The organism is Arthrobacter sp. NPDC089319, from assembly GCF_040684925.1.
Lineage (GTDB): Bacteria > Actinomycetota > Actinomycetes > Actinomycetales > Micrococcaceae > Crystallibacter.
Window position 1 is genome coordinate 56,768 of sequence record NZ_JBFBGZ010000009.1, and the last position, 57,671, is coordinate 114,438.

The following is a 57,671-nucleotide window of genomic DNA, read 5'->3' on the forward strand; positions in this document are numbered from 1 at the left end:
ACGCTCAAGGGCTACACCTCGCTCCCCCTGCTGTTGCATCCGGCCTGAGCCCCGGTTGGCTCGTCCCGACCGCCGCAGGCTAGACTGTGACTTCTGCCACAGATCCGTGGCAGTGATCCGGTACAAGGGGGATCTCCAGTGCCGCACTCCGCCCATCCAGCGTCCCGGCCCGTACAGGATCTGGCCTATCAGGCCCACGAAGGGCTTGATCCGGCCGGGCTGCCCGGCCGTTCCGGGAGCCTGCGCCTCAGGGGTTTGCGCCCGGTGGTCCGCGACTCGTGGCAACGGTCCTTGCGGCTCGCCACGGATCCGGACCGTGCGTTGGCCCGGCTGGTCCTGGCCGAGGACGAGCTGGACGCCTTCCGACGGGACCATCCGCTGGCCGCGGTCATGCCCGTCTTCAGCCGGTTGCTGGTGGAACCCAGCCACGAAGCGGGAATGCTGGTGGCCGTCGGGGACCAGCACGGTCGCCTGCTCTGGGTGGATGGCGACACCCGGCTGCGGGAACGCGCGGAGGGCATGATGTTCATGCCGGGCACCGACTGGTCCGAGGCATCCGTGGGCACCAGCGCCCCCGGCACCGCCCTCGCCCTGGGCCAAGGGGTCCAGATTGCCGGCGCCGAGCACTTCAGCAGGGCGGTCCATTCGTGGAGCTGTACCGCCGTTCCCATTCACGATCCCGATTCCGGCGCCGTCCTCGGCGTGGTGGATCTGACCGGCGGGGAGGAAGCCGCCGCCCCGCACACACTGTCGCTGGTCCGGGCGGCGGTGGCCGCGGCCGAGGCCGAGCTGCGGATCATCCGCCTGCAGGCGGCGCCCAGCGGCCGGCCCCGGCAACAGCCCGCCGGCCTCACCATCACGGGCCGGGACCACGGCCTACTGGAGCTGGCCGGCCGGCGGATCGAACTGTCCCAGCGGCACACCGAGATCCTCACCCTGATGGCCCTGCACCCGGCCGGTTTGACGGCCGAGCAGTTGGCCGACCGGCTCAACCCGCACGCCCGCGGCGCAACACTCCGGGCCGAGATGGTCCGGCTGCGCAAACTGCTGGCCGGCATCAGCCCGGCCGCGGTCCCCGAATCGCGGCCATACCGGCTGACGCAGCCGCTGGCCGTCGACGCCCAGCGGGCCCTGCAGTGCCTGGCCCGCGGCTCATACCGCCAAGCCCTCGAGCTCTACCAAGGCCAGATCATTCCGGGATCCGAGGCACCGGGCATCGTCGATTTCCGCCACTACGTCAGCGCCACGCTGCGCGAGTCGGTGCTCAGCAGTGCGTCGCCGGAAACGGTGATGCGCTACCTTCAGCTTCCCGAGGCGAAGAACGACGGCGATGCCTGGCACGCTGCGCTCCGCCTCCTGCCGCCGCGCTCACCGCGGCGGGCCGGCGTCGTTGCCCGCCTGGAGCAGTTGGAGGCCGGGGACAGCTGACCGGCTCAAACGGGTCTTGTCAGCTTCCCTCAACGCGGGCGGTCAGCGCACGACGCGGAACCGCAGGTGGGTCTCGCTGGCGTAGGCAGCCGTCTCCGCCCGCTCCAAATTGATGCGTTCGCCCAGCCCGCCGAAGAGCGAGATGCCGTCACCGAGCAGCATGGGCAGCACGTGCAGCTGAATCTCATCCACCAGCCCCAGCGTGAGGCACTGCCGCGAGATGCTGCCGCCCAACAGGCTGACGGTTTTATCGCCGGCGGCCTGCTTGGCGGCGTCAACCGCCTGTTTGATGTCGTCGACCACAAAGGTATACGTCGTCCCGTCTTTCTCGACGGATTCGTGCTCGCTATGCGTCATCAGGTAGACCGGCACTTTCAGCATGCCGCCGTACGGCAACTCACCTTCGTCGATGGTCTGCGTCTTGTTGGCGCCGCCCACCACCGCGCCTATCTCCTCCCAGATCTTCGTCATGACCGCCGAGTCCTCATCCGCAGCCTCCACATCGAACATCCAGTCAACGCCGCCCTCGGTGTCCGCCATAAAGCCGTCGAGGGTTACCGTCGCATGAATCATGACCTGTCCCATGAGCTTCTCCATTCGTTGACCGGTGTCCGTGGCGGCACCCCACCCGGAAAGAGCCGAGGTGGCCCCACGCTACCTTCGCGGAACCGATGCGTCCACGTTCAACCTGACGAGCCAGGCGGGCGGTAGCGGGCCGGATGCCCGGTGCAACCTCGATGCAACCTTGCCTTCCCTAGGCTCATCAGCACAGACAGTGCAGTCTGCCGGACCGGCGTGGTCCGGAACCGAAGCCGAAGGAGTCGAGATGACTGTTTACGCCCAGCCCGGAACCGAGGGATCACCGGTCAGCTTCAAGCAACGCTACGAGAACTGGATCGGCGGCGAATGGGTCGCCCCGGTAAAGAACCAGTACTTCGAGAACATCTCCCCCGTGACCGGCAAGCCGTTCTGCGAGGTGGCACGCGGCACCGCCGAAGACATCGACCTGGCTCTGGACGCCGCACACAAGGCGGCACCGTCCTGGGGCAAGACCTCGGTGGCGGACCGGGCAGCCGTGCTGAACCGGATCGCCGACCGGATCGAGGAGAACCTCGAACTGCTGGCCGTGGCGGAAACCTGGGACAACGGCAAGGCCGTCCGCGAGACGCTGGCGGCAGACATCCCGCTGGCCGCCGACCACTTCCGCTATTTCGCTTCCGCCATCCGCGCGCAGGAGGGCAGGCTCTCCCAGCTCGACGACGACACCACCGCCTACCACTACCATGAGCCGCTGGGTGTGGTCGGCCAGATCATTCCGTGGAATTTCCCCATCCTGATGGCCACCTGGAAGCTGGCGCCCGCGCTTGCGGCGGGCAACGCCGTCGTGCTTAAGCCTGCGGAGCAGACGCCCGCGTCCATCCTGGTGCTGATGGAACTGCTCGCAGACATCCTGCCGGCCGGCGTGGTCAACGTGGTCAACGGCTTCGGTGTGGAGGCCGGCAAGCCGCTCGCCTCCAGCCCGCGGATCCGCAAGATCGCCTTCACCGGCGAGACCACCACCGGCCGGCTGATCAGCCAGTACGCGTCCCAGAACCTGATCCCGGTGACCCTGGAGCTGGGCGGAAAGAGCCCGAACATCTTCTTCTCCGACGTGGCCTCCGAGAACGATGCGTTCTACGACAAGGCACTGGAGGGCTTCACGCTGTTCGCGTTCAACCAGGGCGAAGTCTGCACCTGCCCGTCCAGGGCGCTGGTGCAGGATTCCATCTACGACTCGTTCATGGCGGATGCACTGGCGCGGACCGAGGCGATCATCCAGGGCAACCCGCTGGACACGGACACCCAGATCGGCGCGCAGGCCTCCAACGACCAGCTGGAGAAGATCCTTTCCTACATGGACATTGGCAAGCAGGAGGGAGCGAAAGTCCTGACCGGCGGCGGGCGCAACATTCTGGACGGGGACCTGGCCGAGGGCTACTACGTGAAGCCGACCATCTTCGAGGGCGACAACAGCATGCGCATCTTCCAGGAGGAGATCTTCGGACCGGTGGTCTCGGTCACCCGGTTCGCCGGCTACGAGGAAGCCCTCGAGATCGCGAACGACACCCTCTACGGGCTGGGCGCCGGGGTGTGGAGCCGCAACGGAAACGTGGCCTACCGCGCCGGCCGCGAGATCCAGGCCGGCCGCGTGTGGGTGAACAACTACCACGCCTATCCGGCAGGGGCGGCGTTCGGCGGCTACAAGTCCTCCGGCATCGGGCGGGAAAACCACTCGATGATGCTGGACCACTACCAGCAGACCAAGAACCTGCTGGTCAGCTACAACGAGAACAAGCTCGGCTTCTTCTAGAGACAGGTCCGCTCATGGCGTCTGCTTCACCGCAGCCGGAGAGTGCAACCAGCCCGCCCGCTGCACACCACGAGGCGGCGCTCGAGGCCACGGCAGCGCTGCCCGGGGAGGATTTTTCCCGGGTAGCGCTCACCGGTCAGGCCGTCGGGTTGCTGCAGAAACTTTGGGAGACCCACGGTCCGCTGATGTTCCACCAATCCGGCGGCTGCTGCGACGGGTCCTCGCCGATGTGCTATCCGGCGGGCGAATTCCTCACCGCAGACGCGGACGTGCTGCTGGGAACGTTCGACCTGCCGGACCGCGGAAGCCTTGATTTCTGGATGTCGCGGGAACAGTTCGCGTACTGGAAGCACACGCATCTAACCGTGGACGTGGTGCAGGGGCGCGGCAGCGGTTTCTCCGTGGAGGCACCTGAGGGCAAGCGCTTCCTGATCCGCTCCCGGCTGTTCGACAGCTGAGTCTGTCGGGCGTCCTCGGCGCGCGGCCGCCTACCCTCGGGTGGGCGGCCGCGCGTTGCTGGTTTCGAGAGGGCTAGTTTTCGAAGAGGCAGAACGGATGGCCCGCCGGGTCGAAGTAAACGCGGACGTCGTCCTGCGGTTGAAAGGCCGCCGGCTCGGCGCCGGCTGCTTCCGCATGATCGCAGGCCATCGCCAAGTCATCGACCAGGATGTCCAGGTGCATCAACATCTGTTGCTCGCCGGGTTCCTCGGGCCAGACCGGCCGGCGGTAGTCGTTTTCCAGCTGGAAGGACAGTCCGGGGCCGCCACTCGGATTGACCAAGGTGACCCAGTCCGGCTCCTTGGTGCGAACCTCCCAGCCCAGAAGCCGGCCGTAGAAGTCCGCCAGGGCCAGCGGGTCGGGGGCGCCCAAGACGGTGGCGTGCAGCCGCAGCCCTCCGGTTCCGGGCATCGTGCCTCCTCTGCTCCGCCAGGCTGTTGCGCCGTCCGGTCATGCTACTGCGGCTGCGGCCCGGCGGCTAGCTGCCGGAGAGCACCTCGGCCAGCGCGCGCTCCCCGACCCCGCGCAGCAGTCGGTTGTCGTCGGAGGAGGTCAGCAGCGCCGTCGCCATCACCAACGCCCAGCCGCGGCCGCGCTGCCAGGTTTCCGGCGCCACAGCGGTACGCGATTCGACCGCAGCGATGAACTCCCGGCGTCCCGCGGCGTCGAACACCAGCCAGGCGGCGGCCAGATCCGTCGCCGGGTCGCCCGCGGTGATGTCGCCGAAGTCGATCACGGCGGCCAGCCGGGTGCCGTCCACCACCAGGTTGCCGGGGTGGAGGTCGCCGTGCAGCCACAGCGCCGGTCCGTCCCACGCCGGCAGCCCCGAGAGCTGGCGCCACAGCGCGGCGACGCGCTCTGTCTGCGGCACCGCGCCCGAATCCAGCCGCTGCAGGACGGCCGCGTTGCGCGCGGACAGCGGCACGCCGCGGACCGGATTCAGCGGCGCGCCGGACGGGGCAGGTACGTGCAGCGCAGCCACGAATGCGGCCAGCCCGGGGGTCAGCGAACGCCGTTCCTCCGCGCGGAGGCGCCAAGCGGCCCGGCCTTCGAGCCACGGAACCACCGACCAGGACCAGGGATAGTACGACGACGGCTTGCCGCAGCGCACCGGGGCGGGCACGGCGACCGGCAGTTCCGGCGCCAGCGACGGCAACCACTGCTGTTCGTTCAACAGCAGGTCCGCTGCCGCCTCGCGACGCGGCAGCCGGATGGCCAGCTCGCCGCCGAGTTTGAACGTGACGTTGTCCCAGCCGTTGGCAACCCGGACCAGGGGCAGCCGGGCCAGGTCCGGAAACTGGTCGGCCAGCAACCGCTGCACCAAATCATTGGTGACGTCGATTTCCGCAGCGGGCATCAAGGCCATCTGGTTCCGTACTTCCTTCATTCGTGAGGCAAGGTCCCGCCAGCGGCGCGGGCGATTGCCTGCCGGATGATCTGATGCGGGGACTTCCATCAGATCATCCGGGAGCGCCCGGGGCCAGCCGGACACGCCTGCCCGCTCGAGGACCGCAAAGACAACGCCCCCGCCGGTCATGGCAGGGGCGTCATCTACATCGGGTTTTGCCCGTGGATCCGCTAAGTCAGCGGCGTGGGGCCAATATCGGTGCCGGCGGGCGTGCCCCTGCGTGCGGGGTTGCCGCGCCGGGGCACAGGGCCGATATCGGCGCGGGACGAGCCAGGAGCAATACTCTGCACTTGTTCTCTCCCGACTAACCCTGAACGCCGAGGCGTTCGAAAATGAGTTCACGGACGCGGCCGGCGTCGGCTTGCCCGCGGGTCGCCTTCATGACACCGCCGACAATGGCTCCGGCGGCCTGGACCTTGCCGCCACGGATCTTCTCCGCAACCTCCGGCTGGGCCGCCAGCGCCGCGTCGATCGCTTCCAGCAGCGCCGAATCGTCGGAAACCACGGCCAGGCCGCGGTTCTCCACGACCTCTTCCGGGCTGCCTTCACCGGCGAGCACGCCGTCCAGCACCTGGCGGGCCAGCTTGTCGTTGATCTTTCCGGCCTGCACCAGGCGGTCCAGTTCCACCACCGTCTGCGGGCTCACGCCCAACTCCGACGGTTCTACTTCGGCTTCCTTGGCACGGCGGGAGATCTCGCCCATCCACCACTTGCGCGCCACCGCTGCGGAGGCACCGGCGGCGATGGTCTCCTCGATCGAATCCATCACGCCGGCGTTGACCACGTCGCGGAACTCGGCGTCCGCGTAACCCCAGTCGGCCTTCAGCCGCTTGCGCCGTTCGGCCGGGGGCTCCGGCAGCCGGGCACGGAGTTCCTCGATCCACGCTTCGGTGGTGACCACGGGCACCAGGTCCGGCTCCGGGAAGTAACGGTAGTCGTCGGCATCCGACTTCGGCCGACCGGAGGTGGTGGACCGGGTGTCTTCATGCCAGTGGCGGGTCTCCTGGACAACCTTCTGCCCGGATTCCAGCACCGCGGCGTGGCGCTGGATCTCGAAATAGACCGCACGTTCCACCGCACGCAGCGAGTTCACATTCTTGGTCTCGGACCGGGTGCCGAACTGCGTGGCGCCCTTCGGCATCAGGGACACGTTGGCGTCGCAGCGGACGTTGCCGCGTTCCATTTTGGCATCCGAGACGCCCAGGTTCTTGACGATCTCGCGGACGGCGGCCACGTAGGCGCGGGCCAGTTCGGGAGCACGGGAGCCGGCTCCGACGATCGGCTTGGTGACAATCTCCACCAGCGGCACGCCGGCGCGGTTGTAGTCCACCAGCGAGTACTCGGCGCCCTGGATGCGTCCGGTGGCGCCGCCCATGTGGGTGAGCTTGCCGGCGTCCTCTTCCATGTGGGCGCGTTCAATCTCCACGCGGAACACTTCGCCGTCTTCCAGCTCGATGTCCAGGTACCCGTCGTAGCAGATCGGGTCCTCGTACTGGGAGGTCTGGAAGTTCTTCGGGGTGTCCGGGTAGAAGTAGTTCTTCCGGGCGAAGAAGCACGACTCGGCGATCTTGCAGTTCAGCGCCAGCCCGATCATGATCGAGTACTCCACCGCCGACTTGTTGACCACCGGCAACACGCCGGGCAGGCCAAGGTCCACCGGCGACACGTTCGTGTTCGGTATATCGCCGAACGCGTTCGGAGCGGCCGAGAACATTTTCGTCTTCGTGTTCAGCTCAACGTGGACCTCGAAGCCGAGGACCGGATCGTACTTCTCCATCGCCTCATCGAAGGCGACCAGTTCTTGTGTTGCAGCCATTTACTTCACACCTCCGAGAGCGGGAGCCTGAGCCAGCAGCGGGCCGCCCCATGTGGCTTCCAACAGGTTTTCGAGGCCGGCGCCGGCGCGGTACAGGCGGGCATCTTCACGGGCCGGGGCCAGGAACTGGATGCCCACCGGCAGGCCGTCGGCCAGGCCGCCGGGCACCGAAATGCCCGGGACACCGGCCAGGTTTGCCGGAATGGTGGCCACGTCGTTGAGATACATGGCCATCGGATCGTCCAGCTTTTCGCCCAGTTTGAAGGCGGTGGTCGGAGCGGTCGGCGAGATCAGCACGTCCGCGGTTTCAAACGCGGCAGCGAAGTCGCGCTGCACCAGAGTGCGGACCTTCTGCGCCGAGCCGTAGTACGCGTCGTAGTAGCCCGCGGACAGGGCGTAGGTGCCCAGGATGATGCGGCGCTTGACCTCGTCGCCGAAGCCGGCGGCGCGGGTGGCACCCATCACGCGTTCGATGGTCAGCGAGCCGTCTTCCGGCAGCACCCGGTGCCCGTAGCGGACTCCGTCGTACTTGGCCAGGTTGGAGGAGGCCTCCGAGGGCATGACCAGGTAGTAGGCGCCCAGCGCGTACTTGAAGTTCGGGCAGGACACTTCCACCACGTCGGCGCCGGCGCCGCGCAGCAGCTCAAGTGCCTCGTCGAAGCGGGCCTGCACGCCGGCGGAGTAACCCTCGCCCTGCAGTTCCTTGATCACGCCGATGCGCATGCCGCGCACGTCGCCGCTGCGGGCGGCCTCGACCAGCGCACACACCGGATCGGTCAGCGAGGTGGAGTCGGCCGGGTCGTGCCCGCCGATCACCTCGTGCAGCAGTGCAGCATCCAGCACGGTCCGGGTGACCGGCCCGATCTGGTCGAGTGAGGAGGCCATCGCGATGGCGCCGTAGCGGGAGACTCCGCCGTAGGTCGGCTTCACGCCCACCGAACCGGTCACCGCGGCTGGCTGCCGGATCGAGCCGCCGGTGTCAGTGCCCAGCGCCAGCGGGGCCTCGAAGGCCGATACCGCAGCCGCGGAACCGCCGCCGGAGCCGCCCGGGATGCGCTCCAGGTCCCAAGGGTTGCGGGTGGGGCCGAAGGCCGAGTGCTCGGTGGAGGAACCCATGGCGAATTCGTCCAGGTTGGTCTTGCCCAGCATCGGCATCCGCGCCGCCCGGATCTTCTTGATCACGGTGGCGTCATACGGGCTCATCCAGCCCTCGAGCATCTTAGAGCCGGCGGTGGTGGGCTGGCCCACGGTGACGATCAGGTCCTTGATCGCAATCGGGACACCGGCCAGGGCGTGCAGCTCTTCGCCGGCGGCGCGGGCCTTGTCCACGTCGGCGGCGACGGCGAGTGCCTCGTCGGTGTTCACGTGCAGGAAGGCGTTGACGTCGCCGTCGACTGCGGCAATGCGGTCCAGGTGTGCCTGGGTCACCTCGGTCGAGGACACCTCGGATGCGGCCAGCAGGTCCGCCAGCATCGCGGCGCTGTGGTTAATCAGTTCACTCATCGGTGCCTCTTACTCCTCGTCCAGGATCGCCGGAACCTTGAACCGGCCGTCGGCCGCGTCCGGCGCGTTCGCCAGTGCCAGTTCCTGGCTCAGGGTCTCGCCCACGACGTCCTCGCGGAACACGTTGGTCAGCGGGATCGGATGTGAGGTCGCCGGTACCTCGGGCCGGGCAACTTCCTGGACGGACTTGATCGAATCGACAATAACGTCGAGTTCTCCGGCCATCTTGTCCAGTTCTTCGGCGGTCATCTCAATGTGGGCCAGGCGCGCCAGATGCGCCACCGCCGCACGATTGATCTCAGACATGAGTCTCCTACGCGGATGGATTGCTTTTCCTGTTCAGTCTACCGGCGCGGGAAGGTCCGGAGTCGCCAAGACGGCGGGGGCGATCCGGACCGCGGGGACTTGTGACCACGTTGACTGCCGTCTGCCCAGTGCTTAGACTTTCGCCCCATCCACGGCGAGGAGGCCCAATGCGTCCGGCTCAACTGGCAGCAGCAGCCCTGGCCGTCCTGCTGCTCTCGTCCTGCAGCAGCCTGCCGCCAAGCTCACCCGCTGCCACGCCGCCGGCCACCGGCGGCGGCACGGCGAGCCAGCCGGCGACCGCCTCGGCTCCGGCCACTCAGGCAGATCCCTCCGGCACGGCAGTGGAATTCGCGGCGGCCGGAGATTTCGGCGACGGACAGGCGGCCGCGGAGGTGCTGGACGCGATGGCGGGCAGCAAGGCACAGTTTGGCCTGGCGCTCGGGGACCTGTCTTATGGAAGCCCCGGTAAAGAATCGGCGTGGTGCAGCTTCGTCGCCGACCACTTGGGGCCGGATATTCCCCTGCAGTTGCTCTCCGGTAACCACGAAAGCGACGGCCGGAACGGTTCCATCGATGCCTTCGCGGCCTGCCTGCCTCCGCGTTTGCCCGGCGCTCACGGCGTCTACGGCCGCCAATGGTTCGTCGATCTCCCGCAGCGGGATCCGGTGCTGCGGCTGATCATGATTTCGCCGGGCTTGGATTTTGCCGATTCGGGCCGCTGGGACTACGTGCCCGGAAACGAGCACTACGACTGGACGGCCACCGCCATAGACTCCGCCCGTGACGCGGGCATTCCGTGGGTGGTGGTTGCCTCGCACCTGCCCTGCCAGACAATGGGCCGCTACGACTGCGAGCCGGGCCCGGCCGTGACGAATCTGCTGCTGGACAGAAAGGTGGATCTGGTGCTTCACGGCCACGAACATCTCTACCAGCGCACGCACCAACTCTCTCTTGGCCCTGGCTGTCCGTCGCTGCTGCCCGCCCACAGTGCCGCAGCTTGCATTGCCGACACCGATTCCGACTTCGTGTCCGGTTCCGGAACGGTCTTCGCGACCGTCGGCACCGGTGGACGGCCGCTGCGCGACGTCAACGCCTCGGACGTCGAGGCGCGGTACTTCGCCGCCTACTCCGGGAAGAACGAGGACCCCACGCATGGGTTCCTGAAGATCCGGGTGACCGGTGACGCGCTCCGGGCCGAGTTCGTCCGTGCCGGCGGCGGGAATTTCGCCGACTCCTTCACGCTGCATCGGCGCTGAGCGCGCACCGTGCCCGCCGCGGGCGGCGCTGCGGCGGGCTACAGCCCCTTGACGAAGACCAGCAGCCGGATATCCGTGCCTGGCACCGGCCAATCCCGCTCCGGCACGCGGTCGAATCCCAGTGATTCATACAGCCGGTGGGCCGCGGTCCAGTCGCTGCCGGTGGTCAGGCTGACCGCGTCAATCCCCTCCAGGGTGCGGGCATGGGCCACGATCGCCTCCACCAGCGCCCTCCCAACGCCGGAGCGCTGCAGCCCCGGATCGACCGCCAGCATCCGGAACTCCAGCTCACCCTCCCGGGCAATGTCCGCGTACTCGCCGCCGGCCCGGGCCAGCGTCACCGCGCCGGCGACTTGCCCACCGCGCTCGGCCACCCACACCTCGGCCCGCGCGGCCCGGTGGGCCACGTCGGAGACGTGGACCAGGTACGGGTGGTCGGCGGCCGGAAAATGGCCCGCGGCCAGGTAGGCCTCGCGCGTCAGGCGCGCTACGTCGTCGTAATCAGCTGCGGTGGCAGGGCGGATGGTGATGTGCATGTGCTGGGGCGGGTCCTCGCGGAAAGGGGGAAGCACGACGGCGGTGCGTGCCTTACCAGTTTCGCGCACCGCGGGCGGTGTGCGCCAATGCGGCCGTCCGTCCCGGTTCAGCCCGGCTGCGGGTCGGAGATGTGCCCGGGCCGCTGCTCGGGCCGGTCGCCGCGCCGCGGCCCCGCCGGCGGGTCAGGCAGCGGCAGCAATTCGGGATTGACCTGCCGCTGCAGGGCTGCCAGTGCCTCGGCGGGCAGGGCCAAGAGTCCGTCCAGCTCCTTGCGTGCCCGGCTGTAGGCCAGCTGCCGCTCGGCCGGTGTGGCGGCCCGGTCCACCGCGATGGTCAGCAGCCGGCGGGCGGTGTTCAGCCGCAGCCGTTCGGGCCCGCTGAAGTGCTGGTCCCGGATCCGGCGGGCCTCGCGTTCGGCGATGTCGAAGGCCACCTCAAAGGCGCGCACCGCCTCGCGGTATTCGCGCAGCCGCTCGTCGGTGGAGATTTCCGCCGCGGTGACCGGGAGCAGCCCGTCTGCGGTCCGCTTGGCGCGCAGGAATGCCACGGTGAGCGGTTCACGCACATCTGACATCATCGGGTAGTCGATCAGTTTCGCTACGTCCAGCTCATAGTCCAGCCAGCGGACGTTGACCGCGTGATGGTCCGCCATCAGTTTCTCGGTATCACGAAGCCGCTGCTGGTGGGCGGCAGCGGCGGCATGCCGTCGGTCCGCCTCGCGCCGGGCCGCCTCCGACCATGCACTGTCGCGGCGCTGGCCACCCGCCCGGTTCCTGGCCTGCTGGCGCCTGGCTCGCTTGGCGTGCTGGCCCATGCCGGAGACCACGGCGAAGCCTACCCAGATGAACCACCAGGGAAAACCATCGGCGAAGAACTCGTTCATGGCCGCTCCACACGTCCATGCTCCCATGGCCGGTGACGCGAGTCACGCCCACGCTTCCGGTTCTGCCCGGGCGGCGCACGCCGGCGCCGACCAGGCTCCGGACCGGAACTGTCCCGGGTTACCCGTTGGCGGGTCCCCGGCGGTAGGCGCTGCCGTCCGGCTCGCGGATCAGGAAACCGTAGTCCACCATGGCGCGCCGGAGCATCGGCACGTCGGTAGTGAACTCGGCCAGCCTGGCGTTCAGTTCCTTTTCGGCCATCGTTTCCCCGGCCGCGATGACGCTGTCGCGGAGGTAGCCCAGCAGTTCCAGCCGGTCGGCCGCGCGGTGCGGCAGCACCACCAGGCCGCCGGCCAGGAAGCGTTCCGGTCCGGTCGGCTCTGGCGTCCGTGCCGCCGCCAGCGCCGCCTTGAAGACGTCCGGAGCAACGGCGAGGGCACCGCCGTCGTCCCTCACCAAACCGGAGGCGAGCAGCTTCTGCCGTTCCTTGGCGGTCATCTCGGGCCGCTGGCCCAGCACCAGGGCCGCGTAGAGTCCACGCAGCCGATGGCTGGCGAGGGTGGAGAGGATTTGCTGCCAGCTGGTCTCGGCAGGCTGCTCCGCCGTCATGGCGCGCCGGTTTCCAGCAATCGGCGGAAGCCGTCCTCGTCCAGAACGGTCAGGCCCAGGGATTCGGCCTTGTCCAGTTTGGTGCCGGCGTTCTCGCCGGCCACCACGTAGCTGGTGTTCTTCGAGACGGATCCGGACGCCTTGCCGCCGCGGATGATGATCGCTTCCTTGGCCTCGTCGCGGCTGAAGTTGGGCAATGTGCCGGTCACCACCACGGTCATCCCCTCCAGCGTGCGCGGCGTGCTCTCGTCCACCTCGTCGGCCATCCGCACGCCGGCCGCGGCCCACGCATCGACGATCTCGCCATGCCAGTCCACCGCGAACCACTCCTTCAAGGCGGCCGCGATGGTGGGCCCGACGCCGTCCACGTGCGCCAACTGTTCCTCGCTGGCGGCCCGGATGGCCTCCATCGATCCGAAGGCGGTGGCCAGGGCACGCGAGGCGGTGGGCCCGACATGCCGGATGGACAACGCGACCAGCACGCGCCAGAGCGGCTGGGCTTTGGCTTTCTGGAGTTCCTCGAAAAGCTTCTTGGTGTTGGCCGTGGGGACCGAGGGCTTCTTCGGGGTGCCCTTCGTATAGAAGTAGGGCACCAACTCCATCTCGCCGGTTGGCACGCCCTTGGTCTTCTTCTCGCGGAGGATCCGCACGTCTGCCAGGTCCTCGGGCTTGAGGCTGAAGATCCCTGCCTCGTTGGCGAGCGGAGCCTGCTCGGGTTCGGCCGGGCGGGTCAGCGCCAGCGCCGCCTCGTAGCCCAGCGCCTCGATGTCGAAGGCCCCGCGGCCGGCCAGGTGCGCCACCCGTTCGGTCAGCTGAGCCGGGCAGGACTCGGCGTTCGGGCAGCGCAGATCGACGTCGCCCTCCTTGCCGGGGGCAAGCGGCGTGCCGCAGGAGGGGCAGTCGGTGGGCATGACGAAGTCGCGGACCGGCGGTTCCTGTGCCTCACGCAGCGCCATCACCGGGCCGACGATCTCCGGGATCACGTCGCCGGCCTTGCGCAGCACCACGATGTCGCCGATCTTCACGCCCTTGGCCTTGACCACGTCCTGGTTGTGCAGGGTGGCCATCTCCACGGTGGAGCCGGCGACCTTCACCGGTTCCATCACGCCGTAGGGAGTGACCCGTCCGGTGCGGCCCACGTTCACGCGGATGTCCAGCAGTTTGGTGTGGACCTCTTCCGGCGGGTACTTGTAGGCCACGGACCAGCGCGGCACACGCGAGGTGTGGCCGAGCGCGCGTTGCAGGCCGAAATCGTCCACCTTGACCACAATGCCGTCGATTTCGTGCAGCAGGTCGTGGCGGTGCTCGCCGTAGTGCTCGATGAAGGCGAGCACGTCGTCCAAGCTGTCCACCACTTTGAAGTAGGGACTGGTGGGCAGCCCCCAGCCGCTCAGCAGGCCGTAGGTGTCCGATTGGCTTTCCGCGTCCAGGCCTTCGCGGGCACCGATCCCGTGCACGAACATGTGCAGCGGCCGCTCCGCCGTCACCTTCGGGTCCTTCTGGCGCAGCGAGCCGGCCGCGGAGTTGCGCGGGTTGGCGAACGGCGCCTTGCCGGCCTCAACCATCCGTTCGTTCAGGGCCAGGAAGTCTTTGGTGGGGATGAAGATTTCGCCGCGGATTTCCACTTCGGCCGGAAAGTTGCTGCCGGTGAGCTTGCGCGGAATGTCCCCAATGGTCAGCACATTGTGGGTAATGTCTTCGCCGGTGGTGCCGTCGCCGCGGGTGGCGGCACGGACCAGTTCGCCGTTGCGGTAGAGCAGGTTCACCGCCAGTCCGTCGATCTTCACTTCGCTGAGCCAGCGCAGTTTCCTGCCGTTGCCCAGATTCGCCACGGAGGCGGTGGCACGGTCCACCCAGGCCTTCAGCTCGTCCAGCGAGAAGACGTCCTCCAGCGAATACATCCGCTGCAGGTGCTCCACCGGGGCGAAGGCCGCGGAGACCTCGCCGCCGACTTCCTGGGTGGGCGAGTCGTTGGCCACCAGTTCCGGATGCAGCGCCTCGATTTCTTCCAGCCGGCGGTACAGCGCGTCGAACTCGGCATCCGAGACCAGCGGGGCGTCCTCGTTGTAGTACGCGTAGCGGTATTTGCGGACGTTCTCGGTCAGCTGCTCGTATTCGTCCCGGATCTCGTCGCTCGGGATTTCGCTGGCGGGTGTTTCAACTGTGCTCACCTGACTATCTTGCCCCAGGCGCCAAGATCAGGCGACGACGGCGGTGCCCGGCGGGCGGGGCACGTTGCGTTCAGTCCTCGGCATCCAACTGCTCGTCGAGCAGCGGCAGGTCAGCCGCAGTGACCAGATGGGAGGTCACAGCGTGCTCGACCAGTCGTGCACGCCGGTTGGTGGCGAGCTTGCCGCCGCCGCCGCGCAGCCCGGCGACGCCCACCCGGTCCAACTTGTCGCAGACGTTGTCCAGCTTGCGGTTGAACTTGGTCAGCGGCCAGCCCAGCCGTGCGGCTGCCTGCGACGACGACGGAATCGAACTCAGCCCGGTGCCGTCGCGCTTGAGCATCGGCTCGGCCAGGGCCAGGATCAGCGCCTTTTGCGAGTCGGTGAAGATCACCGGGCCGATGGTGGTCTCCCCCACCGCGTCCGTGTCCCGGTGTTCCTGCCGGAAAGACGGGGTCTTGACGTGGACGGACAGCTCGTAGGTAGTCGGTCCGGCGGTGAAGACGATATTCGTCAGGCTGAAGACCAGCGGGATCCGTGCGCCTGGCGCCAACCATGCCTGCATGCCGCCGGTGGAATCGGCCACGGTGGCGGAGATCAGGGAGCCGACGTTGGCCAGCCACCAGATCTCGTCGTAGTGCGCGATCTGGAGGAACTTGCGGTGCAGGTACGGATTATCGTCGATCTCCAGATCGCCCTCGCGCCCAATGGTGAACACGTCATCGTCTTTGGGCTCATACCACTCCCCGCAGAACTCAATGCTCACATCCGCCACCGGAAGCCCCCTGTATGTTGTGTTGCCCGAACGGGTCGACGCGAGTTGATCGTTTCATGCACCCGCCTTCCTACTCTATTCCAGCGGGCACGTGGCTATTCGTCGGCGCAGCCGCGGACCGGATCCGAGGCCCGGCCGTTCGCCCGTACCACCACGACTTCGATGCAGGTCCGGTCGTTTTCCGCCAGCGGCAACGCCGCCTTGGGTTCGCCGGTGCGTTCAGGCTCGCCCTGGCCCAGTGCGGTGACGGGCGTCCAGATGAACAAGTCGTCGTCGCGCGGGTCCGGATTGGTCCAGCTGAAGACGGCTTCGCTTCCCTGGACCCGGCCGTCCAGGTCCTCCGGCGGCACCACGTTGCCGGACAGGCCTTCCAACGCATTGGCCGGCGCCCGGCTGACCGGCGCATCGGGCTCGGCGGCCTCGGGCGCCGGCCCGTTCAGCACAAAGATGGCGCCGGCAGCTACGGCCACTGCGGCAAGCGCCCCGGCCGCCCAGGCCCAGAGAGGGCGGCGAGCGCCGGCGCCGGAATCCGTCCACTGGTCTTGCTCCGAGTCCCTCAGGACGGTGGAGACGTCCGGCTCCAGTTCCAGGCGCCGTTCGTCCGGCCGTGCGGGCAGCCGCTCGGTGCGCTCCGGGAAGACGGACCCGGCCGCGGGCGGCGCCGCGGTGGGGTCAATCGAGACGATCCCGCGGACCCGGGTCGCTTCGCCGTCGTCGGGGTCGCCCTCGCCCGCGGTGGGCGCGTCCTCCAGCACTTCGAACGGGGTGACCGACAGGTTCAGTTCGGCCTGGACCCGCTGCAGGGACAGCGCGAAGGCGTGCGCGGATTTGAACCGCGAGCCCGGGGACTTGGCCATCGCGGTGGCCAGGGCCAGTTCCAGCGAGGCCGGCACATCGGCACGGCGCAGCGGCGGCAGCGGTGCATGGGCAATGCGGTCCATCAGCTCGCGCTGCGAGTTGCTGCCGCCGGGCTGCATGAATGGGGAGCGCCCGGCCAGCAGCGTGTAAACCGTGGCGCCCAAGGCCCAGATATCGCTGCGGGTGCCGTTGCCGGCGTCGCCCTTGAAGGCTTCCGGCGGCGACCACGGAATGGACATGCCGGCGTCGCTGTCTGCGGCGTCGGTGCTGGAGGAGATGCCGAAGTCGGTCAGTGCCGGCCGGCTGTAGTCGGTGACCAGGATGTTGGCCGGTTTGATGTCGCGGTGCGCGATTCCCGCCCGGTGTGCGGTTTCCACGGCGGAGGCCACCTGGATGCCCAGGGTCAGGACCTCGTCCACGCCCAGCGGCCCTTGGCGGTAGCGCGTTTCCAAGCTGGGCCGCGAGCAGTACTCCATCGCCAGGTAGGAATGTCCGTCGGCGGTGAGGTTGGCCTCGTAAATCGTGACGATGAACGGGTGCGTGGACAGCTGCGCCATCAGATTCGCCTCGGATTCGAAGCGGCGGCGCGCATCCTCGGTCCTCAGCCCGGACAGCAGCACCTTGACGGCCACCCGGCGCTTGGGCCGGTCCTGTTCGTAAAGATAGACGTCGGAGAAGCCGCCCGAGCCAAGCAGCCGGACATACCGGTAACCGTCGATGTTCGGCGGCGGCGCGGGCGGACGCTTCACGCTCACGGAAGGTCCTCGAAGCGCAGCGAAATTCCGTCGCCCAGGTCAGCGATGTCGCCGTCCAGCAGCATGACCGCTTCTCCATGGCCCAGCCGCCGCGGAGCCTGCCGGCCGCGCAGCAGCACCGTGCCGTTGGTGGACTTCAGGTCCGCCAGGATCACATGCCAGCCTTCCAGCCTGACTTCCACGTGCGAACGCGAGATATCCCCGCTGGTGCTGTGCACCGGAACCAGCCGCGGCATCACGCTGCCCTGGACCCGGTTGGCCGAAGGCTGCCGCCCCACAATGACCGGCCGGTCCAGTTCCACCACGTCGCCGGTGGAGACCCGCATCCGCCCGAGTACCGGCCGTTGCACCTCCTGGGCGTCCTCGTCCAGCGAAGCACCGCAGAGGGCGCAGGCGGAACTGGTCGGTGGGTTGGCGTGGCCGGCCGGGCACATCCGGGCCAGCACCACCGGCGCGGTGCTCGGCGCCGGCGCCGGGACGGCGGCCGCGGGCGCGGTCGGAACATCGGGCAGGTCGCTGCGCATCAGCGTCTGCCCGTCATGGTCGCCCTCCTCGAACCCGGCAGGCTGCGGTTCCGGGGCCGCCGGTGCCGCGGCACCCGCGGAAGCGGAACGCGTCAGCCAGGGCACGGCGTCGATCAGGTCCGCCGGTTGGGCAGGCTTCCCGGCTGTCCGGCCCGCCGGAACATTCGGTGCGACGGCGGCGCGCCCCCGGGCGGCGGACTGCTGCTGCGGTGCAGTGGGCAAATTGGCCCGTTGCGCGGCGGCATGGACAACAGTTTGGTCCAGGTCGTCAACGGCCGCCCCGGCGTCCGGTTCGGTCTGGCCGCCGGCCGGCTCCTCGTCCGCGGAGACTGGATCGCCCGCGGCGGGAGCGTCGTCGTCGTGCTCATCCTCCGGCACGTAGATGCCGGTCAGTTCCAAGTTTTCGGACACCCCGGGCACGGCAGGAGGGCGCGCCGGTTCGACGGCTTCGCTCTGCCGCGCCGAATTGACGGTTTCGGTGCGCCGCGCCGGTGCCGCGGCAGCGCTGACGCCGACAGCCCGGGCAGCGGAAGCAACCTGTCCCTCAGGCTCCGGTGCCCCAACGGGAACCGCGCCCAGCCGAAGCGTTCCCAGCTGCACGGCGCCGGCGCGCAGCGGCAGCCACGGTCCCTGCTGGTCTGCCGAACCGGGCCCACCGGATCCGGCCGCAACTCTCACGCTGTCGGAGGCCAGCCGCCCTTCGGTCCAGCTGGAGACTCCGTGCCCGCTCAGTTCCCGACCGTCCGAATCCGCGGACACCACCACGTCTCCGCGGAGCACCGCGTGGATGCCGTCGGTGGTGGAGACGATGCCGAATTGGGGCATGGCGGACAGATTCGCGCCGCAGCCGGTAACGACGGTGCCCAGCAACGACTCGAGGGTGGCGCCGGACTCCAGCGCCTGCCAGAGCTGCTGCACCAAATCATCGGCGGCACCCGGTTCCAGAAGCACGGCGGTGCCGCCGCTAACCAGGCCGATCCAACTCCCCGGGCTGTACGTCTGGCCCGTCACCGGTCATCCTCCTCCGGGGCCTGCTCTCCGGGCGCCGCCAGCCGGGGCAGCGTCGTCGTATCCTCCTGCCGCGGCGCGGTCGAGGCGTCCTCCGGGTCGCCCTGGAGGCCGCCGGCGTCGATCACCACCACGGTGATATTGTCCCGTCCGCCCGAACGCAAGGCCGCCTGGATCAGCGAATCGACCGCGTCCTGCGGCCGGGACAGCGAGGTGAGGATGGTGTAGATGTGGTCATTGCTGACCTCCGAGGTCAGCCCGTCGGAACAGATCATGATCCTGTCCCCCGGTTCCACCGGCACCATCCAAAAATCCGGCTGGTTGTCTTCGCCGGTGCCCAGCGCCCGGGTGACAACATGCCGGCGCGGATGCACCAGCGCCTCCTGGGCGGTGATCCGTCCGGCCTCCAGCAGTTCCTGCACCTCGGAGTGGTCCACGCTGATCTGTTCGAGCCTGCCATTGTGGAGCCGGTAGGTGCGGGAATCGCCCACATTGAACACCAGCCAGTAAGGCACGCCGCGTTCGGAGACCAGCGCCGCGCCGGACACCGTGGTCCCCGCCCGGGACGCCGCCGCGGCTCTGATCCGCGCGTCCGCCCGGGCAATCAGCTGTTCGAGCTCGTGCGCGCCCAGCTCGTGGCTGGCCACGTAGTCGCGCATCGTTTCCACGCAAATGCGGCTGGCCACTTCCCCGGCCTCATGCCCGCCCATCCCGTCGGCCACCACGAACATGGTGCCGTCGGCCAGATACGCATCCTCGTTCAGCATCCGCCGCAGTCCGCGGTCGGAGCCGGCGCCGACGTTGAGCCGGAGGGCCCCGGCGCCCGATGCCGCGCTCATGCCGCTCCGATGGTGAAGCTGCGGTCGCCGAACTCCACGGTGGCACCGGGAGCCGCTGCCACGGGTTCGCCCGGGGCCAGCTGCCGGCGGATGCCGTCGGCGCCGGTCACGGCGGTGCCGTTGGTGGAGTTCCGGTCGGTGACCCACACGGTGGCGCCGTCCGCGCGCAACAGCACGTGGGTCTTGGACACCGAGCGTCCCATGTCCGCGAAGTCGATCAGTTGGTCGATGTCTTCGCCGGCGGCTGCGGCCGGGTTGCGCCCGATCAGGGCCGTCGTTTCGAGTACCACATCGCGCCCGTCGTCGAAGGTAAGAGTGAATGGGCCCGCCTGCGTGCCGGACGCTCGGACCAAGGTGGCGGCGAACTCCTCATCTGGATGTTCGTCCGCGTTGACACCTTCCGCAGCAGCGCCCACCGCCGCTGTGCCTGCCGCTGCCGGTCCCGCCATGGCCAGGGCGTACGACGGGGCGGCCTCCCGGCTGTCCACGTCGCCGGGCACCGGTGCGGGCGGCGGCACAGCGATGGCAGGAGCCGCACGGGCAATTGGCGAAGCAACCGGTGCCGGTGCCGCATCCGGGCCGAAACCCGGGATCGCGGAAATGACGCCGGAAGGCTGCGGGGCTGCCTCCACCGGGGAGCCCCCGTGTGAATGGTGTCCGTGCGGGGCGGCCTCGGCAAAGCCGGCGTGCGCATCGGTGCCCTCAGGTGCAAAGGCCGCGGGCCCGTACAGTCCGCCGGTGGTCAGCGGGTCGCGGCCCTGCGCCACATCCAGCACCAAGGTTTTGGCCACCTTGTCGTGCCAGCCCTGCCGCTTGTGGTTCCGGTCCCACAGGTTGGAGACCACCACCACCATGGCGCCCACTGCCAGCACCAGAGAGCCGACGGCGATGATCAGGCCGCGCAGGAAGATGGCGCCCCAGCCGGCAGCATGGCCGTCCTCGTTGGCGGTGCGCAGACCCAGCACCAGGTTGCCGGGAGTCTTGCCGGTGGTCGCTTCCCAACCCCACAGCCACACGGTATAGGCCAGCGACAGCAGCGATGCCAGTCCGAGCCAGAGGAACAGTCCGCCCACCGCCGAGCCGGCCGCGGAGGCGCTGCCGGAGGCCGCGGCCTGCAGCACTGCGGGGACGCTGGCGGCGTAGGCGGCCAGCATCAGGACGGCCGGCGGAATCTTGTCGATCAGCCACGCCCCGAGCCGTTTTCCGGCCGAGGCGCTGACCAGATTCAGTCTTGCTGCCACGTGCTGCTCCCGCCTTGTTCCGACCGTCCGGCCTGTGAGTCTACTGTACGGATTCTAGCCGCGGCCGGTGCGCGGCCACGCTGCGCGAGCCGCCGCCTGGCGTCGGCCAGCAGCGAGCGCGGCGAGTATTTGGCCCGCTGCCGCTGCCAGAAACCCAGCGAGCCCTTCATCTCCGCCAGCGACTGGTCCACATGGTCCCAATACTGCTGCACCTGGACCTCCGTGGGCTCGGCGGCCCCGAAGATCGCGGCGTCGGCCCGCCGCGCCAGCAGCGTGGTGCCCGCCGCCGTCGTCGGGAATTGCTCCGCCAAGGCGGACGCGTGCTCACGCCGGGTGGCATTGGCGGCCGCCCGCGCCCCCATGTCGGTGGCCAGCGAGATCACTTCGCGCCAGCCGCCGCCCACCCGCTGGCTGGGCAGGCCTTCGCTGGACCGCCGCTTGCGTCGGCGCAGCTTCAGCCAGGCGATCAGCAACAGCGGCGCCAGCAACACTGCCAGCGGAATGGCGGCCAGCCCCGCCGCGGCGAAGAGCCAGCCCCACTGGTCCCAGAACGACTTGTCCTGCTGCTCGGCGTCCTGCGGTTCCGGGGCAGTGTCCGGCGGCAATTCGGCTGGTTCCTGCGGCGGGGGCGGCGGCTGCAGGACCTGCGGCTTCGGCGTGGATTTGGGCTCCTGCTGCGGCGGAGTCGGCTCGTTGTCCTCGTCCGGCGTGGGATCGAACGCGACCCACCCGGCATGTTCAAAGGCCACCTCCACCCAGACGTGCACGTCCTCGCCCTTGATCTGCACCGGCCCGGAGCCGGAGCGGCCGTCCTGCGGATCCGGGTAGAAGCCCATCACCACCCGCGCCGGGATGCCCAGGTGCCGGGACATCAGCGCCATCGCGACGGCGTACTGCTCGTCGTCGCCAATCATCTGTTCGGCATCCAGCAGTTGGATCATCCGCCCGGCGTGATGCCCGGAGAGGCTGCGGGCCTCGTCTTCCTTGCCGTTGCTGAAGAAACCGTTCTCGTGCAGGTTCCGCTCCAGCTGGCGGACCTGTTCGATCGGCACCGTCGCTTCGCCCACGAACTCGTTGGCCTTGGCCGCAATGATGTCCGGCACCCGGACCGGTTCCGGCAGGCGGACGGACGCGAAGTCGTACTGCGCCAGCTGGGCGTCTTCCCACCGGCCCAGGAACGTGGTCTCCACCGAGTAGCCGTCGCCCGATTGCAGGTAGCGAGTGGTCAGCGCGGTCTTCGAGTCGTCGTTGTAGAACAACGAGCCGCCCAGCTCGCCGGCCCGGTCGCCGTCGAACGCCATGCCGTTGATCCGCCCGCCGGCCGGCAGCCAGACGCCGTTGTAATCCTCGATCCGGATGTCCAGCCGCGCGTTGTCGCCGCTCACCGGGCCCAGCGATCCGGCGTCGCCCACCGGTGTGAAGTTGCCGCCGCTTTCCGGGTTGACGTTATACACGGTGCCGTCAAAGGTATCCAGCGCGGCCAACCGCACCCGCTGGCCCTCCGGCAGCCCGGCCACGGTGAACAGCGTCTCGTCGGGCCGATCCTTCACGTAGCCGCGGAAATCCATCAGCGGGCTTGGGTAGTCATAGAGATTGACCGGGGGTACGACGACGTCGCGCAGCACCTCGCGGTCGCCCCGCGCCGTGAGCGCGGGGCCGGCCAGCGCCGTCAAGATCACCGCGCCGGCCAGCATGCCGGCGCCCAGACCCAGCCTGCGCCGCAGCCCCGCCCGGTGCGCGGCGGGATCAGCCAACGCCGGGCTGGCCGCCACGCCGGCGGACGCATCGCCGCGGGCCAGGTGGCGGTGCCACGCCAGCCAGGCCGCCGATACCGCAACCAGCAGCACGCCGCGCAGCACCGGCAGCGCCGGGACGTCGGTGCCAAAGGCGATGCCGAGCAGGAAAAACGCCAGCACCGGCAGCAGCGGCCAGTACGGTCTGCGGACGCGCCATGCCAAGGTGCCCGCCAGCAGGGCCGAGGCCAACGCGCCGAGGAACGGCACTACCAGCATGCCGCCGGTGACTCCCACCGGCGGGGCAACGGTGAGGATGTCCTTCCACGCGAAAACGAAGCCGGTCAGCAGGGTGCGCAGGGACTCCAGCGACGGCAGCACACCACCGATGGCTGCGGTGGGCGCGGCGAAGGCGCTGCCGAACAGCAGGTAGGCGCCCAGCCCGGCGGTGGCCGTGGACAACAGGCCCAGGCGGTAGCGGGCGGAGGCCAGGGACAGCAGCAGTCCGACGACGATGCCGCCGAAACCCGCGGTCAGGTAACGTCCGTTGCCGCCAAAAACGTGGTGGAAGCCGGCCAATCCCAGGCCGAGCAGCAGCACCAGGACGGCGGCGTCGATGGCCAGCTGGCGTCCCGGCCGCGGCAGCCAGGCTGCCAGTCCCCCGGCGGTCTGCGGACGCCGCCGACGCGCGGCGGGCCGCCCGGCGTCGTTCTTTCCGTCCCCGGCCCTACGGCGCGCGCGGGTCGGCTGCCGGTCCGGTTGCGGAGCGTTTGAGCCGCCGTTCATGCGGCGGCCTTCCGAAGCACGATGGCCAGGTCGTCAAGGCTGGGCAGCGACAACACGGACAGGTCGCCGATGGTCGCCCGGGCGGCCTCGAGTCCGCCGCCGCAGCGGATGGCGAAGGCACGGATGCCGGCGGGTACAGCGGACGATGCCTGGCGCAGCTGGGTGGCCGTGACCCGGTCTCCGACGACCAGGAACATCACGGACGCGTTGGGCACGGCCTCGGCGGTACCGCGGGCCAATTCCACCGCGGTGGACCGCTGCGGCTTGCCTTCGATCCGGGTCATTTCATCCAGCAGGATGCGGCCGGTTTCGCTGCGCAGCGGGCCCCGCTGGGTCAGCACGCTCAGGTTGCGCTGCTCGCGGATGGCCTGCAGTCCAATGGAGGCGGCCACGGAGACGGCCAGCTCGAAGTCTTCCTCCGAGCTGTATTCCTCGGTATTGGTGGAGACCGCGACGGCCAAGTGCGCGCGGCGGGTTTCCTCGAACTGGCGCACCATCAGCGAATTGGTTCGCGCCGTCGTCTTCCAGTGGATGTACCGGCGGTCATCGCCGGGCACATAATCGCGCAGCGCGTGGAAGGAGACATCGGCGCTGGCCAGTTCCTTGGTGGGCAGGCCCTCGAGGTCGCGGATGAAGCCGGAGGCCGAGCTGCCCAGGGCCGTGGTGCGCGGATGCACGAACAGATCGGTCGGCTCGGTCCACATCATTTGGCGGCGCAGCAGGCCCAGCGGATCCTGTCGCACAGAGCGGACCGGGCCGACCACGATGACGGCGCGGCGCTGCGTGGGGATGGTGAACAGGTCCTCGTGCACCTGACCGGCCTTCATCCGCGGCAGCTGGAACACCGCCGTGGCCGCTCCCACCGGAAGCTCAAGCGCAGCAGGCAACAACGGCTTGTCCGCGGTGTTCGTCACGGCCACGCTGCCCACGGCCCGGTCGCCGACGGCAACCCTTGTGCGTGCCAGATCTAATTCAACCCCGTAGGAAGAACGGCCGAGGACAAAACCGATGGCCAGCAGCAGCAGGAACAGTCCCATCAGCGCCGCGATCTTGGCTTCCTGCCAGCCGAAGGCGGCTCCGAGCACCAGCAGCAGCAGCGTGCTGCCGGCCATCACCCAGCCGAGTGGACTGACCGTTTCCAGTACCGGCCGCAGGTAGCGCTCGGCGACATTCTTCGCCCGCTGCCAGCCCGGCTGCAGGTATTGCTGGGTGAGCGATGCTGCTTCGGTAGCCAGCGAGGCCGGATGCAGCAAGCTGGACCTGTCCGGGGCTGCCTTGCGGATTGTTTCGCTGAGGCCGCCGAGCCTTCGGGTCTGCCCTGTGTCCCGCTGAGTCTCCGTCTCCGTCATACAGACGGCTCCGGCGGGAATCGATTCTCCGGCACGGCCTTAGACCGTCACCCGCTGCTGCGGGGCCGGCACGTCGGCCAGTACCCGGGACATCACAGCCTCCGGCGTGGCGCCGGCGAACTCCGCCTCGGGGTCCATCACGAACCGGTGGTTCCAGACCACCGGAGCCAGTTCCTTGATGTCGTCCGGCAGCACGAAGTTGCGGCCCTGGGTTGCGGCCCAGACTTTGGCCGCACGGACCATCGCCAGGGCGCCGCGGACGCTCACACCCAGACGGGACTCGGCCGCATTGCGGGTTTCCTCGCACAGATGCGAGACGTACTCCAGCACCGAGGTGTCCACGTGGTTGGTGGCCGCCAGGTCCGCCATGTCCCGCACGGCCTGCGGGGTGATGATCGGTGTCAGCGCCGCGGACCGGTCGCGGGTGCTCGCGCCGCCCAGCAGTTCCACCGTGGACGCGCGGTCTGGGTAACCGATTGACGTTTTGATCAGGAAGCGGTCCAGCTGGGCCTCTGGCAGCCGGTAGGTACCGGCCTGCTCGATCGGGTTCTGCGTCGCGATGACCATGAAGGGCCGCCCGGCGTCGTAAGTCACGCCGTCCACCGTCACCCGGCCCTCTTCCATCACTTCCAGGAGCGCCGACTGGGTCTTCGGCGAGGCACGGTTGATCTCGTCCGCCAGCACCACCGTTGCGAAGATCGGGCCCTTGTGGAACTCGAACTTCTGCGTCTTCTGGTCATAGATCGTGATGCCCGTAACGTCGGAGGGCAGCAGATCCGGCGTGAACTGAATGCGCGAGTTCGAGCCCTGCACCGTGGCGGACAGCGACCGGGCCAGCATCGTCTTGCCCGTGCCCGGAGCATCCTCCAGCAGCACATGCCCCTCGGCCAGCATGGCGGTGAGCACCAGCCGCACCACCTGGTTCTTGCCCAGCACGGCCTGGCCCACATTGGCGGCCAGCTTCTCGAACGTCTCGGCGAACCACTCGGCCTGCTCGGAAGTCATCGTCATGCTGTTCTCGGTCTCTCTTCGTCGTGCATCGGTGTCAAAAGCCTTTAGTTACTTTACGGAGCGGGGGGGGGCATGTGCGCCAACTCCCGTACGCAGCTAACACTTTGGCATCCCGTCAGGCTGGGTAGATCCCAGGGATCGTCCGCCCCATTGAACATGGATGCCCTTGACCACGAGACCGTTGTTCTGGCTCCTCGCTGGCGTCGCAAAAACCTGCTGGTACCACTTGGTCTTGTCGTTGGCGACGATATAGCACTTGGCAGTGACGACTGTCCGGTCCTGGTCCTTCGTCTCTCCATGGGTATTAGCCCAGTGCTCGCCTGCGCAACTTCCACCGCTGAAGTTGAAGCTGGTGAGTGTTGAGTTTTCCATGCAGGTCCGCTGCCCGTTGTCCAACGACGTTATGGATCCGCCGACCGTCAACTCCCAGAGCTTGGGCACCGGTTTTGAACCGCTGGTAGCAGACGTACGTGCGACAGCACCGGCCTCATTACGGGAGTTAAACGACTGAACTTCGAAGGTCACCCGCTCTCCATACCCATCTGTGTTCACAGTCTTAGTGCCGGACTTACTCTCTTCCTGCCACTTACTTCCATTCACGCGGACCTGAATCCGGGCAACGTCGTGGCTGCCCTCCGCGGGGGCATTCCAACTGAAGCTCACGCTCTTCTGTTCCGGTGCACCGTTCTGTCCGGAGACGCTTGGCGTGCCTGGAACACCGTACGGTTTGACGTTCGCGGAGGCCGCGCTCGGAGCACTCGAGTAGCTCGCGCCGTCGCTGTTGGCCACGGTCGTGATGCGGACGTTGACGACCTTGCCGTTGGCGAAGCCGCCCACCTGCTGGCCGTTCGTGATGGCCATGGTCCGGCCGTCGCTGAAGGTCGCCCGGTAGCTGACTTCACCGGCCTGGGCGCCGTTGCGCTGCGCCGCGGTGAGCTCGTTGAAGGACACCGCCACCGATCGGCCGGCCCCGCCGGTCTGCGCTTCCTTCAGCGCAACACCAGTCGGTGCGTCCGGCGCACCGACCGCCCGGCGGGCGTTGGACTGCGGGCTGGCCTCGCCCGAGCCGGCCTTGTTCCGCGCCGTGACGGAGTAGGTGTAGGCGGTCTCCGAGTTGGGTGCGGTGACGGTTTGCGACGTCGCGTTCACCGCCGGGAAGGTCCGGGTCAGTGTCCCGCCTTGGTATTCGCGCACCGTGTAGTCAAGGATCTCGCCGCCGTTGTTGGACGGCGCCGCCCAGCTCACCTTCAACTGGCTCTGGTCGCCCACGGACTTGACCCGCTCGGTTGCCGGCGCAGTGGGCGCAGCCGGTGGCCCGGCGGGCACCTCGGGCGCCGAGTAGGCACTGAACTCGCTGGGCTCCGGAGCCCGGTTGTGCGCCTGCACGCGGACCTCATAGGCCTGGCCGTTTTCCAGCCCCTCCCACTGATAGCTGGTCCCGGTCAGGCCGGTCTTCTGCAGCTGGCCGTTCGGCGGTGCTGGCGAGATCTCCAGCGTGTAGCTCTCGATCACCGAGCCTTCGTTCTCGGGCGCGGTCCAGGAGACGCTCAGTGACTTGTCGCCGAACTTCAGCTGCGGTGCCGCGGGCGTTGCGGGCCGTACGTCGGGCCGCGCCACCGCGGACTCCGCAGACGGATCGGACCTGCCCACACTGTTCTCCGCCGTCACCGTGAAGGTGTATTCGACGTCGTTTTTCAAGCCGGTCAGCGTGCAGGTGGTGGTCGCGCACTGCTGGCTGAATCCCCCACCCGCAGCGTTCACGGTGTAGCCGATGATCTGGTCGCCGTTGTCGCTCGGCGCCGTCCAGGACAGCACCACGCTTTGGTTGCGGACTGAATCCACCAGCGGCGTGCTGGGCGCTTCCGGCCGGCCCTTGACCACCAGCACGATGTTCGCCGTCGCTTGCCGGCTGCCCTCGCGGGTCTTGTCCTCCACCGTGTATTCAACGTTCATGGTGCCGGAGAAATCTGCGCCGGGCGTCACAATGATCCGCTCGCCGTCAATCTCGGCGGTGCCACCGTTGCCGGCAACGACATTCACGATCGTCAGCGGCGTCTCCGGGAACGGATTGACGTCATTGGCCAGCACCTCCACCGGCAGGGCTTCGCCCTGCACCGCTTCCGGCACCTCGTCGTCGTTGGCCACCGGCAGCGGACGCGTGGATGCGGTCGCCGCCACCGTCACGCGGCTGCTCACCTTGTCCGAGCGGCCGTCGGTCACGGAGAAATTGACGACGCCGGTGGCTCCCGTTTCGATCTCGGCGTCCGCCGACACGCGCAGCACGCTGCCCTCCAGACGGACGTCGAAGCCTTCCGGCGTCCCGCCTTCCACGGCAAACTCCAACTTCTCCAGGTCCTCCGGGTTCGGGTCGCTGGCCAGCGGGCGCAGGTCGTAGCTCACGGCGTCTTCACCCTTGGCAACCTCCAGCGTTCCGGTGGTCAGCTCCGGCGGGAAATTCCGGTCCTCGTCCGGAATCACTTTGGTCATGATGGTCAGCGTGGACTTGAGCCCCTCCGGGTCGTCCGGGCCCGAGCCGTCGGTCACCTCAAACGTGATCGAGCCAAGGCCGGCATAGTCAATGTCCGCCTTGTAACTGAGCGTGCTCTCATCGGCCATCCACTCGTCGTCGCTGGTGCCGATCGCGCTGATGCGCTCCCCCTCAGTGATGCGCGGGGTGCGGCCCGGCCGCACCTCCACCAGTTCGGTCAGGTCCAGCCGCAGCTCGTCGCCGGCGGTGACGTCGCGCGGAGTGTTGTCCCGCAGCACGGGGTACTGCTCGCCCAGCGGCGGCACCCAAATGACCGCGGTGGCCTGCAGCCCGTCCACGTCCCGAACCGTGTACGGAATCAGCTGCACGTCCTCGGTCAGTTCCACGTTGACCTGGCCGTCGGCAACCGTCCGCGCCGTGGGGTAAGCGCCGTCGACGATGACTTCCAGCTCCTTGGCCACGCCGTCGGGATCCTCGTCGTTCTCCAAGACAGGGACGTCGACGGCGGTGCGCCCCTTGATGTCGGCCGATTCCACCCGGTCGTCGCGGGCCAGCGGCGCCTGCAGCGGCGCGTCAGGGTCCACTTGGACCGTCACAGTGCCCACTGCAGATCCGCCGCGGTCGTCGCCCACCGTGTACCGCGCGTTGACCGTGCCGGCTTCGGCAGGGGTGGTCAGGTAGACGCGGCCGTCTTCGGCCTTGGCGCCAATCGACTCCGGCTCGCCGACAACCTTGTCGGCATCCAGCACGAGCGCGTCGCCGTCCGGGTCGGAGTCGTTCTTCAGCACGTCCACGGCCACGGTCTTGCCCGGCCGGATCTTGATCCCGTCGTCGATCGCCACCGGGTTCTGGTTGCTGTCTTGGGCCGGGGCAATGCCCACCAGGACGGTGGCGGTATTGACTGCGCCCAGCCGGTCCTTGACCCGGTAGGTGAACGTGTCGGTCCCGGCGCCTTGTGCCGACGCCGTGTAGTCGATGTAGTTGGGTCCGGCCACCGCCGCGCCCTTATCGGGTGCTTTGTCGATACCCGTCAGGTAGACGGAGTCGCCGTCGGGATCGATGCCGTTGAGCGGGATCGGGATCCTGACCGTGGAACCTGCGATGGCCCGGGCTTCCTGGTTCTTGGGAGCAGGCTGGGAGTTGGATTCGTCGTCGCGCGGAATGATGTTGATCCGCAGCTGGGCGGAGTCCTTCTGGCCTCTGGTGTCTGCTACTTCATAGACCGCGTACACGGTTTTCGCCTGCTGCCCGGCGATGAAGCGCACTGTGTTCCCGGCGGTAAAGATCTGGCCGTCTGCAGGGTCCGGGGTTTCCGGAAGCTCGTCCGCCAGCGTCATCGTGTCGCCGTTGGGATGGGTGTCGTTCGCCAGCACGTCCACGGTCACCACATCGCCGGCACGCACGGTGGCGGTATCGGCTTCGGCCTGCGGCGGCAGCAGCTTCTTTGTGCCCTCCACGGAGATCACGCTGACTTCGCCCGTGGCCGAGGCGGCGCCGTTGGAGACGGTGTAGCCGATGGTGGTCTGCTGATGCAGTCCCTTCACATCGGAGATGCGCAGAATGTTGTGGTCCAGCACCTCGACGGCGACCGGCGCGCCATCCGCTTCCACCGAGGTGACCACCAAGACGCCGCCGGTAGGGTCGGCGTCGTTGGCCAGCACATCCACCAGCACCTGGCCGTTCTGCGGCAGCAGGGCCACGTCCCGCACAGCCACTGGGGCGCCGTCGCCTTTGTCTTCGGTCGCGTCGATCCGGATCAGGCCGGTGGTGCTGGACGGGCCGTTGGTGACCAGATAGGTGAAGTAGTAAGTGCCCGCCTTGTCCGCCGTGAACTTGACCGTGCCGGCGTCATAGTCGGGCATTATCTCGGTGTTGGCGGTGGAGCCGGTCTTGGCCAGCCTCAGTTCGCCGCCGTTCGGATCCTGGTCGTTCTTCAGCGGAGCGATCTGGATTTCCTGGCCCACGGTCGCGGAAAAGTGGTCGGCGTTCGCCAGCGGCGGCAGCGCGCCGGGTGGCCGGACGTCGAAAACCACCACCTCCTCGGTGGTTTCGGATCCATCGGAAACCCTGACCATCACGTCCTTCTTGCCGAAGGTCTTGCCCACGTCCTGGAAAGTCAGCAGCCCATCGGGTCGGGTGCGGACCAGGTCACCGTCTGCGGTGTTGTCCGCATCGTCCAGGAACAAGTCATCGCCATCTGGATCGATCCAGTCGCTGAGGATGTTCTGGCTGATTTCCCGGCCCTGTTCCACCAAGATGGTGGTCTTCCGCTTCGGTTCCGGCGGCAGGTTGCTGCCCTCGGCGCGGACGTCGATGGCCACCCGCGCCGAATCGCTGCCGCCGCGGCCGTCGTCCACTTCGTAACTAAAGGTGTGCCGGCCGGGAGGCGCGTCCCCGTTGACCAGGATCTGCAGTCCGGTGCTGTCGTAGATTCCCTGCACCTCGCCGATGCCGGGGCCGTCGCCGGTGAGGCGGGCGGTGAGCACATCGCCGTCGGGATCTGAATCATTGTCCAGAATGGTCAGCGTGGTGGTGCGGCCCGCCCGGACGCCGAACGTGTCATCCTGCGCCACCGGCGGCTGGTTTTCTTCGGTCCGGTCGGGCAGCGTGTTGACCGGGTTTTCGTCCGCGGAGTCCTCTTCGTCCTCTTCGTTCTCCTGCTCCGGCGGGATCAGGTCGCTCCAGTTGTCCACCAACTGCATGTTTTCGAGCACCAGCCAGACGTTGCCGGCGTTCACATCGTTGAGCACCACAACATCCCGGTTCACCCGGAACACCAGCGAGGCGTTCGCACCGATCCCCTGGATGGGCTGGGCCAGGTCATCGGCGTCGTTGCCGCAGTCGCGCAGATAGTGGTTGATTCCCGCCCAGGCCGCATGCAGGCAACCTGCCAGCTGGACCGGGGCCGCCGGCGTTCCGGTGCCTTCCATCGGCACGATTTCCGCGTTCGAACCGTTCAACGGCTGCTTGATCAGCGCCGACTCGGTCGCCACCGCCACAAACGAGCTCTCGTCGCCGCTTTGCTGCAACGCGCCGCCGCGGGCGTCCGGCAACGCGATCTCACGGCCGCCCGGCAGGACCAGCAGGCCGGCCTCAGCGTCGAACACCACGGACTTTTCGCCCACGGCGGCTAGCTGCAGATCCCCAGCACCGGCCAGCGCGTCCACCCGATCGGCGCCTGTGCGTCCGGCGATGCCGTCTTCGTTGACCTCGAAGCGGACTACTTCGCCGGCGCCGGGGTCGGCGATGAAGACAGTGTCCTGCTGCGATACCGTGGCCACGCTGCCCTTGGCATCGGTCAGCAGCGGCTCCGCTGTCTCCTCGTTGAAGGAGCCGAGCTCATTGGCCGGGCTGATCCAGATTTGGCCCTTGACGGTATCGGTGATGGACAGCAACTGATCGCCGAAAGCCACCTGCGCGTTGCCCGGCAGTTGCCGCTCCGCCCCCCGTTCCATCTGCGCCACATCCACCGGGCTCAGCATGGCCTGGTCCTGGTTTTCCATGAATACTGTGCCGGCACTCTGCATCACATCGAAGCCGTCGCTGTTGGCCCGGAAGCCGCCGTCCAGCACCTGGGACTGGTAGTTCAGGTGGCCCACCATGCCCTGGCCGTTGTTGGTGACCCATACACCGCCGTCGTTCAAATCCACATCAGCGGTGGGGAAACCCTGATAGTAGATGGCGCCGCCGACCACAAGGGCAGTAGCCAAGGAGAAAGTCGTCGTCGATGCAAGCGTCTTTCGCCGCCGCGTCCGCCCCAACATTTTCCCCCGCAATGTCATTCTTCCCTTGTCCAGCTCACACCTTTGTTGTGCCCCGTCGTAGGCAACGACCCTAGCGGCAGGCACCCAAAGACGGCCCCTGGCACGCCACGGACCCTTACCGACTATTACACGTATAACCAGCGGGCGTAAACCCCGCCGCATGGGGAGAACTCCCCTTCCCAGAACCACGACCCATGCACGACGGCGGTGCCTACCGCTTGAGCGCCGCCTGATCTTCCCTTGTTGGTCCCTTGATATTTTCCTGCTCAACCGCAGCGACTTTGGATGGAACGCCGAGACTTCTCCTGACCTCGCCACACCTTTCCGTAGGGCACTCGTGCGGTTCGCATTGGCCTCCCGTCCACCCGAGCTTCCCCGGCCGTCTGTCCGTCCCAACCTCGTCCGGCCCCGACCAGTCGTCCTCTCCCTCATGCCGGCCCGTGCACCTCCCCGACCCCGGTTTGCTGACCCGTCCCCCACCTCCCGGCCGTCGCCGACCACCCGGCCTCCCCGGCCCCCGCCTGCTGACCCGCGCCCCTCCCCGGCCCCCGCCTCCAGACCCGCGCCCCTCCCCGGCCCCCGCCTGCTGACCCGCGCCCCTCCCCAGCCCCCGCCTCCAGAGCCGCCGCTTTTCCCACGCCCCGTCCTCCTGTCCTGTCCTCCACAGCCTGCGCAGAGCGATAGTTGGGCACAACCGTTAGAGACTCTCCGAAAGTGTCCGAAGCAGCCCATAGGCTGTTTCTAGTAGCAGTTTTGTACCAATCGTTGGCCATCAGGTTGGGGGTCTCCTGATGGCGTCTGCGGGCCTTGTTCCGCGACCGTTCGTAGTCGATGCCGTGCCTCTTCTGGGCACGCCGAAGATTGAGACGCGCTCATGGTTGATCCGGCAGCACCCGAACGACCCGCCGCGGCAGCGGCTGCCTCGGTCTCGTTGCCGCCGGTGGATCTGGAGGCCCCGGCGGCGGACTTGGTGGACCAACTCACGGCCAGGGAGAACGCCAAGGACGCGATCGCCGCGGAGCAGGCCAAACTGATGGTCGCGCTGGATCAGCGGATCCGGGCCGAGCGGGCCGCCAAAGGCGTCCCGGCCGCCCGGCAGGGCGAAGGGATCGCCAAGCAGATCGGGTTGGCGCGCCGGGAGTCCCCGAACCAGGGCGCGTTGCTACTGGGCCGGGCCAAAGTCCTGGTCCAGCAGATGCCACACACGCTCCAAGCCCTCGAAACGGGGAAACTGAACGAACGGCGGGCGGCGATCCTGGTCAGCGAAACCGACTGCCTGAGCCCGGAGCACCGGGCGGCCGTGGATGAGGAACTGGCCGGGAACCCGGACCGGCTGCACGGGCTCGGGAACCGGCGGCTGGAGGCCGAAGCCAAACGCGCCGCCTACCGGCTGGACCCGCACGCGGTGGTGAAGCGGGCCGCGAAGGCCGAAGCGGACCGGTATGTCTCCTCCCGGCCCGAACCCGATGTGATGGTCTCCGTGCGGACCCTGCTGCCGGTGGTGCAGGGGGTCGCGGTGATGGCCGCGCTCAAGCAGGAAGCGAACCGTCAGGCCAACGCCGGGGACCCCCGGTCGCGGGGGCAGGTGATGGCCGATACCGTGTTTGAACGCGTCACCGGCCGCACAACTGCCGACCCGGCCACCCTCGAGGTCCAGTTGGTGATGACGGACCGGGCGCTGCTGCAGGGCGAGAACGAACCGGCCCGGCTTACCGGGTACGGCATCGTCCCGGCCCAGTACGCCCGGGACCTGATCCGCCTGCCCCAAGACCCGCCCGGAACAACCCAACCAGGAACCGGAGACAGGCCGCCCGACTTGGGCCCGCCCGGCATGAGTCTGCCCGGCATCAGCGCACCCGGCACGAGCACTGGCCGGCCGGGCAGCGGTTTCGGGCGGAAGGCTCCGCCGGCCGGGACCGAGCCGGGCTGGAAGACTGCCCGCGAGCAGGCCAAACAGGTACGGCTGCGGACCCTGAAGGTCGGCGGTGTGGAGGATGTCTGGGTTCGGCGGCTGTACACCGCCCCGGGGGACGGGCAGTTGCTGGGCATGGACTCGAAGGCCCGGAAGTTCCCGGACGGGATCCGGCGGATGGTCATGGCCCGGGACGCGTCCTGCGCCGGTCCCTGGTGCGACGCGCCGATCCGGCACATCGACCACATCGTCGCCTGGTCAGAGGGAGGACCCACCACCCTGGCCAACGGCGAAGGCCTGTGCGAACGCTGCAACCAGTCGAAGGAAGCCGACGGCTGGTCAGCCAAACCCCTCGACGGGGCCCGCCGCACCGTCGAGACCACCACCCCGACCGGCCACACCTACACCTCCACCGCACCACCCCTACCCGGCACCACGGTGAGCAGGCCGACGGCAGCGGCGCCAGCTGGACACCGGCCCGGAACCCTTGCAAACGGAGCGAAGCCAGCGGCGGCTAAGGCCAAAAAGGTATTGGTCCGCCGACGCAGGGATCAACTGGACCGCGAGCGCGTCAGCGTGCGCAAGCAATCGGCGAGCCGAGGCTAGTCGACGACCAGGCCCTTGCCGGTGCCGTGTGCAACAGTGACCGGGTTGACCTCGCCGAATCCGCGGACGGTGCGGACCTTTTGAGGGATCAGCACAAACCGCTCGTCGCCGGCGAGTGTCGATGCGGTGGTGGCGTCGACCAGTACGGTTCCGGGTTCGGCGAGTGTGGTCAACCGCGCAGCCAGGTTGACCGTGGGTCCATAGATATCGCCGAGCCGGGAAAGAACCCGGCCCCACACCATGGCCACCCGCGCCGAGGGCAGCAGATCGTCGTCGCCAATCGCCTTCGCCAAGGCCAGCGAGATTTCCGCCCCGGCCTGCGGAGAGGACGCAATGTAGAGAACTTCATCGCCAATGGTCTTCACCAGCCGGCCGCCGCCTACTGAAATGATCTCGGCGCAACGGTTTTCAAAGCGCTGTACCAGCTGGGCGAGGGTCTTCTCGTTCATCTGGCGGGACAGGCTGGTGTAGGACACCAGGTCCGCGAAGCCCACGGCCCGCAACAGGGGCAGCGAGTCATCGTCGTCCGCGCCGGTTCCGGCTCCCAGGCCGGCTTCGGCCCGGACAGTCAGGCGGGCGACCCCGGCATTGAGCTGTCGGCGGTAGGAGTAGACCAGGACCTTCTCCAAGGAGTCGATCAGGTTCGGCAGCTCATGAACCAGCCGCTGGCGCGCCTGAGCATCGGTGAGTCCCCGCTGGTGCACCATCTCTTCCACCAAGGCCTCGACCTGCCAGACCACCATGCGGTCGGTCATCTGTCCGATGGACCGGGTGATCGAAATGGCCGCTTCCTCGGTCAGACGCTCCTCGCGGACCAAATCGATGATGGTGGTCAACGCGTCCAGGTCTGCCTGGGTGAACGCCAGATCCTCGTCCCCAAGGTTGGCGAAGCCGAGGGCGCGCCAGATCTTTCGGGCCGACAACAGCGATACCCCGGCACCGGCGGCCACTTCGCGGCGCTTCATGGTCCGTTCGGAGCCGAGCAGCCGGACTTCAAGATCCTTGATCGCTTGCCGGTCCACCTTGCCGTTGGAGCCGCCGGCGGGAGCGGTCTGGGCGGGCAGTGGCACGCGGGGCATGGACAACGTCAGCGGCTCGGGTTCGCCAGCCGGGTGTCCCCCGGTGGTCCGCACGTCTTCGGGGACCGGCTCGGCTTCCAGGATGGGTTCGGGGTCCTCCGCCCGGGTCTCTTCGAGCTCTTCGACCGGCTCGTCGGCGGCCGGCAGCGGTACTTCGCGGCGCAGCAGTTGGGGCAGCTCGGGATCGCGCGGCACCGGTGGCCGGCGCGGTTCATCCTGCGCGCTGCTGATGTCCATCCTGTGCATCCTCCTCTGTCAGCTGTCCCAGCTGTTCCACTCGGTTTCTGTTTCCATGTCTACACCATCGAACATGGCGGTGCGTGGCAGCTGCTCAATGGTCTCCACCACCAAAGTCCTGAACCGGAAGACCTCGGGTACGTCAACGATCCGGCTGGTCCGTCCGTGCCCCATGTCGATGGTGAGGTTACCGCTGCGCAGCGTCCGCTGGATGATCGACTGCTCGGTGTGCAGCTCGGCAATCTTCACCAGCAGTAGCTGTCGCTCATGCCGCCGGCCCATGCCCCGGCGGACGATGAGCCTCTTGCTGGTGAGCAGATAGCGGGTGCTCACCCAGCGCAGCAGCGGCAAGAGAAACAGCCGTGACAGCAGCGCCGCCACCACCACGGCCAGTCCGGCGAGCAGCAGCGGGTGCCACTCTTCGATCCAATCCGGCGGGTTGGCTCGGCTGAGGTTCGCCAACACGTAGGAGCCCGCACCAAGCACCAGCAGCGCTGCCACCACCGGCCAGGTCAGCTTCCGGGCCTGCGGCCGCGTCATGACAATCACGCGTTCCCCCGGATCCAGTTTCAACCGCAACGCGGCTCCCGGATCCGGCAGGGGGTCCAGATCAACTTACGGGCCTTCGTGCGGCCGGAGGTGCACCACGTCGCCGGCCGCCACGACATGTTCGGTGCCTTCAGCATCACGGATCTTGACGGCGCCGTAGGCGTCCAGTCCGAACGCTTCGCCGATGATCTGTTTTCCGTCCGGCAGCTCGGCCCGCACCTGCTGTCCCAACGTGACCATCACATCGCGCATCCGCGAGAGCAGGCTGGATCCGTCGTTCCATTCAGCTGCCGGATCACCGTTGACATTGCAGAATTGCCGGTAGCGCTTGGCGAAGACCCGCACATAGGACATCAGCAGAATGTTCCGGTCAGTTGTCCGCCCCTTTTCAATCGCCACGCTGGTGGCGGTGGGCACGGGAAGCTCATCCCGCGAGAGCGTCACGTTGAGGCCAGTGCCGAGAACGACGGCGGGGGGCGACCCATCGGGGTAGTTGACGACCTGGGCCAAGATTCCGGCGATCTTTCGCCCGGAGACCAGCACGTCGTTGGGCCATTTGACCTCTGCCTTGAGCTGCGCGTACTCGCCCAGCGCCTCCGCCAGTGCCGCGGCCGCCAGCAGCGAGAACCAGGCATAGCTCTGGGTGGGCACAGGGTTGCCGGCGCGGTTGAAGGGCCGCAGCAGGATGCTCACGATCACCGACGAGCGGGCTGGGGCGGTCCACTGCCGTTCCAACCGGCCACGGCCGGCCGTTTGCTCCTCGGCGGCCAGGATGCTCAGGTCCGACCAGCCCACCTTGTCCGCCACAGCCCAAGCGGCCAGATCGGTATTGGTGGAGCCGGTGGATTCCACCAGTTCAAGCTTTCGGTACGGACCCAAGGGTGCACAGAGAGCGTCGCTGAGACCGTCCAAGTCCAGGGCCGGGCGGTCGACGTCGGAAAAACTCTGGCTCATGTGTTCCATCCTACTGATCGCGGGCGGCTGAGGGGGTCGTGGGCGTCCCGCGATCCTTCGCGCATCCGGTGGGGGAACCTGGAACGCGGCTGGTGGCCGCGGCGGAACGCAGCCGGCGGCCAGGGCAGAACGCAGCTGGTGGCCACGGTAGAACGCAGCCGGTGGCCAGGGCGGAACGCGGCAGGTGGCCGCCGTTGAACGCAGGTGGTGGCCAAAAGCTGCGGCGGCGAAATTGTAGGGTTCCTACAGCAGGCGTCCCACTGCTGCTCACTAGACTTGGTTCAGCGACGCGCCTGCGACCCGCGGTTTTGTACGAAACCTACTTAACCGCCTGCAGGCCGCCAGCGTCCGACACCCTCGGCAGAATCCGGAGATTTCATGAGCCTCGATCAAGACCTTGACCTGCAGACCACTGCAGGCAAGATTGCGGACTTCCGCCGCCGCCAGGCAGAGTCCCTGCAGCCCTCCGGCGCCGAGGCGATCGAGAAGCAACATGCCCGTGGCAAGAACACCGCCCGGGAACGGATCGAAATGCTGGTGGACCAAGGATCCTTCGTGGAGTTCGACGCCTTGGCGACGCACCGGTCCACGGCCTTCGGAATGGAGAAAAAGAAGCCGCTCGGCGACGGCGTCGTCTCCGGTTACGGCACCGTGGACGGACGAATGGTGGGGGTATACAGCCAGGACTTCTCCGTCTACGGCGGTTCGCTCTCCCAGGTCAACGGCGAGAAGATCGTCAAGGTGCAGGAATTCGCCCTGCGCAACGGTTGCCCCGTGATCGGCATCAACGACGGCGGCGGCGCCCGCATCCAGGAAGGCGTGGCGTCCCTGGCGATGTTCGCGGACATCTTCCGCAACAACGTTGCCGCGTCCGGCGTCGTGCCTCAGATCTCGCTGATCATGGGTCCCTGCGCGGGCGGCGCCGCCTACTCCCCCGCCCTGACGGACTTTGTGGTGATGGTGGACAAGACCAGCCACATGTTCATCACCGGACCTGACGTGATTAAGACCGTCACCGGCGAAGAAGTGGACATGGAGACGCTGGGCGGAGCGCGCCAGCACAATGCCACCACCGGCACCTCCGCCTATCTGGCCGCCGATGAGTCGGACGCCATCGAGTTTGTCCGCGAACTGCTTGAGTTCCTTCCCGCGAACAACTTGGCCGAGGCTCCCCCACTTGAATTCGATGAAGAACTCGAGATCACCGATGACGATCTGAGCCTGGATGAGCTGATTCCGGATTCGGCCAACCAGCCCTACGATATGCGGACCGTGATCGAGCACGTCGTCGACGACGGCAACTTCCTGGAGATGCAGTCCCTGTACGCGCCGAACGTGATCATCGGCTACGGCCGCGTGGAAGGGCACACCGTTGGCATCGTGGCCAACCAGCCCATGCAGTTCGCCGGCACGTTGGACATCAACGCCTCGGAAAAGGCGGCACGGTTCGTCCGCCACTGCGACGCCTTCAACGTCCCCATCCTCACCCTGGTGGACGTGCCCGGATTCTTGCCCGGCAAGGACCAGGAGTTCAATGGCATCATCCGCCGCGGTGCCAAGCTGCTCTACGCCTACGCCGAGGCCACCGTGCCGAAGCTGACCGTCATTACCCGCAAAGCCTATGGCGGGGCCTACATCGTGATGGGTTCCAAGAAGCTCGGCGCCGACCTGAACCTCGCCTGGCCCACGGCGCAGATCGGCGTGATGGGCGCCCAGGGCGCCGTCAACATCCTCTACCGCCGCGATCTTGCGGCCGTGGCCTCGGACGGCGGCGACGTCGAGGCCCGCCGGCAAGAGATCATTTCGCAGTACGAAGAAGAGCTGCTCAACCCCTACCAAGCCGCCGAACTCGGTTATCTCGACGCCGTGATCGCGCCGTCGGAAACCCGACTCCAAGTGGTCCGCGGCTTGCGCGCACTGCGTGACAAACGGGCCACCATGCCGCATAAGAAGCACGGGAATATTCCGCTATGAGCAACTGGTCAGAAGCCGTGAACACGGCAGAAGCATCCGATGGGTTCGAGCACGGGGACGCTGCGGTCCGGCAGCGGCCCCTGCTGACGGTGGCCAAGGGCAATCCGACGCCGGAGGAACTCGCGGCGCTGACCGCCGTCGTTGCCGCCTTCCAATCCTCCGGGCAGGCCGGTACTCCGTCGCGCCGGTCCCGGCGGCCCCGCCGACCCCTGTTGCGGCCGTTCGTCTCGCACGGCCCCGGAGCCTGGCGGCACACCTTCCGCTAGGTCATTCCGGCGGCGGGGTGGCTTCGCCCTGCCAGAAGTTCCACTGATAGCCCCATGGATCGGTGACCGTGAAGGTCCGCGGTCCGTAGGCTGGTCGGCCGGTGGTTCCACGTCCACGTCCACCGCGGCCCGCACGCGCCGGTACTGGGTATCGACGTCGTCCACGTGCACGATGAGCAGCAGTCCGCCACCGTTGCCCGGGTCGGCGGCGCGCCCGCAGACCGCGATCCGGCTGCCTCCTGCCACAATTTCGGCTTCCTCGGTGATCCCGTCGGCGTTGTGCCAGCGCGTGGCCGGACCGAAACCGAGCACCTGCTCCATCCAGTCGAGGGCAGCGTCGGCACCCTCGTAGTACAGATACGGAATCACTTCCGTCACGGCCATGGTGTCCCCCGTCGTTTGTCTGTTCAGCGGGGATCCATCACCGTGCCGAGGAAGAGCGGGAAGCCGGTGGGCAGGTGGACGATCTGGTAGAGGAAGGGCCGGTCGAACGAAAGCTCGACGTCAGGCTCCGGCGGCAGCGAACCGGCCATCACATCCAACTGGGTCACGGCCGCGGCGATGGTTCCTTTTTCCCCTACGGTGATGTTGGCCTGCTGGGCCGCGCTGGTTACCGATGCTTCCTGCTGGATGGCCGCCAGGTCCGGCGCCGGGCCAAGGGTCTCGCCGAGTCCGAGCCGTAGCAGGACCGGCAGCAGGTCCTGCTGGTGCGTGTGGTTCCAGCGGGGCAGCCCAAGAACGACCATGGCGTCGTCGGCGCTGTCCATTGCTGTTGCCACGTCCATCAGCCCTGCCTTGTCCATGACGGGCGCACCGCCGTCGGGCAGGATGAGCCGCATCGCGAACCCGTCCCCATACGGCAGGTCCACGCCTTGCCAGCCCTTCCCTCGTACGTAAGGCGCCTGGACCAGGTTTCCCATCATGGGTACGGAAACCCTTTCCCCCGATGCGGTGGTGAAATCCGCATCCTCCGTAGCCGATGGGTCGAACGGCTGCTCCCAGGCAGCCGCGAAGTACACTGCGTTCAGCAGGGTTAGCGTGTTGTCTGGATGATAGCCGCCGGGTGCCTCGGGGATCCGGCCGCCGGTGTGGTGGTCCACCCAGGCATCCATGGCCTCATTGGTCGACGGATCCGAATAGTCCAGCGGGTAGACGCCGGAGCCATAATGCTCCGCCAGGATCTGCAGGTAGCCCTCGCCGATCGGCGTCCCTGCGTCCACGAAGACGCCGTTCGCCAGATGCATCAGCGGCCTGACGGGCGGCTCGTCCTCGTCCACCGAGCCCGGGTCGCCGTCGAATTCCTCCCACTGGGCCAGCAAGGCGTTCAAGGCAGCGTCCAGGTTTTGCTCCGGAAGGCCCAGGACCCGGTCCAGTTCCTCCGCGGTGGTGCTGCCGGCGCCGGCACGGAGCATGGCCACGGCGTAGAGCAGACTCACCGGGCCGGTGACCTGATTCTCCTCCGGCGTCGCCGAGAGCATGGCTGCCCCAAGCGTGAAGGCAGATTGCCGCAAGGCGTCGATTTCGGCCGGGAACTGGCCCGCCGCCGCGTCGGCCCTGGCCACACCGTCCGCTCTCAGCAGGTCGGGCGGCGCCGCGCAGCCGCCGAGCATCACGACCGGAGCCAGCCCCAATGCGGCCAGCGCCGCCGTCGTCCTTCTTCGCACTATGTTCTCCTCACCGTTGACCCCAACCTAGGCGCTGGCGAGGATGGGGACCAGATGCGGCCGGCTACGATCCGATGACAACTGCCGGCAGGGAGGGGTTCGCGGCGCCAAAAGGCCACAGCCGGAGCGTTACGTGGCCCAAGGCAACTGGTTGCCGGTAGGCTCTCGGTGTGACTGAGCAGACATCTGAACTGACCAAGACCCCGGAGCCCGGGCGTATTCCGTCCGCCATCGACGCCGTAGCGGACGCCTACACGGCCGCACTGCTGGAGTTGGATCCATCGTTGGCAACCTCGCTCGGCATCCCCGGGCACGAGACCGAGTATCCCGACTTCTCGCCGGCCGGTGCGGAGGCCTTCGCCGAGGTCACCCGGGAAGCCCTGCGGCGGCTGGAGGATCTGGAACCCACCGACGACGTGGACCGGGTCACACTGGACGCGATGCATGAGCGGCTGGGCCTCGAGCTGGAGATCCACGAGACCGGCTGGGATCTGGCTGATCTGAACAACATCGCTTCGCCGCCCCAGGACATCCGCGCCATCTTCGACCTGATGCCCACGAGCACCGTCGAGGACTGGAACAACATTGCCGGCCGGATGGCCAACGTCCCCGACGCAATCGCCGGCTACGTGTCCTCCCTCCGCGAGGCCAAGGACCGCGGGCTGGTCGCTGCCAAGCGGCAGGTGCGCATTGTGATGGAGCAGACCGGAGCGTATGCGGCCGAGGACGGTTTCTTCCGGTCGCTGGCCGGGCAGGCTGCAGCCGAAGAGGGCGAGCTGTCCCAGGACCTGCGCGACAGGCTGGCCGCGGCCGCCGAAGCCGCGGCAACTGCCTACGGCCAGCTTGCCAGTGTGCTGGAAGCCGAGGTGCTGCCGGCCGCACCGGAGAAGGACGCCGTCGGCCGCGAACGCTACGCGCTGATGTCGCGCCGGTTCCTGGGTTCCGCGGTGGATCTGGAGGCCACCTATGCCTGGGGCGTGGCGGAGCTGGACAGGATCATCGCCGAGCAGGAAGCCGTCGCCGAGCAGATCCGCCCCGGTGCCAGCATCGAAGAAGCGATGGCAGCGCTCGATGCTGACCCGAAGCGGCAGCTGCACGGCACCGATGAACTGCAGGCGTGGATGCAGGACCTGTCCGACAAGGCCGTGGACGAGCTGTCCGGGCACTTCGACATCTACGAGCCGATGCGCCGGCTGGAGTGCATGATCGCTCCGACCCATGAAGGCGGCATCTACTACACCGGCCCCAGCGACGACTTCGCCCGGCCCGGCCGCATGTGGTGGTCCGTGCCGGAGGGCGAGGACAGCTTCACCACCTGGAAAGAAACCACCACGGTCTACCATGAGGGCGTTCCCGGCCACCACCTCCAGATTGCGACGGCGACCTACCGCCGCGAGCTGTTGAACAACTGGCGGCGGAACATCTGCTGGGTCTCGGGCCACGGCGAAGGCTGGGCCCTGTACGCCGAACGCCTCATGGACGAGCTGGGCTACTTGGCCGACCCGGGCGACCGGATGGGTATGCTCGATGCGCAGCGGATGCGGGCGGCCCGCGTGGTGTTCGACATCGGAGTCCACCTGGAGCTGGAAGTCCCCGAACGCTGGGGATCCGGAACCTGGACCCCAGAGAAGGGCTACGAGTTCCTGCGCCGCAACATTGCGATCAGCAAGGGCCAGCTGGACTTTGAGTTCACCCGCTACCTTGGCTGGCCGGGCCAAGCCCCGTCCTACAAGCTGGGCCAGAAGCTCTGGGAGGAAATCCGCGACGAGCGGCGGCGCCGTGAGGGCGCCGCGTTCGACATCAAGGCTTTCCATAGCCAGGCGCTGAACATCGGCTCCGTCGGGCTGGACACCCTGCGGCGCGCGCTGCTGGGCGAGGAACCGGTTCCGGCCGCCTGATTCGCCCCAGCCGGGCAGACCCGGACAAACAGGAGGGCCGATGCATCCCCCAACGGTGCACCGGCCCTTACCTGTGCCGGGTCCCTTCCGCCCCGGGCGGGGCGTACTCTCCGGCGGGAGGAAGCTCCCGCCAGAAATCGTACGGTCAGGCAACCGATACAGCGGAGAACCGCGGCGGTTCTTTACGCTCAGGTCACAGGGCGGAAACACGCTAAGCAAGGTTGGCTTTCCGGCAGCGGATAGGCTTGGTCGAGTGACCGACCTTCGCCTGATCCTCGCCTCCGCATCCCCCGCCCGCACCAAGCTCCTGACCGAAGCCGGCATCGCGCACCAGGTCCTGGTCTCGGAGGTAGACGAAGACGCCGTCACGGCCAGCTACGGGGTCACCGACCCGCACGACACCGCGCTGCTGCTGGCCCGGGCCAAGGCCGAAGCGGTGGCCGCGCTTCCTGCGACCGACGGCGCACTGGTGCTCGGCTGCGACTCGGTGTTCGAGCTCGACGGCGAACCGTACGGCAAACCGCACGAGCCGGAGATCGCGCGCGAACGCCTGCGCAAAATGAGTGGCCGGCACGGCGTGCTGCACACCGGCCACTGGCTGGTGGACTGCCGAGCCACCGCCTTTGATGCCGAAGACCCTGAAAACGACGACGCCGGATCGGGTGCCACGGTGGGCGCGGTCGCCTCCGCCGCGGTGCATTTCGCCCAGCTCTCCGACGCTGAGATCGACGCCTACGTGGCCACCGGCGAACCGCTCCACGTGGCCGGTTCTTTCACCATCGATTCGCTGGGCGGGGCCTTTATCGAGCGGGTCGACGGCGACCCGCATGCCGTCGTCGGGCTGTCCGTCTCCACCCTGCGCCGGCTGCTAGCCAACGCCAACGTGCAGATCACCGACCTCTGGAATTGATCCACCCGGTGGTTTTGTAGGACTCCTACAAAGAACAGGCCGTGCACACGCACAAACGGCATTATTCATGAGCGATTCCCGCAAAAGCAGGCTAGGCTCCTCAAGGATAGAAGGAGCTTTGAATGACCCAGCGCATCACCAAGGTACTGATCGCCAACCGTGGTGAAATTGCCGTCCGCATAGTCCGCGCCGCACGCGACGAAGGCATTGCCTCGGTCGCTGTCTACGCCGACCCGGACCGGGATGCCCTACATGTCCGGCTGGCGGACGAAGCCTTCGCACTCGGCGGGAACACCGCCGCCGAATCCTATCTGGTGATGGACAAGCTCCTGCAGGTGGCCCAGGCCGCCGGCGCGGACGCGGTCCACCCCGGCTACGGCTTCCTGTCGGAGAACGCCGAGTTCGCGCAGCGGGTCCTCGACGCCGGCCTGACTTGGATCGGCCCCTCCCCCGACGCCATCTCCCAGCTGGGCGACAAAGTCCAAGCACGGCACATCGCCGAACGGGTCGGCGCTCCCCTAGTACCCGGCACGCCCGATCCGGTGTCGAGCGTGCAGGAAGTGCTCGACTTCGCCGATACGCATGGCCTGCCGCTGGCCATCAAGGCCGCTTACGGCGGCGGCGGCCGGGGCATCAAGGTGGTCCGGGACCGCCAGGCCATCGCCGAATCATACGAATCGGCGGTCCGCGAAGCCACCGCGGCGTTTGGCCGCGGCGAATGCTTCGTGGAACGCTTCCTGGACGCTCCGCGCCACGTGGAAACCCAGTGTCTGGCCGATGCGCACGGCAACGTGGTGGTGGTGTCCACCCGCGACTGCTCGCTGCAGCGGCGCAACCAGAAACTCGTGGAAGAAGCCCCTGCACCCTTCCTGTCCCCTGAGCAAAACGAACGACTCTACGCTGCGTCCAAGGCGATCTTGCGCGAAGCCAAGTACCAAGGCGCGGGCACGTGTGAATTCCTGGTCGGCCAAGACGGCACCATCTCCTTCCTGGAGGTCAACACCCGGCTGCAGGTTGAGCACCCGGTCTCGGAGGAAGTCACCGGCATAGACCTGGTCCGCGAACAGTTCCGACTGGCCCGCGGCGAAGAGCTTGGCTACGACGACCCCGAAGTGCGCGGCCACTCGTTCGAATTCCGCATCAACGGCGAGGACGCCGGCCGCAACTTCATGCCGGCCCCGGGAGTGGTGGAGACGCTGCGCCTTCCCACGGGCCCCGGCGTCCGGGTGGACTCAGGCATTGAAGCAGGCGAAGTTGTCGGCGGAAACTTTGACTCCATGCTGGCCAAGCTGATCATCACCGGAAGCACGCGCGCCCAGGCACTGGAGCGGGCCCGGCGGGCGCTGGACGAGATGGAAATCGGCGGCATGCCTACCGTGCTGCCGTTCCACCGTGCCGTGGTGGCTGACCCGGCGTTTGCCCCCGAGGACGGGGCGTTCAGCATTCACACCCGCTGGATCGAAACCGAGTTCCAGAATGACATTCCCGCTTTCCAGTCCGCTCCGGCCGCCGCGGCCGACGAGGACGGTGAGCGCCAGCGCGTGACCGTGGAGGTCGGCGGCAAGCGGCTGGAAGTGGTGCTGCCGGCGGGCCTCGGCTCGGGCACAGGGTCGGCCGCCAAGTCCAACGGCAAGCCTAAGCGCGCCCGCGGCCGTTCCGGCGCGGCCGCCGGCGCCTCGGCAAGCGGTGACGGTTTGGCGTCGCCCATGCAAGGCACGATTGTGAAAGTTGCCGTAGCCGAGGGCGACACGGTCGCTGAAGGCGATCTCGTCGTCGTGCTCGAGGCAATGAAGATGGAACAGCCGCTCACGGCCCACAAGGCAGGGACGATCTCGGGGCTGTCCGCCAAGCCCGGAGACACTGTTTCCGCCGGTGCGGTGCTGGCCACCATCGCTGACTAGAGGCGCTTTTTGCCCCGCCTGACTGTACCAGCCGTTGTAGTTCTGTCACGTTTTAGTGCCTAGTGGGCGCGGGAACTTATAAGCAGGCTGTCTATGCTGTACCGTGATGTTTACCAAGGAGCAGAACCCGGCCTGGCCGGGAAAAATGAAGTATCACCTACGTAAAGGAGATGCACATCATGGGTTTTCTAGCATTCCTCTTGCTTGGATTGATTGCCGGCGCCATCGCCAAGCTGATCCTTCCCGGACGGCAGGGAGGCGGCTGGATTGCCACCCTGATTCTGGGCGTCATCGGCGCTCTTCTGGGCGGATGGATCGGCGGTATGGTCGCGAGTGTCGATATGAATGAGTTCTTCAGCCTCGCATCGTGGATCTGGGCCATCATTGGATCCCTGGTCGTGCTGGTGATCTGGGGCTTCATCACGAACAGGAGGAGCAGCACCGTCTGATTCTGGCCGCTTGATCTGCTCCTTCAGCGGCATCTGGCCCGCCGTCCCCCACGGGGCGGCGGGCCTTTGCACGTGCAGGTTTTCCCAAGGGTAACCATGACAACCTCTACTCCAGTGGCCCGCCGGCCCAAGAACGATTCCGGCGGAAACGGCCATAGCCTTGCGGGTCCGGCGCCCAAGAGCCGGGCCACTCAGGGGCCGGCGCCCAAGAGCCGACCCCCGGGAGGGGGCCCTAGAGGATGTCATCATCCGCTACGCAAGGAGGGCCCGCGGCAATCAGCCGCGGGCCCTCCCGTGTGTCCAGCGAACCAGTCAGCTGGACTGGTTCTCGTAGTCCATGTCCTTGGTCTCCTTGCTCAGGAGCAGGGCGATCAGGGTGAGCACTGCGGCTGCACTGAGATACAGGCCCACCAGGAAGGTACTCCCGTCCGCGGCCTGCCACAGCGCCACGGCAATGAACGGAGCCACTGAAGCGCCGAGGATCGAAGAGAAGTTGTAGGCCACGGCGGAGCCGGTATAGCGCACGTTGGTGGGGAACAGCTCCGGCAGGATCGCTCCCATCGGCCCGAAGGTCAGGCCCATCAGGGTGAACCCGATGATCAGGTGTGCCATGGTGCCGGCGAAGCCGCCGCCGAACAGGGGCACCCAGAGGAAGCCGAAGGCCACAATGCCCAGCGTTACCCAGATCAGGGTCTTCCTCCGGCCGTACTTTTCGGCGAGCGGCCCAGCTACCAGCGTGAAGATTCCGAAGAACACCACGCCGATGATCAGCATCAGCAGGAAGTCATTGCGGGCATAGCCCAGACCGGCGGCAAACGTGTCCGGGTCGAACGGCTTTCCGGCCGCCTCGGCCTTGGCGGTGGCGTCCTCGACGTTGGTTGCTGCAGTGCCGTAGGAGAGCGTGAAGGTGGTCATCAGGTAGAACAGCACGTACGTAGCCAGCATGATGAACGTGCCCAGGATCAGCTGGCGCCAGCTGGACTTGAAGACCCGGCCCAGCGGCAGCTTGGTCACCTCACCCTTATCCACGACCTTCTGGAAGGCCGGGGTCTCCACCAGCTTCAGGCGGACCCACAGGCCGATGATCACCATCACGGCGCTGGCCAGGAAGGGAATGCGCCAACCCCAGTCCATGAACTGGTCGTTGGTCAGGTTGATGCTCAGCAACAGGAACAGCGAGTTGGCGATGATGAAGCCGATCGGCGCACCCAACTGCGGGAACGTGCCATAGATGGCCCGCTTGTTGGCCGGCGCATTCTCGGTGGCCAGCAGCGCTGCGCCGCTCCATTCGCCGCCGAGGGCCAGGCCCTGGGCGAAGCGCATGACCACCAGCAGGGCCGGGGCCCAGAAGGACCAGCCGTCCACTTGGGCGGTGGGCAGGCAGCCAATCAAGAAGGTGGCGATTCCCATGGTGAGCAGCGAGGCCACCAAGGTGCCCTTGCGGCCGTACTTGTCGCCGAAGTGTCCGAAAACAATCGATCCGAGCGGGCGGGCAATGAAAGCCACGCCGAAGACCGCAAACGAGCTCAACAGTGCGACGGCGCCGCTGGCATTCGGAAAGAACAGCGCGGGAAAGACGAGCACGGCTGCGGTTGCATAGACGTAGAAGTCGTAGAACTCGATGGACGTGCCGATGAGGCTGGCGACGATCACGCGGCCGCGGGAGTTCACCGGCGCGGCCGGCGCCCCCTTGGTGACTGGTGCTGGTGTGGACATTGAAATGACGGCTTTCGCTCGGGTGAATATCGGATAGATTCTAAGCCAACGTGTCCGAACTCCGGACATTCATTTCATTATGTGGACACCTGTGATAGAGAGACGCAGCTCATACTTCGCGCGCAATCGGGGAGGTCAACGGTAGCCGCGACACGGCGAATGTGGCATGCTGTTGCGCACATCACCGGCCAAGGGACGGCGGAACGGGTCCTTGTCAGTACCGGCTGGCATCATTCGGACGTGACTAAAGTGGATGTTGTGACTGCCAGCAGTTACGCGAAGAACCGCGGCGAGCCGCGCATGACCGCCGGGGCACGCCATACACGTACCGCTCGCGAGGCCTACTGCCGCGAGCCCTATGTTCGGGTGCAACTGGACGGCGGCACCCTCGATGCCAAGGCGATTTCCTGGGACCAAACCAGCGTGCAGGTGAAGTGGATCGATACACAGGGTTCTTCACGGACCGCGTGGGTCCCCGCCGGAAAGGTACGGCGCATCCACCGCGACGAATCCAGTTGGCGCGATCCCTACGATGACTACGCCTTCTACTATCCCGACAGGTAAGGGAGGCTGCCCATACGGCACAATGGATCGGTGACCGAAACATCCGCGCTTGAACAGCCCGCCCTCCTCACGACCCTGCCTCCTCAAGATCCGGCCGCCCTCAGCGCGCGGATCTATGCCCAGCTCGCCCAAGAGTTGGGAGTCAATACGTGGCAGGTCAAGGCAGCGGTGGAATTGCTCGACGGCGGTGCCACCGTCCCGTTCATCGCCCGCTACCGCAAAGAAGCCACCGGGACGTTGGATGACGCGCAGTTGCGTGATCTCGAAGAGCGACTGCGCTACCTGCGGGAGTTGGAAGACCGCCGTCGCGCTGTGCTGGAGGCCATCGCCGGCCAAGGCAAACTCACCCCTGAACTGGAGGCCGCCGTCAACGAGGCGGACACCAAAGCCCGTCTCGAGGATATCTACCTCCCCTACAAGTCCAAGCGGCGGACGAAGGCCCAGATCGCCCGCGAGGCCGGGCTGGAACCGCTTGCCGTCGGCCTGCTGGCCGATCCGTCGCAGGATCCGCTGGCAGCCGCGGCACCATTCCTTAATCCCGAACACGCCATCAACGAGCCGACAGACGCCTTGGCCGGCGCCCGAGCCATTTTGGTGGAGCAGGTCAGCCAAGACGCCGATCTGGTATCTGAACTGCGGGAACGGCTGTGGAAGCAGGGCCTGGTGCGGGCCGAGGTCCGCGAGGGCCAGGCGGAAGCCGGCCAAAAGTTCGCCGACTATTTCGACTTCGCCCAGGACCCCGCCGGCCTTCCTTCGCACCGTGTGCTGGCCCTGCTTCGCGGTGAGAAGGAAGGCGTGCTGAACCTGGACATCAGCGAGGGCAACCCCGCCGATGCCGAGGACTACGCACAGGCGCGCGGCCGGTTTGAGAACGCGGTGGCATCGCGCATGGGCGTGGCCGATCGCGGCCGGCCGGCGGACCGCTGGCTGATGCAGACCGCCCAGCTGGGGTGGCGCCGGATCCTGGTCAAGCTGGCCATTGACCTTCGCGTGCGGCTGTTTACCGCGGCCGAGGACGAGGCTGTCCGGGTCTTCGCCGCCAACCTCCGGGACGTGCTGCTGGCGGCGCCGGCCGGAAACCGGTCCACGCTGGGGTTGGATCCCGGGCTGCGCACCGGCGTGAAGGTCGCCGTCGTCGACGGGACCGGCAAAGTGGTGGCCACCGATACCATCTACCCGCATGCTCCGGCCAAGAAATGGGATGAATCTTTGGCCTCGCTGGCACGGTTGGCGGACAAGCATGCCGTCGAGCTCGTCGCCATTGGCAACGGCACCGCCTCACGGGAGACGGACAAGCTGGCCACCGAACTGATCAAGCTGATGGGGTCCACCCGCAAGCTGCAGAAGCTAGTGGTTTCGGAGGCGGGTGCATCCGTGTACTCCGCCTCGGCTTTGGCCTCGGCGGAACTGCCGGAACTGGATGTGTCCTTGCGCGGTGCCGTCTCGATCGCCCGTCGCCTGCAGGACCCGCTGGCCGAGTTGGTCAAGATTGACCCCAAGTCCATCGGCGTCGGGCAATATCAGCATGATGTCACCGCCACCAAGCTGGAGCGGTCGCTGAGTGCAGTGGTCGAAGACTGTGTTAATGCGGTCGGCGTGGACCTGAACACCGCGTCGCCGTCCCTGCTGTCCCGGGTGGCGGGTCTCGGTTCGCAGTTGAGCGAAAACATCGTCGCCTACCGCAACGCCAATGGACCGTTTGCCAAACGCGCCGATCTCAAAAAGGTCCCGCGGCTGGGCGAGAAGGCTTTCGAGCAGTGCGCCGGCTTCCTTCGCATCACCGGCGGGAACGAGCCTTTGGACGCTTCCAGCGTGCACCCGGAAGCATACGGCATCGCCCGGAAGATCCTCGCCGCGGCCAGCACCACCGCCACGGAGGCGGCACGAGGCGGCCAGTCGCTGGCTGTGCTGGATCCCCAACAGTTCGTCGACGACAGCTTCGGCCTTCCGACGGTGGTGGACATCATCTCCGAGTTGGAAAAGCCGGGACGCGATCCACGCCCGCACTTCACCACCGCGACCTTCACCGATGGCGTGGAGAAGATTTCCGACCTGACGCCGGGCATGGTGCTGGAAGGCTCCGTGACCAACGTGGCCGCCTTCGGCGCCTTTGTGGATGTAGGCGTCCATCAGGACGGGCTGGTCCACATTTCCGCGATGTCGGACAAGTTCGTCTCGAATCCGCACGACGTGGTTAAGTCCGGGCAAGTGGTGAAGGTCAAGGTCTTGGAGGCCGACCCGGAGCGCAAGCGCATCTCGCTGACCCTCCGGCTTGACGACGAAGTTCCCACCGGGGAGCCGCGCCGGCAGGGTTCCGGCCCGGCGGGCCGCCCCGGAGATGCCCGCAGGGAAGGCCCACGTCCAGGCTCAGGTGCAGGCAGGTCCGACCGCCGCGACGGCAAGAAGCCCGGCAGAAATGACGACCGGCAGCCCGGCAACGGAGCTTCCGCGAACACGGCAATGGCCGAGGCCCTGCGGCGGGCAGGCCTCGGAAAATAGAGAACGGCAGCGCAGCACCTCCCGCCGCCGGAGCACTCCCTCCGGGTGATGCACAAGGTGCCGGGCTGCCGTTCCCAGCGGATGGTGGACTTGCGGAGACTGGGTCCAGGCTTGGCTCACCTGTGACCTCTGACAAAGACTCTGGCCGACGTCGCTTAAGGTCCGCCTGAGGTTTCCGAAAGACTCGCTCAGTTTTCGAAAACCCACGGCAGCCACAATTGGTGCTCAAGAGTTACCAAGGTTGGGCGCGCTCGCGCAGGCTGGACGTGACTGTCGCTTACGATAAGAGATAGTTCGACATCGCAACCAACTCGAAAGGAGTGCCGCCCCATGCTCGCTTCTGGGCGCGCCTCCGCTTCCGGCTCCGAGGTGACGGCATGACCGCCGTTGCAGCCGAGGTTCCGCTGGTGCTGGACTCCGTGCTGGAGAAACTAGCGACGGATCTTGGCGATCACGACGGCAGCATGCGCCGACGCTTCATCACCAATTATGTGGAGCTGTGGGATCACCGTTACGGCCGGGTGTCCGGTGCGGTGTTGGCGCGGGATGCCGAAGACGCCATGGATGCCATCCTCAGCTTGAAGATCTCCAGCAGCATGGTGGGGGCAGGACGGCTTGGCCGGATGGCCGAGGATCTCGAAGGGCTGGTCCACGGGCAATTGTTTGATGCTGCTGCCACCCTGCTGGATGAGCTGCGCGCCTGCGGGATGTCGACGACGGCGAAGCTGCGCAGCTACCACCTGGCGTAGAGCTGCCACCCGGCCTGGCTGATTACCGCTTAGGTGCCAGGCTGTAGCCCACACCGCGGACCGTCTTGATCCAGCGCGGGGCCTTGGTGTCGTCACCCAGCTTGCGGCGAAGATTGGCCATGTGCACTTCAATGGTGCGCTCGTCCGAGTCGGAGATGTAGCCGCCGGTGTTGTACGGCTCGTTGCGCAGGCGGCGCACCAAATCGGCCTTGGTCCGTACCACGCGTCCGCTTTCCATCAGGGCGTACAGCAGGTCGAATTCGCTGCGGGTCAGGTCAAGCTCGCGTCCGGAACGGATGACCGTCCGGGCACGGCTGTCCACCACGATCCCGTTGTGCTCCAGCACGCCGTCAGCGACCGGGACCGGGGCGGCAAGGCTGTGCTCGACACCGGCCTGGGCGGCCACCGCAAGCGAGGTGCCGCCTCCGACAGCGGCCGGAACCGGGCCGCCGGACGACGACAGCTGCAGTCCGGCCTGCGCACCACCGCCCACTCCGGCACCCTGCAGAACGGGCTCCGGCGTCGGAGCAGCGGTGGTTGCGGGCACATCTACCGACGGCATCGAGCCGCCCCCGGCGGCACCGCCGTCGTTGTCCTTGGTGGCACGCGGGCGCCGCAGCATGGCGGTGATCCGGGCGCGCAGTTCGCGGGGGCGGAACGGCTTGGTCAGGTAGTCATCGGCCCCCGTTTCCAGGCCCAACAAGGTGTCCAGCTCTTCGGCGCGCGCCGTCAACATGATGATGTACGTGTCGCTGAAGCGCCGCACCTGGCGGGCCACCTCGAAGCCGTCGATGTCCGGCAGGCCGAGGTCAAGGGTGACAACGTCCGGGTTGTGGCGCTTGATCGCGGCAACGCCTTCCATTCCGGAGGACGCCGTATGGACCGTGAACCCGGAGCTGGACAGCACCGTCGAGATCAGCTCCCTGATGTCCAGGTCGTCCTCCACAATGACGGCAGTTCGCTGCTCGCTCATTCCTTGTCCCCCAACTGATCTACTCTGGTTCATCGTTTCAATCACTACTAATTGGTGATTGTAGTCGCAAAGTCAGACAATTTGGCGCACTTTATCCCGGAATGACGGCGGAGTCTGCCGCCTAGAGATGGACGTGCAGACGCCGTGCGGCCTCGGAAATCGAGCCGGTCAGCGACGGGTACACGGTGAAGGTGTTCGCGACGTCGTCCACATGCAGCTTCTGCGTGACGGCCAGGGCGATCGGGAAGATCAATTCGGAAGCCCGCGGGGCCACCACCACTCCCCCGATCACGGTGCCGGAACCGCGGCGGGCAATGATCTTGACGAAGCCGTCGGAAACGTTCATCATCTTGGCCCGCGCGTTGGTGTTCAGCGAGAGCTTGATGATGTCGCCTTGGTACCGGCCGGAGGCGACATCCTCCTCGGTGACGCCGACGGTGGCGATTTCCGGACTGGTAAAGATATTGGATGCCACCTGAGTGAGCTTCAGCGGCTTGACGTAGTCGCCGAGCAGGTGAGCCACCGCGATCCGGCCCTGCATGGCGGCCACGGAGGCCAGGGCCAGGACACCGGTGCAGTCGCCGGCCGCGTAGATGTTGGGCGCCGTGGTGCGGGAGACACCGTCCACCTTGATGTGGCCGCTCTCCGCCAAGGCCACGCCGGCCTCTTCCAGCCCGATCCCGGCGGTATTGGGAACACCGCCAACGGCCAGCAGGCAATGCGAGCCCTCGACCACGCGCCCGTCGGCCAGGGTGACCAGCACGCCGTCGTCCGTTCGCTCCACACCGGCGGCGCGGGACTTGGACAGCACCGTCATCCCGCTGCGGGCGAAGACGTCCTCGAGCACCGCGGCGGCGTCCGCATCCTCGCCCGGCAGCACCCGGTCTCGCGAGGAGACCAGGGTGACCCGGGTGCCCAGCATCCGGTAGGCGGAGGCGAACTCCGCGCCGGTCACGCCCGATCCGACCACAATCAGGTGTTCGGGAATCTCGGTCAGGTTGTACACCTGGGCCCAGTTGAAGATCCGTTCGCCGTCGGGCTTGGCAGTGGGAAGTTCCCGCGGCGTTGCACCGGTGGCCAGCAGGATGGCATCCGCTTCCACGGTCTGGGTCCCGGCATCGGTGGTGACAACAATCGCGTTCGGACCGGACAGCTTGCCCTCGCCCAGGATGACCCGCACACCGGCACGCTCCAAGCCGTGGTGGATGTCCGCCGACTGGCTCTCCGCCAGCTTGAGCAGCCGGTCGTTCACCGTCCGCAGGTCGGCGTAGGCAGCCTTCGAGTGCTCATCAAAACGGACACCCAGATCGTGGGCGCTGGCCACCCGCCGCATGGCATCCGCCGTGGCGATCAGGGTCTTGGACGGCACCACGTCGGTCAAGACCGCCGAGCCGCCAAGTCCTTGCCGCTCGATGATGGTCACCTTGGCGCCGAGTGAATTGGCCACCATGGCCGCCTCATACCCGCCGGGGCCCCCGCCCAGGATCACCAGACGCGGGGCACTGAAATCTATTTGGCTAGTCACGGACTTCATTGTGTCTCATGCCCACCACGGCCTCAACCTGCGCCGCGGTCGGAAGCAGCGCGGCGGCTGCATCGGCGCCGGAAGCGGACTTCCAGAATGATCAAGCCGACGACGGCGGTGCCGCCCCTTCTGCTTTCAGCAGCAGTTGGGCAGCGGGTAGGTTAGGTGCTGTGACTACAGATCCCTTTGAACTGGCCGCCGAGGCAGCCGCTTTCCTCGCCCAGCAGACCGGTGTTCCCGCCCATGATGTGGCCTTGGTGCTCGGCTCCGGCTGGGGCGAAGCCGCCGACCTCATCGGTGACACCACGCACACGATTCCGGCCGCGGACATTCCCGGGTTCTCCGCCCCGGCCGTGGAGGGCCATGTGGGCACCATCCGGTCCGTCCTGACCCCGGACGGCAAACGTGTTCTGGTGCTCGGGGCCCGCACCCACTACTACGAAGGCAAGGGCGTGCGCGCAGTGGTCCACGGCGTCCGCACCGCCGCGGCCGCCGGCTGCAAGACCCTGGTCGTGACCAACGGCTGCGGCGGTCTCAACCCGGCCTGGGCGCCGGGTACGCCGGTGCTGATCAGCGATCACATCAATCTCACCGCCGCATCTCCGCTGGAAGGGGCTACCTTCGTTGACCTGACAGACCTCTACTCCCAGCGGCTCCGCGCTGTGGCCCGGGAGGTCGACCCCAGTCTGGACGAAGGTGTGTACGCACAGTTCACCGGTCCCCACTATGAGACGCCGGCGGAGGTGCAGTACGCCAAGCGGATCGGTGCCGATCTGGTCGGTATGTCCACGGCACTGGAGTCCATCGCCGCCCGCCACGCGGGCATGGAAGTATTCGGTATTTCACTGGTGACCAACTTGGCCGCCGGTATCAGCGACACCCCGCTCAGCCACGCCGAGGTCATCGAGGCGGGACGCGCCGCGGGACCGCGGATCTCCCGGCTGCTGGCCGGCATCGTCGCCAAGCTGTGAACGGGAGCGAGATGACCGCAACAACCGACGAGCTCATGGCCGCGGCCGCCGCCTGGCTGGGCACTGACCCGGACCCGCAGACCCGCCGGGAATTGCAGGATCTGGTAGCGGCTGCGGACGGCGAGGGCCCGGAGGCCACAGCAGCCCGGGCCGAACTGGCTGACAGGTTTTCCGGCACGCTCGCCTTCGGTACGGCCGGGCTGCGGGCCGCCTTGGGCGCCGGTCCGTTCCGGATGAACCGGGTGGTGGTGCGCCGGACCGCGGCAGGCCTGGCCCGGTTCCTGCTGGACACCGCCGGCGGCGAGTACACCCCGCGCGCCGTGGTCGGCTTCGACGCGCGCCGGAACTCGGATGTTTTTGCCGCCGAATCCGCCGCCATCTTCACGGCCGCGGGCATCGAAACCTTCCTCATGCCGTCGGCCCTGCCCACACCGGTGCTGGCCTACGCGGTCCGGGCACTGGGCTGCGAAGCGGGCGTGATGGTCACCGCCAGCCACAACCCCGCCAACGACAACGGCTACAAGGTCTACCTGGGTGGACGGGCCGTGGACGAAGGCGGCCGCGGCGCCCAGATTGTGGCACCGTACGACGCCGAAATTGCCGCCCGGATCGACTACGGCCCGGCCTTGGAATCGATCCGCCTGGCCGAGGAAGGCTGGACAGTCCTGCCCGACGCGATCGCCGGCGACTACGCAGCGGCCGTGACCGCGCTGGCCGATCCCCGGCTGTTCCCCGAGCGGGAACTGAAAATCGTGCTCACGCCGATGCACGGGGTGGGCGGGGCGACCATGCGGGCCGTCTTTGAGCAGGCTGGATTCACTGACGTCACGGTGGTGGCCGCGCAGGCGGATCCGGATCCCGATTTCCCGACCGTGGCTTTCCCCAATCCCGAAGAAGCCGGAGCCATCGACCTGGCCCTGGCGACCGCGGCGGACGTCGATGCCGATCTGGTCATCGCCAACGATCCCGATGCGGACCGTGCGGCCCTGGCGGCCAAAGATCCGTCGACCGGCGCCTGGCGGATGCTTCGTGGCGACGAGGTCGGCGCCCTGCTCGGCGCACACATCTCCGCTCGTTTGGCCGGCCAGGACCAGTTGGCCCCGGACAACGGCGCGCCCGGCCAAGACCGGGTCTTCGCCAACTCAATCGTCTCTTCCCGGCTGCTGGGCAAGATCGCGGCCGACGCGGGCACCCAGCACGTGGAGACCCTTACCGGCTTCAAGTGGATTTCCCGCGTCCCCGGCCTGGTCTACGGCTATGAAGAGGCCCTGGGCTACTGCGTGGCACCGCATCTGGTCCGCGACAAGGACGGTATGTCCGCGGCCCTGCTGCTCGCGGAACTGGCCGCCGACGTGCAAGCCTCCGGCCGCACCGTCTTCGCCATGCTCGACGAACTGGCCCTGCGGTACGGGCTGCACGCCACCGACCAGCTCAGCGTCCGGGTGGAGGACCTTGCCCTGATTCCAGCCATGATGGACCGGCTCCGCGAGCAGCCGCCGTCGTCATTGGCCGGGTCACCGGTGACGGCCCGCACGGACTTGTCCCTGGGCACCGAAGCACTGCCGCCCACCGACGGGATGTTGTTCCTCAGCCAAGACCAGACCCGTGTGATCATCAGGCCCAGCGGTACCGAGCCCAAGCTCAAGTGTTATCTGGAGGTCATCCGGCCGGTCGGATCGGCGGAGCAGCTGCAGTCCGTGCGCGCCGAGGCCGCAGAGGCTCTGCAAGCGATCAAGGTTGATATCCGGGCAGCCCTCGGACTGGCGGAATAGCACCTTTTGCGCTAGGCACGACTGTGGGACGATGCTGCCATGGCCATCGAAGAGGATTATTCGCCGGCCTCGCCGGGCAGGCACCCAAGCCCCGAGGACAGGCCGGAACACAGAGCGTCGGAGGAACACGGCCCGGCGGACGACGAGCGCGCCATCGCCCGCCGTCGGAAGGACGCCGAGGACAAACTCGAGGAGCACCGACGCGATGCCGAACAACACGGCCATCCGACGGGCGGCAGGCACTGACAGGTAGGCCCCGCGTCGCCTGCCCGGGCGGGGCTGTGCACTGAGCTTCCCCAGCAGGTGTCCGCTGTATGCAAGGATGGATGTTCCTGGACCCAGCAGATGAAAGGGATGGCCATGTCTGAAGACAGCACACCCGGATCCGCGCCGAGCGAGACCTATCACGACCCGACGTCGATCGCTTCGGTCATCGACCACACCCTGCTGAAGCCCGAAGCTTCCCGCGAGGACATCCTCACAGTTTGCGCGGAGGCGGTGGCATACCACTTCGCCGCCGTGTGCGTGAACCCTTTATGGACCGCCCTGGTGCACAGCACGCTCAAGGGTTCCGGCGTCAAGACCTGCTCGGTCATCGGCTTCCCGTTCGGT

45 protein-coding genes and 1 pseudogene (2 of these 46 running past the window's edge) are annotated in these 57,671 nt (G+C 67.4%); 19 read left to right on the forward strand and 27 right to left on the reverse strand.

Features of this window, described 5'->3' with window-relative positions; all coding sequences use genetic code 11:
* Together AB0N75_RS13995 and AB0N75_RS14000 are read left to right on the forward strand one after the other, a co-directional pair.
* A protein-coding gene (locus tag AB0N75_RS13995; protein ID WP_364650924.1) for a cytochrome P450 crosses the window boundary here: on the forward strand, window positions 1-48 show its end. Its footprint begins 1,158 nt before the window's first position; only the last 48 of its 1,206 coding nucleotides appear in the window; its start codon lies beyond the left edge, outside the window; its stop codon occupies window positions 46-48.
* A gap of 90 nt (window positions 49-138) precedes the next feature.
* A complete protein-coding gene (locus tag AB0N75_RS14000) occupies window positions 139-1,428 on the forward strand; it encodes a GAF domain-containing protein (RefSeq protein ID WP_364650927.1) in 1,290 nt (429 codons plus the stop codon).
* 42 nt (window positions 1,429-1,470) lie between these two features.
* Here AB0N75_RS14000 and AB0N75_RS14005 read toward each other — a convergent pair whose 3' ends face one another.
* Window positions 1,471-2,013, reverse strand: coding sequence for a dihydrofolate reductase family protein (locus tag AB0N75_RS14005; RefSeq protein WP_364650930.1), 543 nt, complete (start codon window positions 2,011-2,013; stop codon window positions 1,471-1,473).
* Between the two features lie 241 nt (window positions 2,014-2,254).
* Between AB0N75_RS14005 and AB0N75_RS14010 the strand changes: the two genes are divergently transcribed.
* Both AB0N75_RS14010 and AB0N75_RS14015 read left to right on the forward strand, forming a co-directional pair.
* The gene (locus AB0N75_RS14010; RefSeq protein ID WP_364650932.1) at window positions 2,255-3,778 is read left to right on the forward strand and encodes an aldehyde dehydrogenase family protein; all 1,524 of its coding nucleotides are present in this window, start codon (window positions 2,255-2,257) and stop codon (window positions 3,776-3,778) included.
* A 14-nt stretch (window positions 3,779-3,792) separates the two neighbouring features.
* Complete coding sequence (locus tag AB0N75_RS14015; RefSeq protein WP_364650935.1) at window positions 3,793-4,236, forward strand: DUF779 domain-containing protein; 444 nt, start codon at window positions 3,793-3,795, stop codon at window positions 4,234-4,236.
* A 73-nt stretch (window positions 4,237-4,309) separates the two neighbouring features.
* On the opposite strand, the gene AB0N75_RS14020 is transcribed toward AB0N75_RS14015, so the two are convergent.
* The 5 genes from AB0N75_RS14020 to gatC all read right to left on the reverse strand — a co-directional run bounded on the left by AB0N75_RS14020 (window position 4,310) and on the right by gatC (window position 9,309).
* Window positions 4,310-4,687: a VOC family protein gene (locus AB0N75_RS14020; protein WP_364650938.1), complete on the reverse strand. Its 378-nt coding sequence runs from the start codon at window positions 4,685-4,687 to the stop codon at window positions 4,310-4,312.
* A 67-nt stretch (window positions 4,688-4,754) separates the two neighbouring features.
* Window positions 4,755-5,642: an aminoglycoside phosphotransferase family protein gene (locus tag AB0N75_RS14025; RefSeq protein WP_364650940.1), complete on the reverse strand. Its 888-nt coding sequence runs from the start codon at window positions 5,640-5,642 to the stop codon at window positions 4,755-4,757.
* A 346-nt stretch (window positions 5,643-5,988) separates the two neighbouring features.
* Window positions 5,989-7,500 (reverse strand): Asp-tRNA(Asn)/Glu-tRNA(Gln) amidotransferase subunit GatB, encoded by a 1,512-nt coding sequence (gatB, locus tag AB0N75_RS14030; protein WP_364650943.1) that lies wholly within the window; start codon window positions 7,498-7,500, stop codon window positions 5,989-5,991.
* The gene (gatA, locus tag AB0N75_RS14035; protein WP_364650946.1) at window positions 7,501-9,003 is read right to left on the reverse strand and encodes an Asp-tRNA(Asn)/Glu-tRNA(Gln) amidotransferase subunit GatA; all 1,503 of its coding nucleotides are present in this window, start codon (window positions 9,001-9,003) and stop codon (window positions 7,501-7,503) included.
* Window positions 9,004-9,012: 9 nt separating this feature from the next.
* Window positions 9,013-9,309 carry an Asp-tRNA(Asn)/Glu-tRNA(Gln) amidotransferase subunit GatC gene (gatC, locus tag AB0N75_RS14040; protein ID WP_127511844.1) on the reverse strand — a complete coding sequence of 99 codons (297 nt, stop codon included), beginning with the start codon at window positions 9,307-9,309 and terminating at the stop codon, window positions 9,013-9,015.
* 167 nt (window positions 9,310-9,476) lie between these two features.
* Here gatC and AB0N75_RS14045 point away from each other — a divergent pair, with 167 nt between their 5' ends.
* A complete protein-coding gene (locus AB0N75_RS14045) occupies window positions 9,477-10,565 on the forward strand; it encodes a metallophosphoesterase (RefSeq protein WP_364650949.1) in 1,089 nt (362 codons plus the stop codon).
* 38 nt (window positions 10,566-10,603) lie between these two features.
* Here the strand turns inward: AB0N75_RS14045 and AB0N75_RS14050 are convergent, their stop codons facing one another.
* The 13 genes from AB0N75_RS14050 to AB0N75_RS14110 form a co-directional block, all read right to left on the reverse strand.
* A complete protein-coding gene (locus AB0N75_RS14050; RefSeq protein ID WP_364651277.1) occupies window positions 10,604-11,101 on the reverse strand; it encodes a GNAT family N-acetyltransferase in 498 nt (165 codons plus the stop codon).
* 107 nt (window positions 11,102-11,208) lie between these two features.
* On the reverse strand, window positions 11,209-11,985 hold the full coding sequence (locus AB0N75_RS14055) for a hypothetical protein (RefSeq protein ID WP_364650952.1): 777 nt from the start codon (window positions 11,983-11,985) through the stop codon (window positions 11,209-11,211).
* A 118-nt stretch (window positions 11,986-12,103) separates the two neighbouring features.
* Window positions 12,104-12,592: a DUF2087 domain-containing protein gene (locus AB0N75_RS14060; RefSeq protein ID WP_364650955.1), complete on the reverse strand. Its 489-nt coding sequence runs from the start codon at window positions 12,590-12,592 to the stop codon at window positions 12,104-12,106.
* Window positions 12,589-14,763 carry an NAD-dependent DNA ligase LigA gene (gene ligA, locus AB0N75_RS14065; protein WP_364650958.1) on the reverse strand — a complete coding sequence of 725 codons (2,175 nt, stop codon included), beginning with the start codon at window positions 14,761-14,763 and terminating at the stop codon, window positions 12,589-12,591. Before ligA ends, AB0N75_RS14060 begins: the two co-directional genes overlap by 4 nt.
* Window positions 14,764-14,833: 70 nt before the next feature.
* Complete coding sequence (locus AB0N75_RS14070) at window positions 14,834-15,535, reverse strand: hypothetical protein (RefSeq protein WP_364650961.1); 702 nt, start codon at window positions 15,533-15,535, stop codon at window positions 14,834-14,836.
* A 95-nt stretch (window positions 15,536-15,630) separates the two neighbouring features.
* Complete coding sequence (locus AB0N75_RS14075) at window positions 15,631-17,148, reverse strand: serine/threonine-protein kinase (RefSeq protein ID WP_364650964.1); 1,518 nt, start codon at window positions 17,146-17,148, stop codon at window positions 15,631-15,633.
* Window positions 17,145-18,683, reverse strand: a complete 1,539-nt coding sequence (locus AB0N75_RS14080) for an FHA domain-containing protein (RefSeq protein WP_364650967.1) — start codon at window positions 18,681-18,683, stop codon at window positions 17,145-17,147. Before AB0N75_RS14080 ends, AB0N75_RS14075 begins: the two co-directional genes overlap by 4 nt.
* Window positions 18,680-19,519: a protein phosphatase 2C domain-containing protein gene (locus AB0N75_RS14085; protein ID WP_364650970.1), complete on the reverse strand. Its 840-nt coding sequence runs from the start codon at window positions 19,517-19,519 to the stop codon at window positions 18,680-18,682. Before AB0N75_RS14085 ends, AB0N75_RS14080 begins: the two co-directional genes overlap by 4 nt.
* Window positions 19,516-20,760, reverse strand: a complete 1,245-nt coding sequence (locus tag AB0N75_RS14090; RefSeq protein ID WP_364650973.1) for an RDD family protein — start codon at window positions 20,758-20,760, stop codon at window positions 19,516-19,518. The genes AB0N75_RS14085 and AB0N75_RS14090 overlap by 4 nt, the downstream gene beginning before the upstream one ends.
* Window positions 20,745-23,279, reverse strand: a complete 2,535-nt coding sequence (locus tag AB0N75_RS14095) for a transglutaminaseTgpA domain-containing protein (RefSeq protein ID WP_364650976.1) — start codon at window positions 23,277-23,279, stop codon at window positions 20,745-20,747. Before AB0N75_RS14095 ends, AB0N75_RS14090 begins: the two co-directional genes overlap by 16 nt.
* The gene (locus tag AB0N75_RS14100; protein WP_364650979.1) at window positions 23,276-24,628 is read right to left on the reverse strand and encodes a DUF58 domain-containing protein; all 1,353 of its coding nucleotides are present in this window, start codon (window positions 24,626-24,628) and stop codon (window positions 23,276-23,278) included. Before AB0N75_RS14100 ends, AB0N75_RS14095 begins: the two co-directional genes overlap by 4 nt.
* A 39-nt stretch (window positions 24,629-24,667) precedes the next feature.
* Window positions 24,668-25,639 carry a MoxR family ATPase gene (locus tag AB0N75_RS14105; RefSeq protein WP_364650982.1) on the reverse strand — a complete coding sequence of 324 codons (972 nt, stop codon included), beginning with the start codon at window positions 25,637-25,639 and terminating at the stop codon, window positions 24,668-24,670.
* Window positions 25,640-25,735: 96 nt separating this feature from the next.
* Window positions 25,736-31,837 carry an Ig-like domain-containing protein gene (locus tag AB0N75_RS14110; protein WP_364650985.1) on the reverse strand — a complete coding sequence of 2,034 codons (6,102 nt, stop codon included), beginning with the start codon at window positions 31,835-31,837 and terminating at the stop codon, window positions 25,736-25,738.
* A gap of 928 nt (window positions 31,838-32,765) precedes the next feature.
* Here AB0N75_RS14110 and AB0N75_RS14115 point away from each other — a divergent pair.
* On the forward strand, window positions 32,766-34,409 hold the full coding sequence (locus AB0N75_RS14115; RefSeq protein WP_364650988.1) for a DUF222 domain-containing protein: 1,644 nt from the start codon (window positions 32,766-32,768) through the stop codon (window positions 34,407-34,409).
* On the opposite strand, the gene AB0N75_RS14120 is transcribed toward AB0N75_RS14115, so the two are convergent.
* The 3 genes from AB0N75_RS14120 to AB0N75_RS14130 all read right to left on the reverse strand — a co-directional run bounded on the left by AB0N75_RS14120 (window position 34,406) and on the right by AB0N75_RS14130 (window position 37,228).
* A complete protein-coding gene (locus tag AB0N75_RS14120; RefSeq protein ID WP_364651280.1) occupies window positions 34,406-35,488 on the reverse strand; it encodes an adenylate/guanylate cyclase domain-containing protein in 1,083 nt (360 codons plus the stop codon). The two genes, AB0N75_RS14115 and AB0N75_RS14120, sit on opposite strands and share 4 nt — an antisense overlap.
* A gap of 255 nt (window positions 35,489-35,743) precedes the next feature.
* Window positions 35,744-36,304: a PH domain-containing protein gene (locus AB0N75_RS14125; RefSeq protein ID WP_364650991.1), complete on the reverse strand. Its 561-nt coding sequence runs from the start codon at window positions 36,302-36,304 to the stop codon at window positions 35,744-35,746.
* A gap of 36 nt (window positions 36,305-36,340) precedes the next feature.
* Window positions 36,341-37,228, reverse strand: a complete 888-nt coding sequence (locus AB0N75_RS14130) for a biotin--[acetyl-CoA-carboxylase] ligase (protein ID WP_364650994.1) — start codon at window positions 37,226-37,228, stop codon at window positions 36,341-36,343.
* Between the two features lie 378 nt (window positions 37,229-37,606).
* On the opposite strand from AB0N75_RS14130, the gene AB0N75_RS14135 reads away from it, so the two are divergent.
* Window positions 37,607-39,202, forward strand: a complete 1,596-nt coding sequence (locus AB0N75_RS14135; RefSeq protein ID WP_364650997.1) for an acyl-CoA carboxylase subunit beta — start codon at window positions 37,607-37,609, stop codon at window positions 39,200-39,202.
* On the forward strand, window positions 39,199-39,468 hold the full coding sequence (locus AB0N75_RS14140; protein WP_364651283.1) for an acyl-CoA carboxylase epsilon subunit: 270 nt from the start codon (window positions 39,199-39,201) through the stop codon (window positions 39,466-39,468). Before AB0N75_RS14135 ends, AB0N75_RS14140 begins: the two co-directional genes overlap by 4 nt.
* 90 nt (window positions 39,469-39,558) lie before the next feature.
* Here the strand turns inward: AB0N75_RS14140 and AB0N75_RS14145 are convergent.
* Both AB0N75_RS14145 and AB0N75_RS14150 read right to left on the reverse strand, forming a co-directional pair.
* Window positions 39,559-39,852 (reverse strand): annotated as a pseudogene (locus AB0N75_RS14145) (VOC family protein); the annotation flags it as partial.
* A gap of 23 nt (window positions 39,853-39,875) precedes the next feature.
* Window positions 39,876-41,132 carry a serpin family protein gene (locus AB0N75_RS14150; RefSeq protein ID WP_364651000.1) on the reverse strand — a complete coding sequence of 419 codons (1,257 nt, stop codon included), beginning with the start codon at window positions 41,130-41,132 and terminating at the stop codon, window positions 39,876-39,878.
* A 170-nt stretch (window positions 41,133-41,302) separates the two neighbouring features.
* Here AB0N75_RS14150 and AB0N75_RS14155 point away from each other — a divergent pair, with 170 nt between their 5' ends.
* The 4 genes from AB0N75_RS14155 to AB0N75_RS14170 all read left to right on the forward strand — a co-directional run bounded on the left by AB0N75_RS14155 (window position 41,303) and on the right by AB0N75_RS14170 (window position 46,290).
* Window positions 41,303-43,030, forward strand: a complete 1,728-nt coding sequence (locus AB0N75_RS14155) for a DUF885 domain-containing protein (RefSeq protein WP_364651003.1) — start codon at window positions 41,303-41,305, stop codon at window positions 43,028-43,030.
* A 253-nt stretch (window positions 43,031-43,283) separates the two neighbouring features.
* A complete protein-coding gene (locus tag AB0N75_RS14160; RefSeq protein WP_364651006.1) occupies window positions 43,284-43,940 on the forward strand; it encodes a nucleoside triphosphate pyrophosphatase in 657 nt (218 codons plus the stop codon).
* A gap of 122 nt (window positions 43,941-44,062) precedes the next feature.
* A complete protein-coding gene (locus AB0N75_RS14165; RefSeq protein ID WP_364651008.1) occupies window positions 44,063-45,841 on the forward strand; it encodes a biotin carboxylase N-terminal domain-containing protein in 1,779 nt (592 codons plus the stop codon).
* Window positions 45,842-46,020: 179 nt separating this feature from the next.
* Window positions 46,021-46,290 (forward strand): GlsB/YeaQ/YmgE family stress response membrane protein, encoded by a 270-nt coding sequence (locus AB0N75_RS14170; RefSeq protein ID WP_364651286.1) that lies wholly within the window; start codon window positions 46,021-46,023, stop codon window positions 46,288-46,290.
* A 312-nt stretch (window positions 46,291-46,602) separates the two neighbouring features.
* Here the strand turns inward: AB0N75_RS14170 and AB0N75_RS14175 are convergent, their stop codons facing one another.
* Complete coding sequence (locus AB0N75_RS14175; RefSeq protein WP_364651011.1) at window positions 46,603-48,006, reverse strand: MFS transporter; 1,404 nt, start codon at window positions 48,004-48,006, stop codon at window positions 46,603-46,605.
* Window positions 48,007-48,246: 240 nt separating this feature from the next.
* On the opposite strand from AB0N75_RS14175, the gene AB0N75_RS14180 reads away from it, so the two are divergent.
* From AB0N75_RS14180 to AB0N75_RS14190, 3 genes are all read left to right on the forward strand, one after another.
* A complete protein-coding gene (locus AB0N75_RS14180) occupies window positions 48,247-48,570 on the forward strand; it encodes a hypothetical protein (protein WP_364651014.1) in 324 nt (107 codons plus the stop codon).
* Between the two features lie 75 nt (window positions 48,571-48,645).
* Window positions 48,646-51,069, forward strand: coding sequence for a Tex family protein (locus AB0N75_RS14185; protein ID WP_364651289.1), 2,424 nt, complete (start codon window positions 48,646-48,648; stop codon window positions 51,067-51,069).
* A gap of 377 nt (window positions 51,070-51,446) precedes the next feature.
* Window positions 51,447-51,818 (forward strand): Hpt domain-containing protein, encoded by a 372-nt coding sequence (locus AB0N75_RS14190; protein ID WP_364651017.1) that lies wholly within the window; start codon window positions 51,447-51,449, stop codon window positions 51,816-51,818.
* A 22-nt stretch (window positions 51,819-51,840) separates the two neighbouring features.
* Here the strand turns inward: AB0N75_RS14190 and AB0N75_RS14195 are convergent, their stop codons facing one another.
* The gene (locus tag AB0N75_RS14195; protein ID WP_364651020.1) at window positions 51,841-52,791 is read right to left on the reverse strand and encodes a response regulator transcription factor; all 951 of its coding nucleotides are present in this window, start codon (window positions 52,789-52,791) and stop codon (window positions 51,841-51,843) included.
* Between the two features lie 121 nt (window positions 52,792-52,912).
* Window positions 52,913-54,316 (reverse strand): NAD(P)H-quinone dehydrogenase, encoded by a 1,404-nt coding sequence (locus tag AB0N75_RS14200; RefSeq protein WP_364651023.1) that lies wholly within the window; start codon window positions 54,314-54,316, stop codon window positions 52,913-52,915.
* A gap of 170 nt (window positions 54,317-54,486) precedes the next feature.
* Between AB0N75_RS14200 and AB0N75_RS14205 the strand changes: the two genes are divergently transcribed.
* The 4 genes from AB0N75_RS14205 to deoC all read left to right on the forward strand — a co-directional run.
* Window positions 54,487-55,287 carry a purine-nucleoside phosphorylase gene (locus tag AB0N75_RS14205; RefSeq protein ID WP_364651026.1) on the forward strand — a complete coding sequence of 267 codons (801 nt, stop codon included), beginning with the start codon at window positions 54,487-54,489 and terminating at the stop codon, window positions 55,285-55,287.
* Window positions 55,288-55,298: 11 nt separating this feature from the next.
* Window positions 55,299-57,059, forward strand: coding sequence for a phospho-sugar mutase (locus tag AB0N75_RS14210; RefSeq protein ID WP_364651029.1), 1,761 nt, complete (start codon window positions 55,299-55,301; stop codon window positions 57,057-57,059).
* 39 nt (window positions 57,060-57,098) lie between these two features.
* Window positions 57,099-57,305, forward strand: coding sequence for a hypothetical protein (locus AB0N75_RS14215; RefSeq protein ID WP_364651032.1), 207 nt, complete (start codon window positions 57,099-57,101; stop codon window positions 57,303-57,305).
* Window positions 57,306-57,419: 114 nt separating this feature from the next.
* Window positions 57,420-57,671: the 5' portion of a deoxyribose-phosphate aldolase gene (gene deoC / locus AB0N75_RS14220; protein WP_364651035.1), read on the forward strand. It continues 471 nt past the right edge of the window; 252 of the gene's 723 nt are visible here — the first part of the coding sequence; the start codon lies at window positions 57,420-57,422; its stop codon lies beyond the right edge, outside the window.

What these genes read in the sequence shown, in the direction of transcription:
- gatC (WP_127511844.1), bottom strand. Translation starts at nt 9,309, where the DNA reads ATGTCTGAGATCAATCGTGCGGCGGTGGCGCATCTGGCGCGCCTGGCC.
- AB0N75_RS14170 (WP_364651286.1), top strand. Translation starts at nt 46,021, where the DNA reads ATGGGTTTTCTAGCATTCCTCTTGCTTGGATTGATTGCCGGCGCCATC.
- gatB (WP_364650943.1), bottom strand. Translation starts at nt 7,500, where the DNA reads ATGGCTGCAACACAAGAACTGGTCGCCTTCGATGAGGCGATGGAGAAG.
- AB0N75_RS14165 (WP_364651008.1), top strand. Translation starts at nt 44,063, where the DNA reads ATGACCCAGCGCATCACCAAGGTACTGATCGCCAACCGTGGTGAAATT.
- AB0N75_RS14140 (WP_364651283.1), top strand. Translation starts at nt 39,199, where the DNA reads ATGAGCAACTGGTCAGAAGCCGTGAACACGGCAGAAGCATCCGATGGG.
- AB0N75_RS14055 (WP_364650952.1), bottom strand. Translation starts at nt 11,985, where the DNA reads ATGAACGAGTTCTTCGCCGATGGTTTTCCCTGGTGGTTCATCTGGGTA.
- AB0N75_RS14190 (WP_364651017.1), top strand. Translation starts at nt 51,447, where the DNA reads ATGACCGCCGTTGCAGCCGAGGTTCCGCTGGTGCTGGACTCCGTGCTG.
- AB0N75_RS14195 (WP_364651020.1), bottom strand. Translation starts at nt 52,791, where the DNA reads ATGAGCGAGCAGCGAACTGCCGTCATTGTGGAGGACGACCTGGACATC.
- AB0N75_RS14105 (WP_364650982.1), bottom strand. Translation starts at nt 25,639, where the DNA reads ATGACGATGACTTCCGAGCAGGCCGAGTGGTTCGCCGAGACGTTCGAG.
- AB0N75_RS14210 (WP_364651029.1), top strand. Translation starts at nt 55,299, where the DNA reads ATGACCGCAACAACCGACGAGCTCATGGCCGCGGCCGCCGCCTGGCTG.
- AB0N75_RS14060 (WP_364650955.1), bottom strand. Translation starts at nt 12,592, where the DNA reads ATGACGGCGGAGCAGCCTGCCGAGACCAGCTGGCAGCAAATCCTCTCC.
- AB0N75_RS14085 (WP_364650970.1), bottom strand. Translation starts at nt 19,519, where the DNA reads ATGAGCGCGGCATCGGGCGCCGGGGCCCTCCGGCTCAACGTCGGCGCC.
- AB0N75_RS14005 (WP_364650930.1), bottom strand. Translation starts at nt 2,013, where the DNA reads ATGGGACAGGTCATGATTCATGCGACGGTAACCCTCGACGGCTTTATG.
- AB0N75_RS14215 (WP_364651032.1), top strand. Translation starts at nt 57,099, where the DNA reads ATGGCCATCGAAGAGGATTATTCGCCGGCCTCGCCGGGCAGGCACCCA.
- AB0N75_RS14115 (WP_364650988.1), top strand. Translation starts at nt 32,766, where the DNA reads ATGGTTGATCCGGCAGCACCCGAACGACCCGCCGCGGCAGCGGCTGCC.
- AB0N75_RS14130 (WP_364650994.1), bottom strand. Translation starts at nt 37,228, where the DNA reads ATGAGCCAGAGTTTTTCCGACGTCGACCGCCCGGCCCTGGACTTGGAC.
- AB0N75_RS14100 (WP_364650979.1), bottom strand. Translation starts at nt 24,628, where the DNA reads ATGACGGAGACGGAGACTCAGCGGGACACAGGGCAGACCCGAAGGCTC.
- AB0N75_RS14045 (WP_364650949.1), top strand. Translation starts at nt 9,477, where the DNA reads ATGCGTCCGGCTCAACTGGCAGCAGCAGCCCTGGCCGTCCTGCTGCTC.
- AB0N75_RS14010 (WP_364650932.1), top strand. Translation starts at nt 2,255, where the DNA reads ATGACTGTTTACGCCCAGCCCGGAACCGAGGGATCACCGGTCAGCTTC.
- AB0N75_RS14175 (WP_364651011.1), bottom strand. Translation starts at nt 48,006, where the DNA reads ATGTCCACACCAGCACCAGTCACCAAGGGGGCGCCGGCCGCGCCGGTG.
- AB0N75_RS14095 (WP_364650976.1), bottom strand. Translation starts at nt 23,279, where the DNA reads ATGAACGGCGGCTCAAACGCTCCGCAACCGGACCGGCAGCCGACCCGC.
- AB0N75_RS14025 (WP_364650940.1), bottom strand. Translation starts at nt 5,642, where the DNA reads ATGGCCTTGATGCCCGCTGCGGAAATCGACGTCACCAATGATTTGGTG.
- AB0N75_RS14020 (WP_364650938.1), bottom strand. Translation starts at nt 4,687, where the DNA reads ATGCCCGGAACCGGAGGGCTGCGGCTGCACGCCACCGTCTTGGGCGCC.
- AB0N75_RS14050 (WP_364651277.1), bottom strand. Translation starts at nt 11,101, where the DNA reads ATGCACATCACCATCCGCCCTGCCACCGCAGCTGATTACGACGACGTA.
- AB0N75_RS14015 (WP_364650935.1), top strand. Translation starts at nt 3,793, where the DNA reads ATGGCGTCTGCTTCACCGCAGCCGGAGAGTGCAACCAGCCCGCCCGCT.
- gatA (WP_364650946.1), bottom strand. Translation starts at nt 9,003, where the DNA reads ATGAGTGAACTGATTAACCACAGCGCCGCGATGCTGGCGGACCTGCTG.
- AB0N75_RS14135 (WP_364650997.1), top strand. Translation starts at nt 37,607, where the DNA reads ATGAGCCTCGATCAAGACCTTGACCTGCAGACCACTGCAGGCAAGATT.
- AB0N75_RS14120 (WP_364651280.1), bottom strand. Translation starts at nt 35,488, where the DNA reads ATGCCCCGCGTGCCACTGCCCGCCCAGACCGCTCCCGCCGGCGGCTCC.